Source organism: Pseudomonas sp. W5-36 (assembly GCF_046540455.1).
GTDB lineage: Bacteria > Pseudomonadota > Gammaproteobacteria > Pseudomonadales > Pseudomonadaceae > Aquipseudomonas > Aquipseudomonas graminis_B.
The window spans coordinates 1-41,047 of sequence record NZ_JAXCIQ010000031.1; the positions used below are offsets into that span (position 1 = coordinate 1).

General features: G+C 60.3%; 34 protein-coding genes. 15 read left to right on the forward strand and 19 right to left on the reverse strand.

Annotated elements, in window-relative coordinates:
- Window positions 1-128 precede the first annotated feature (128 nt).
- The 3 genes from SLW74_RS26965 to SLW74_RS26975 form a co-directional block, all read right to left on the reverse strand.
- Complete coding sequence (locus SLW74_RS26965; RefSeq protein WP_244160338.1) at window positions 129-419, reverse strand: DUF2845 domain-containing protein; 291 nt, start codon at window positions 417-419, stop codon at window positions 129-131.
- A 26-nt stretch (window positions 420-445) separates the two neighbouring features.
- Window positions 446-3,403 (reverse strand): DUF748 domain-containing protein, encoded by a 2,958-nt coding sequence (locus tag SLW74_RS26970; RefSeq protein WP_410930670.1) that lies wholly within the window; start codon window positions 3,401-3,403, stop codon window positions 446-448.
- Between the two features lie 111 nt (window positions 3,404-3,514).
- Window positions 3,515-4,531 carry a class I SAM-dependent rRNA methyltransferase gene (locus SLW74_RS26975; RefSeq protein WP_410930671.1) on the reverse strand — a complete coding sequence of 339 codons (1,017 nt, stop codon included), beginning with the start codon at window positions 4,529-4,531 and terminating at the stop codon, window positions 3,515-3,517.
- A 686-nt stretch (window positions 4,532-5,217) separates the two neighbouring features.
- On the opposite strand from SLW74_RS26975, the gene mgtA reads away from it, so the two are divergent.
- The gene (gene mgtA / locus SLW74_RS26980; RefSeq protein WP_410930672.1) at window positions 5,218-7,953 is read left to right on the forward strand and encodes a magnesium-translocating P-type ATPase; all 2,736 of its coding nucleotides are present in this window, start codon (window positions 5,218-5,220) and stop codon (window positions 7,951-7,953) included.
- A gap of 270 nt (window positions 7,954-8,223) precedes the next feature.
- Here the strand turns inward: mgtA and SLW74_RS26985 are convergent, their stop codons facing one another.
- The 11 genes from SLW74_RS26985 to dksA form a co-directional block, all read right to left on the reverse strand.
- Window positions 8,224-9,405 (reverse strand): acetyl-CoA C-acetyltransferase, encoded by a 1,182-nt coding sequence (locus tag SLW74_RS26985; protein WP_065988303.1) that lies wholly within the window; start codon window positions 9,403-9,405, stop codon window positions 8,224-8,226.
- A gap of 242 nt (window positions 9,406-9,647) precedes the next feature.
- Entirely contained in the window at window positions 9,648-11,312 is a 1,665-nt protein-coding gene (pgi, locus tag SLW74_RS26990) for a glucose-6-phosphate isomerase (protein WP_410930673.1), read from the reverse strand.
- 344 nt (window positions 11,313-11,656) lie between these two features.
- Complete coding sequence (gene panC, locus SLW74_RS26995) at window positions 11,657-12,508, reverse strand: pantoate--beta-alanine ligase (protein ID WP_410930674.1); 852 nt, start codon at window positions 12,506-12,508, stop codon at window positions 11,657-11,659.
- On the reverse strand, window positions 12,505-13,305 hold the full coding sequence (gene panB, locus SLW74_RS27000) for a 3-methyl-2-oxobutanoate hydroxymethyltransferase (protein WP_410930675.1): 801 nt from the start codon (window positions 13,303-13,305) through the stop codon (window positions 12,505-12,507). The genes panC and panB overlap by 4 nt, the downstream gene beginning before the upstream one ends.
- A 210-nt stretch (window positions 13,306-13,515) precedes the next feature.
- A complete protein-coding gene (gene folK, locus SLW74_RS27005; protein WP_192135952.1) occupies window positions 13,516-13,998 on the reverse strand; it encodes a 2-amino-4-hydroxy-6-hydroxymethyldihydropteridine diphosphokinase in 483 nt (160 codons plus the stop codon).
- A 6-nt stretch (window positions 13,999-14,004) separates the two neighbouring features.
- Window positions 14,005-15,402 carry a polynucleotide adenylyltransferase PcnB gene (locus SLW74_RS27010; protein WP_410930676.1) on the reverse strand — a complete coding sequence of 466 codons (1,398 nt, stop codon included), beginning with the start codon at window positions 15,400-15,402 and terminating at the stop codon, window positions 14,005-14,007.
- Between the two features lie 754 nt (window positions 15,403-16,156).
- Window positions 16,157-17,596 carry a sigma-54-dependent transcriptional regulator gene (locus SLW74_RS27015; protein WP_296306041.1) on the reverse strand — a complete coding sequence of 480 codons (1,440 nt, stop codon included), beginning with the start codon at window positions 17,594-17,596 and terminating at the stop codon, window positions 16,157-16,159.
- A gap of 22 nt (window positions 17,597-17,618) precedes the next feature.
- Window positions 17,619-20,573, reverse strand: a complete 2,955-nt coding sequence (locus SLW74_RS27020; protein ID WP_192135956.1) for a sensor histidine kinase — start codon at window positions 20,571-20,573, stop codon at window positions 17,619-17,621.
- A complete protein-coding gene (locus SLW74_RS27025; RefSeq protein WP_002552060.1) occupies window positions 20,557-20,733 on the reverse strand; it encodes a hypothetical protein in 177 nt (58 codons plus the stop codon). Before SLW74_RS27025 ends, SLW74_RS27020 begins: the two co-directional genes overlap by 17 nt.
- A 121-nt stretch (window positions 20,734-20,854) precedes the next feature.
- Window positions 20,855-21,742 (reverse strand): tRNA glutamyl-Q(34) synthetase GluQRS, encoded by an 888-nt coding sequence (gene gluQRS / locus SLW74_RS27030; RefSeq protein ID WP_369320122.1) that lies wholly within the window; start codon window positions 21,740-21,742, stop codon window positions 20,855-20,857.
- Window positions 21,743-21,918: 176 nt separating this feature from the next.
- Complete coding sequence (gene dksA / locus SLW74_RS27035) at window positions 21,919-22,362, reverse strand: RNA polymerase-binding protein DksA (protein ID WP_065988293.1); 444 nt, start codon at window positions 22,360-22,362, stop codon at window positions 21,919-21,921.
- A 351-nt stretch (window positions 22,363-22,713) separates the two neighbouring features.
- Between dksA and SLW74_RS27040 the strand changes: the two genes are divergently transcribed.
- Together SLW74_RS27040 and sfsA are read left to right on the forward strand one after the other, a co-directional pair.
- The gene (locus SLW74_RS27040) at window positions 22,714-23,886 is read left to right on the forward strand and encodes a pyridoxal phosphate-dependent aminotransferase (protein ID WP_192135958.1); all 1,173 of its coding nucleotides are present in this window, start codon (window positions 22,714-22,716) and stop codon (window positions 23,884-23,886) included.
- On the forward strand, window positions 23,886-24,629 hold the full coding sequence (sfsA, locus tag SLW74_RS27045; RefSeq protein ID WP_065988291.1) for a DNA/RNA nuclease SfsA: 744 nt from the start codon (window positions 23,886-23,888) through the stop codon (window positions 24,627-24,629). Before SLW74_RS27040 ends, sfsA begins: the two co-directional genes overlap by 1 nt.
- Here the strand turns inward: sfsA and SLW74_RS27050 are convergent.
- Complete coding sequence (locus SLW74_RS27050; protein ID WP_065988468.1) at window positions 24,607-24,936, reverse strand: Rieske (2Fe-2S) protein; 330 nt, start codon at window positions 24,934-24,936, stop codon at window positions 24,607-24,609. The two genes, sfsA and SLW74_RS27050, sit on opposite strands and share 23 nt — an antisense overlap.
- A 212-nt stretch (window positions 24,937-25,148) precedes the next feature.
- On the opposite strand from SLW74_RS27050, the gene SLW74_RS27055 reads away from it, so the two are divergent.
- The 3 genes from SLW74_RS27055 (at window position 25,149) to deoC (ending at window position 27,865) form a co-directional block, all read left to right on the forward strand.
- Window positions 25,149-26,132, forward strand: coding sequence for a FecCD family ABC transporter permease (locus tag SLW74_RS27055; protein ID WP_410930682.1), 984 nt, complete (start codon window positions 25,149-25,151; stop codon window positions 26,130-26,132).
- Window positions 26,132-26,899 carry a heme ABC transporter ATP-binding protein gene (locus tag SLW74_RS27060; RefSeq protein WP_410930677.1) on the forward strand — a complete coding sequence of 256 codons (768 nt, stop codon included), beginning with the start codon at window positions 26,132-26,134 and terminating at the stop codon, window positions 26,897-26,899. Before SLW74_RS27055 ends, SLW74_RS27060 begins: the two co-directional genes overlap by 1 nt.
- A gap of 189 nt (window positions 26,900-27,088) precedes the next feature.
- Window positions 27,089-27,865 carry a deoxyribose-phosphate aldolase gene (gene deoC, locus SLW74_RS27065; RefSeq protein ID WP_192135962.1) on the forward strand — a complete coding sequence of 259 codons (777 nt, stop codon included), beginning with the start codon at window positions 27,089-27,091 and terminating at the stop codon, window positions 27,863-27,865.
- Window positions 27,866-28,047: 182 nt separating this feature from the next.
- Here the strand turns inward: deoC and SLW74_RS27070 are convergent, their stop codons facing one another.
- From SLW74_RS27070 to SLW74_RS27080, 3 genes are all read right to left on the reverse strand, one after another.
- Window positions 28,048-28,335, reverse strand: coding sequence for a TfoX/Sxy family protein (locus tag SLW74_RS27070; protein WP_410930678.1), 288 nt, complete (start codon window positions 28,333-28,335; stop codon window positions 28,048-28,050).
- Window positions 28,336-28,562: 227 nt separating this feature from the next.
- Complete coding sequence (locus SLW74_RS27075) at window positions 28,563-28,907, reverse strand: pentapeptide repeat-containing protein (protein WP_065988287.1); 345 nt, start codon at window positions 28,905-28,907, stop codon at window positions 28,563-28,565.
- Between the two features lie 102 nt (window positions 28,908-29,009).
- Complete coding sequence (locus SLW74_RS27080) at window positions 29,010-30,545, reverse strand: bifunctional aminoglycoside phosphotransferase/ATP-binding protein (RefSeq protein ID WP_410930679.1); 1,536 nt, start codon at window positions 30,543-30,545, stop codon at window positions 29,010-29,012.
- Window positions 30,546-30,678: 133 nt separating this feature from the next.
- On the opposite strand from SLW74_RS27080, the gene mrcB reads away from it, so the two are divergent.
- From mrcB to SLW74_RS27095, 3 genes are read left to right on the forward strand one after another with little or no spacing between them, the layout of a single operon-like run.
- Window positions 30,679-33,000 carry a penicillin-binding protein 1B gene (gene mrcB, locus SLW74_RS27085; RefSeq protein ID WP_410930680.1) on the forward strand — a complete coding sequence of 774 codons (2,322 nt, stop codon included), beginning with the start codon at window positions 30,679-30,681 and terminating at the stop codon, window positions 32,998-33,000.
- 31 nt (window positions 33,001-33,031) lie between these two features.
- Window positions 33,032-33,772, forward strand: coding sequence for a tetratricopeptide repeat protein (locus SLW74_RS27090; RefSeq protein ID WP_065988284.1), 741 nt, complete (start codon window positions 33,032-33,034; stop codon window positions 33,770-33,772).
- The gene (locus SLW74_RS27095; RefSeq protein ID WP_065988283.1) at window positions 33,765-34,094 is read left to right on the forward strand and encodes a YqcC family protein; all 330 of its coding nucleotides are present in this window, start codon (window positions 33,765-33,767) and stop codon (window positions 34,092-34,094) included. Before SLW74_RS27090 ends, SLW74_RS27095 begins: the two co-directional genes overlap by 8 nt.
- 3 nt (window positions 34,095-34,097) lie before the next feature.
- Here the strand turns inward: SLW74_RS27095 and SLW74_RS27100 are convergent, their stop codons facing one another.
- Entirely contained in the window at window positions 34,098-34,526 is a 429-nt protein-coding gene (locus SLW74_RS27100) for a DUF4124 domain-containing protein (protein ID WP_065988282.1), read from the reverse strand.
- 410 nt (window positions 34,527-34,936) lie between these two features.
- Here SLW74_RS27100 and SLW74_RS27105 point away from each other — a divergent pair, with 410 nt between their 5' ends.
- The 6 genes from SLW74_RS27105 (at window position 34,937) to msrQ (ending at window position 40,919) form a co-directional block, all read left to right on the forward strand.
- Window positions 34,937-36,661 (forward strand): acetolactate synthase 3 large subunit, encoded by a 1,725-nt coding sequence (locus SLW74_RS27105; protein ID WP_192135969.1) that lies wholly within the window; start codon window positions 34,937-34,939, stop codon window positions 36,659-36,661.
- A gap of 2 nt (window positions 36,662-36,663) precedes the next feature.
- Complete coding sequence (gene ilvN, locus SLW74_RS27110) at window positions 36,664-37,155, forward strand: acetolactate synthase small subunit (protein WP_065988281.1); 492 nt, start codon at window positions 36,664-36,666, stop codon at window positions 37,153-37,155.
- A gap of 46 nt (window positions 37,156-37,201) precedes the next feature.
- On the forward strand, window positions 37,202-38,218 hold the full coding sequence (gene ilvC, locus SLW74_RS27115) for a ketol-acid reductoisomerase (protein ID WP_065988280.1): 1,017 nt from the start codon (window positions 37,202-37,204) through the stop codon (window positions 38,216-38,218).
- A gap of 147 nt (window positions 38,219-38,365) precedes the next feature.
- On the forward strand, window positions 38,366-39,214 hold the full coding sequence (gene pssA / locus SLW74_RS27120; protein WP_410930681.1) for a CDP-diacylglycerol--serine O-phosphatidyltransferase: 849 nt from the start codon (window positions 38,366-38,368) through the stop codon (window positions 39,212-39,214).
- A gap of 71 nt (window positions 39,215-39,285) precedes the next feature.
- Complete coding sequence (gene msrP, locus SLW74_RS27125) at window positions 39,286-40,299, forward strand: protein-methionine-sulfoxide reductase catalytic subunit MsrP (protein WP_065988278.1); 1,014 nt, start codon at window positions 39,286-39,288, stop codon at window positions 40,297-40,299.
- Entirely contained in the window at window positions 40,299-40,919 is a 621-nt protein-coding gene (gene msrQ / locus SLW74_RS27130) for a protein-methionine-sulfoxide reductase heme-binding subunit MsrQ (protein ID WP_065988277.1), read from the forward strand. The genes msrP and msrQ overlap by 1 nt, the downstream gene beginning before the upstream one ends.
- The last annotated feature ends 128 nt before the right edge of the window (window positions 40,920-41,047 follow it).

Here is a 41,047-nt window from a genome sequence, read left to right on the forward strand (position 1 = left end):
ACTTTTGATCGTATGCTTTTTCATGGGCTCGCCCTCGCTGTCGTTGGCTTCTTAAGAATGCCACCGTGGCGCTACTGACGCCTCGGCTTGGGCGAGTCCATCCAATTACAATAAATCTTCCGCAGCCATCACCTCCCTCGTTTGCTATCGATCCTCACCAATCGCCCGCCTTCGAACCGCAAATACTGGTACATCCCGTTGCTCGGGCCGTAGATCCATTCCTGGACTTGCACCTGATCCACCTGGCGGTAGTGATTGACGGTTTCCTTATAGCCGATGATGTCCTGGCTGACCGGCTGGCCGCATTTCTGCTGCACTTCAAACATCCGGTCGCCGACGCTGATCAGCTGGCTGCCACAGCGCAATGTGTCTGCCTGGGCAATGCCAAGCAGCGCCGTCATACCGAGAATCACCGCCATCCTCGTTATCGCATTCTTCAAAATCATTACTCGCTGTCGAGGTGCAGGGGGCTGATGACGCGGCCGTCTTTTTCCGGCTTGCCAAGGGTGGTGTCGATGAAATACACCCGCTCGTCTGCCAGTTGGCCCTTGTCGACCAGGTAGTCCTTGATGCTTCCGGCCCGCGCCTGGCCGAGCTGACGCAACAGCAGCGCGCTCGAACTCCAGGATTTGAGCACCGCCTCGCGCAGCTTGTTCTGACGCTCTTCCTTGCCCATATTCACCCACTCGGCCGGCGGCTGCTGTTTCAGGCGCGTGCGATAAATACCGTCAAGCATCGGCGCCTTCTCATCCGCAGGTACCGTCAGATCACTCGGCTGCGCAGGCACCTTGTCGCCGCGGCGCTGGAGAATCTTGTAGTACGTGCTCTGGTATTCACGCTCCAGTCGTTGCTGGGCAATCAACGGGCCGTCGCTGGCTTCAGCGCTGGTGCCTTCAATCTCAAGACGCAACGCTGGCCGGGCTTTTAAGGCTGCCGCCAGCTTGTCCAGCGAAGCCATCGCCTCAGGGCTCAGCTCCTCAGCCCCTGGCGCGAAGGACACCGTGCCCAGGTCCTCCGATCCGCCACCGCCGCTGATCAATCCACCGATGAATTTGAACGGCGCCGCCGCTGCCTTCACCACCAGATTGCGCAGGGTCTGCCAGACGATCGGCATCACGCTGAACTGCGGATTGTTGAGATCGCCGGTTACGGGCAACTCGATGGAAATCTTGCCATCGGTATCCTTGAGCAGGGCAATCGCCAGTTTCAGCGGCAGATTCACCGCGTCCGGGCTGTCCACCTTCTCACCCAATTGCAACTGCTCGACCACCACCTTGTTCTCAGCCTTGAGCTGGCCCTTGGTAATCAGGTAGTGGAGATCCAGATTCAGACGCCCCTTGCGAATGCGATAACCGGCGAATTTGCCGGAGTAGGGCGTCAACGTGGTCAGCTCCACGCGCTTGAAGCTGGTCGCGATGTCCAGACTCGCCATCGGGTTGAACGGGTTCAGCGCGCCCTTGATGGTCACCGGCGCATAGCGATCCACCTTACCGTTGATATTCACCGTCGCGGGTTTGTCCTGGCGGTTATCCAGCGTGCCGATTTTGCCGTTGAGTTGCTGAACGGCCGTGGCGAAGTTCGGTGTCAGGCTGAAGTCGGCGAAGTTGGCCGAGCCGTTGGTGATGTTGACCTCGCCAATGCGAATGCCCATCGGCTTTTCGCTGCTGGCGGCTTTGGCTTTCGGCGCGGCAGGCGCCTTGTCTGCAGGCTGCGGAATCAGCAGGTCGTCGATGTTGGTCGAGCGATCGTCAGCGATCACGAAGCGCGCATACGGCTGATCGACATTAATCGAAGCGATGGTCAGGCTATCGCCCAGCTGGAAATTCAGCCCGTCTACATTTAGCCGCTGCCACTTCACGAAGTCCCGCGACTTGAGCGTGTCGAGGGTGTGCAACTGGTCGACCTGCGCCTTGCCGGTAATGCCAAGCGCCAACGGCTCGGTGCTTTTCAGGTCCACGGCCAGATCGCTGTTGAGCATGCCGCTGCGCACTTCCAGGCGAATGAACGGCGTGACGTAGGACTGCGCCACTCGCAGGTCGATGTCGCGCGTAGTGACATTCAGATTGGCGCGCACCGGCGCAAGATTCACCTCGCCCTCGGCGGTGAGCTTGCCTTGCTTGCCCACACCGGTGTCGAGCTTGAGCTTGAAGGGTGACTTGTTGAGGCTGTCGAAGCCGGTCAGGTCCAGGTTCAGCGGGCCGACATCAATCGCCACAGGCTCTTTCGGGACCTTGTCGGCGAGATGAATCCGGTAGTCGCGCAGCTGCGTATCCCGCAGCAATACCTGCCACGGTTTGCTCGGCGCCGCTGGTTTTGCGCTGGCGGTGGTTTCTGCGCCGGTCGCTGTCGCGGGCTGCTGTTTTTCAGCCTCGACTTTCTTGGCTTGTGCTTTGGACGGCTGGCTGGCGAATAGCTTCTGCCAGTCCAGCTCGCCGTCCGACTCCCGCGTCGCCCAGGTTTCCAGGCCGTCGCTGCGAATCTTGCCGACGGACACCAACTGCTTGGCCAGATCGATTGACGTGTCGCTGATGCTCAGTTTTTTCAGACGCGCCAGCGGTCTGCCGTCCGGGGCATCAATGGCGAAGGGCGCAACACTCAGGGATGTCTTGTCCAGCAGCAGCTCGGTTTCCTTCGCCAGACTGAGTGTGTAATGGGTGTTGAAATTGAGGACGCCGTCTTTGAGGACCAGCGGCAGCGCGTCGCGCACGTAGGGCCACCAGACTTCCATCTTGCCGTCGGTGACTTTTAGCGTGCCTTCGGACGAGAGGGGCACAAGGCTGATACGCCCGACCCAGTCGATCTGACCGCCGTTAGGCCCCGCGGCGACCAGGGTCATGTCGGCGTTGTCTTCCGGCAGCGTGCTGAGGTTTTTCAGCTCGAAATTCAGCGCGTCGTAGAGAAACTCGATGGGCTCGCTGGGGCGCATGTCCTGGAAATGCACGTAGCCGTCGGCCAGCTTGATCTCGCCGATGCGCAGCGGGAACGGTTTGCTCGGGGGTTCGTCAGGTTTAACAGGTTCGCTGGCCGGCAGCTTGAACAGCCCGGCCAGATTGAGCGTGCCGTCTTTGGCGAACAGCAACTCGGTCTTGGGTTTACCGAGTTCGACGGCCTTGAGGTGCAGGGCTTTGGTCCAGAGGCTGTCGATTTGCAGGTTGGCGTAAAGCCGCGCGAAACCGATTTGCTCCTTGCCCGGCGCCCCGATGTTCAGGCCCCAGAGGGTGACTTCCAGGCTGTAGGGATTGAGTTCGAGACGGTCCAGCCTGGCCGGCACCGTGGCGTAATTGGCCAGCTGTTGATTGATGATTCGCAATGCCACGCCGGGCAGGATCAGAAACCCCAGCACGCTGTAAATGGCGAAGACGGCCAGCAGGGCGCCGATGGCGCGTTTCAATCCTTTGGGCATGTAGGTCGCCGACTCTCTCGATGGGAGGTCCTTGGAGTATGGCACGCCAATCTGGTTCCGAATCCGGTCGCTTCAATCCTTGTGGGAAATTTCCTTAGACCCGATCACGCATCACAGCTGCAAGATCAATGTCTTGAGCGGGGGCTGTTGGTCCTGTGACGGAAAGTCGGCGCCCGGGGTCAGCACCTGGCAGTCGCGCACGGGCCGGCCGATTTTGCTGGCGCAACGCAGCACCTGCTCGCGCCAATCGTCGAGGCTGACCTTCGCCAGGTTGTTGCAGCAGATCAGCACGCCGTCTTCGGCGGTGGTCAGCAGCGCGGGTTTGAGCAGGCTCTGGTAATCACGCAGCAGATCGACGGTGCCGAACGCGCTCTTGGCCCAGGCCGGCGGATCCAGCAAGACCAGATCATATTGGCGTTGATCGAGGCGCACGTAACTCGGCAGCTTGTGGCCGCGACGGGAAGCGATGGGCAGTCCGGCCAGTTGGCGAATGGCCGGGAAGTAATCGGACTGCACGAACTGCATGGTCGGCAGCTGTGGATTGAGCTGGCCATTCTCGCGCCCGACGGCCAGGTTGCCCTCGGCGAAATCCAGGTTGCACACCTCGCGCGCGCCACCCGCCACTGCGCTCAGGCCGACGCCGCAGGTGTAGGCGAACAGATTGAGCACGCTCTTGCCGGCGGCATGTTGCTTGACCCAGCCGCGGGCGTTGCGCAGGTCGAGAAACAGCAGTGGATCCTGCCCGGCATGACGACCGCGCACCCGGTAATTCAGGCCCCACTCATGGCCGACCAGATCGGCCAGCGCCGCGTCGTCGGCTTTATAGATCGGGTCAGTCCGGTCGACCCGCGAGTTGCCTTGGGAGCGGTCGTTATAAACCAGCATCAGTTCCAGGCCCAGCCGCCCATTGACGGTAGCCTGCAGCGCGAGCAGCGATTCGATATCCAGGCTGTTGTGGAAACTCTGCACCAGCAATTGCGGGCCGTAACGATCGACGGTCAGCCCGCTCGCGCCTTCCTGACTGCCGTGGAACAGGCGATAACAATCGGTGCCTTCGGCGTGCAGTTCCGCCAGCAGGGATTGACGATTATCGAGGGCGACGCTGAGCGCCTGATTCAACGAGGACATGCTCGGCCTTGGGGCAGGAATGAGGCGCGGCAGTTTAGCAGTTCGATTTCATACGGTCTGCTGTGGCCGAACATCACAGCACTGCAGACACTCATTGTGGCAGCGAGCTTGCTCGCGAAAAGGCCGAGTCATCCGCTACACGTTTATCGCCTGAAATGCCGTCTTCGTGAGCAAGCTCACTCCCACAAATGCCGCCACATACCGCACCGTTGCCGCCTTTCCTGAACCTTCCCTGAAGACATCCGCATTAACCCCCACACCCTCCATGCTGGCGATTTACTCTCATACAACCCGGGCGTATGCTTCGCCCGTTTTCAACCAATGCGGAGACCCACAGTGGGTACTTGTTCGAGTGACAGACGTCAGCCGGTGATAACGACCGGCCAATCCTCGGCACGATAACGCGCAGTCTTTTCACTGCCGCTATCTCGCCGATAACGTGAGAAGCGGCAGTGGCCCGCGGACTCTGCTCAGAGCCCGCTTCCCTGTCCTTTCCCTGACGCCCAATCCTGCGTGATGACCGACGCGTCTGTCGTTCGTCTGCGCATCGGACGCGCGTGGCTTTTGCTGCGCGGGCCAGCCTGCGGTGCCTGCTCATGAACGAGCGCGGCGCCTGAGGCGTGCCGTACCCGCTCAAGGTTCCTGTGCTTTCAGCTCCAGCAGCCTTCAGTCCAGGGGACACAACCATGAAGTACACCCTCCTGAAAGAATTCCTCGCAGACTTCGTCCGCACCCGCAAACTCGGCCGGCACTTCCGTCGGCTGGCGACGCTCGACAGCGTGACCGACGCCACCGTCAGCCGCGAAGTGCCGCCCACCCTCGCGCAAACCCTGACCCGCGGCGCCAGCAGCGATGTGCCTGAATTGCTCGCACGCCTGAGCAGCCACGCCGACGGTCTCACCGAAACCGAAGCGCACGAACTGCGCGAGCAACACGGCCTCAACGAAGTCGAGCACGAACAGCCGCTGCCATGGTGGGTGCATTTGTGGCACTGCTATCGAAATCCGTTCAACCTGCTGCTGACCCTGCTGGCGTTCATCTCGTGGCTGACCGAAGACATGAAAGCCGCCACGGTGATTTTCTCCATGGTCGTGCTCTCCACGCTGCTGCGTTTCTGGCAGGAGGCGCGTTCCAATCAGGCCGCCGACGCGCTCAAGGCAATGGTCAGCAACACCGCGACCGTCATGCGCCGCGCCGACAGCTCGTTCGACGCTGCCGATAACGCAAAGCAAAAACGCATTGAACTGCCGATCAAGCAACTGGTACCGGGCGACCTAATCGTGCTGTCTGCCGGCGACATGATCCCTGCGGACTGCCGCGTGCTCAGCGCCAAGGACCTGTTCGTCAGCCAGGCCGCGATGACTGGCGAATCCATGCCGGTGGAGAAATTCGCGCGGCGTCAGGGCGTCGATACGGGCAACCCGCTGGACCTGGAAAACATTCTGTTCATGGGCACCAACGTGGTGTCCGGCGCGGCGACGGGTGTCATCCTGGCCACCGGCAACCACACCTATTTCGGCGCGCTGGCGCAACGGGTCAGCGCCACCGATCGTGCGCCGACCTCGTTTCAGGCCGGGGTCAATAAAGTCAGCTGGCTGCTGATCCGCTTCATGTTCGTGATGGCGCCGCTGGTGTTGTTCATCAATGGCTTCACCAAGGGCGACTGGATGGAAGCGTTGCTGTTCGCGCTGTCCATCGCGGTCGGCCTGACCCCGGAAATGCTGCCGATGATCGTCACTTCGACGCTGGCCAAGGGCGCGGTGTTTCTGTCGCGCAAAAAAGTTATCGTCAAACGTCTCGACGCCATCCAGAACTTCGGCGCCATGGACGTGCTGTGCACCGACAAGACCGGCACGCTGACCCAGGACAAGATTTTTCTCGCACGCCATGTCGACGTATGGGGCGATGAGTCCGACGACGTTCTGGAAATGGCCTACCTCAACAGCTACTACCAGACCGGCCTGAAAAACCTGCTGGACGTCGCGGTGCTGGAGCACGTCGAGATTCACCGCGAGCTGCAAGTCGGCACCGCGTTCAGCAAGGTCGATGAGGTCCCGTTCGACTTCAATCGCCGGCGCATGTCGGTGGTGGTGCAACAGCAGCACGAGCCGCATCTGCTGATCTGCAAAGGCGCGCTGGAAGAAGTGCTGAGCGTGTGCAACCGCGTGCGTCATGGCGATGCCGAAGAAGCGCTGACGCCTGAGCTGCTCGAGCGCATTCTAAGCGTCACCGCCGCTTTCAACGAAGAAGGTCTGCGTGTGGTGGCGGTGGCGGCGCGTCCTATGGAGGCAGGCCGCGACACCTACGGCCTGGCTGACGAAAGCGACCTGACCCTGATCGGTTATGTGGCGTTTCTCGATCCGCCGAAGGAAAGCACGGCACCGGCGCTTAAAGCGTTGGCCGAGCATGGCGTGGCGGTGAAAGTGCTGACCGGCGACAACGAACGCGTCACCGCGAAGATCTGCCGCGAAGTCGGGCTGGAGCGTCAGGGCCTGCTGATGGGGGGTGATATCGAGCGGATGAGCGATGCCGAACTGGCGGTCGCGGTCGAGACCACCAACGTGTTCGCCAAGCTGACGCCTTCCCACAAGGAGCGCATCGTGCGGCTGCTCAAGGCCAACGGGCACGTGGTGGGTTTCATGGGCGACGGCATCAACGACGCGCCGGCGCTGCGCACGGCCGACATCGGTATTTCCGTGGACACCGCGGTGGACATCGCCAAGGAAGCGGCCGACATCATTCTGTTGGAGAAGAGCCTGATGGTGCTGGAGGAGGGCGTGCTGGAAGGGCGCCGGACCTTCGCCAACATGCTCAAGTACATCAAAATGACGGCCAGTTCCAACTTCGGCAACGTGTTCTCGGTGCTGGTTGCCAGTGCGTTCATCCCGTTTCTACCGATGCTGCCGATGCACCTGCTGGTGCAGAACCTGCTGTACGACATTTCCCAGATCGCCATCCCTTTCGATAACGTCGATGAGGAACTGCTGAAAAAACCCCAGCGCTGGCAGCCTGCGGATGTAGGACGCTTCATGCTGTTTTTCGGGCCGATCAGCTCGATCTTCGACATCACCACGTTCGCGGTCATGTGGTACGTGTTCGGCGCCAACACGCCTGAGCATCAGACCCTGTTTCAGTCGGGCTGGTTTGTCGTGGGCCTGCTGACGCAAACGTTGATCGTGCACATGATCCGCACACCGAAAATCCCGTTCCTGCAAAGCCGTGCGGCGATGCCGTTGATGGTGATGACCGGTGTCATCATGGCCGTGGGCATCTTCCTGCCGATGGGCCCGCTGGCGCACTACTTCAAACTGCAAGCGCTGCCACCGCTGTACTTCGCCATCCTGCCGCTGATCCTGATCGCCTACGTGGCGCTGACCCAGGCGGTGAAGGGGTTCTACGTACGCAAGTTTGGCTGGCAGTGATCTGCATGCGACGCAGGTCCCACTGACTGACCGCGTGCGTTTAGTAGGACCGGCTTCAGCCGGGAATGCGTCAGGCGTCACACCGCAAAACTGCGGGTATTCACACCGGCCTCTTCCCGGCTGAAGCCGGTCCTACTGACCGAGCGCGTGCGTTTAGTGGGACTGGCTTTAGCCGGGAATGCGTCATTCGCTGCACCGCAACAGTGAGAGTGTCCGCACCGGCCTCTTCCCGGCTGAAGTCGGTCCTACGGCTACGTACTGCCCAGATTGTTAAGACCGCGCCAACGCCAGCGCCACGCCTTGTCCGCCGCCAATGCACAGCGTCGCCAAGCCTTTCTTCGCGTCGCGCTTGATCATTTCGTGCAGCAGCGTCACCAGCACGCGGCAGCCCGACGCGCCGATCGGGTGGCCGATGGCGATGGCGCCGCCGTTGACGTTGACCTTGTTCATGTCCCAGCCCAATTCCTTGCCAACCGACAAAGACTGCGCCGCGAAGGCTTCGTTGGCTTCGATCAGATCGAGCTCCTCCAGCGACCAACCCGCCTTGTCCAGGCAGCGGCGGGTTGCGCTCACCGGGCCGATGCCCATGATCGCCGGATCGACGCCGGCGTTCGCGTAAGCGGCAATCCGCGCCAGCACCGGCAAGCCCAGTTCTTCTGCTTTTCGGGCACTCATCAGAATGACCGCTGCCGCGCCGTCATTCAGCGACGAGGCATTGCCTGCCGTGACCGAGCCGTCCTTTTTGAACGCGGGCTTGAGCTTCCCCAGTAACTCGACAGTGGTCGCCGCACGAGGCTGCTCGTCGGTGCTGAAAGACAGCGGATCGCCCTTGCGCTGAGGAATCAGGATCGGGGTGATCTCATCCACGAAGCGCCCGGCTTCAATGGCGGCAGTTGCTTTCTGTTGGGACGCCGCAGCAAACGCATCCTGCGCCTCACGGCTGATGTCGTATTGATCGGCCAGGTTCTCGGCCGTGATGCCCATGTGGTAATCGTTGAACGCATCCCACAGGCCATCGCTGATCATCGTGTCGACCATCGTCGCGTGGCCCATGCGCAGACCGGTTCGCGCGCCCGGCATCACATAGTTGGACAGGCTCATGTTTTCCTGGCCGCCGGCGATGATCACTTCCGCGTCGCCGCAGCGAATCGCCTGCGTCCCCAGATGCAGCGCCTTGAGCCCCGAGCCACAGACCTTGTTCAGCGTCATGGCCGGCACCGTGAACGGCAAGCCCGCCTTGATCGCGGCCTGACGTGCAGGATTCTGTCCGGCGCCCGCCGTCAGCACCTGACCCATGATCACCTCATCGACCTGCGCGCCGTCCAGACCGGTCTGCTCCAGCAGTTGGCGGATGACGGCAGCGCCGAGATCCACCGCAGGAACATTCGCCAGCGAACCTTGGAAACTGCCCACAGCCGTGCGGGTAGCGGCAACGATTACGACGTCTTGCATGGTGCGAATCCTCAGTGGTGTGCGACGCGGCGCGAGCCCGGGCTTGAAAAGGTGAAGAAAACAGCGGGGCAGCCGGATCAAGGGAGAGCATGGTTGCATGAATGACGATGATAATTTAAGCCCTTTGTCGCCCGGTTCATATCGTTGTGGCGCTGCCTGATTTGGAAGACTGAAGCCCAGACGCACGAAACCCGCTGCCTCTTGGGAGACAGCGGGTTTCGAGGGTGTAACAGGACGGCAGATCAGCCGCGGTGACGACCGCGGAAGTAATTGATCAGGCCCTGGGTCGAAGCGTCTTCAGCGACCGTTTCGTCGGTGCCGACAAGGCGGCTGTAAACGCCTTTGCCCAGCTCCTTGCCCAGTTCAACACCCCATTGGTCGAAGGCGTTGGTGCCCCAGACCACGCTTTGCACGAACACCTTGTGCTCGTACATCGCGACCAGTGCGCCCAGGCGGCGAGGGCTGATGCGCTCGACGACGATGGTATTGCTCGGACGGTTGCCCGGAATGACCTTGTGCGGCGCGACACGCTGCACTTCTTCTTCCGGTACGCCCTTGGCGCGCAGTTCGGCTTCGGCTTCGGGGCGGGTTTTACCCTGCATCAAGGCCTGGCTTTGGGACAGGCAGTTGGCGTACAGCCACTGATGGTGGTCAGACACTGGGTTGAAACTGACGATCGGCACGATGAAGTCAGCAGGAATCATCTGGGTGCCTTGGTGCAGCAACTGGTGATATGCGTGCTGACCGTTCGCGCCGACGCCACCCCAGATGACCGGGCCTGTGTCGGTTTTGACCGGCACGCCGTCCTGGCGAACGCTCTTGCCGTTGGATTCCATGTCCAGCTGTTGCAGATGCTTGGTGATGTTGCGCAGGTAATGGTCGTACGGCAGGATCGCGTGGCTTTGCGCGTCCCAGAAATTGCCATACCAGATACCCAGCAAGCCCAGCAGCACCGGCATGTTCTCTTCGAACTCGGCGTTCTGGAAGTGCTGATCCATGGTGTAGGCGCCGGACAACAGCTCCTTGAAGTTGGACATGCCGATCGCCAGCGCGATAGGCAGGCCGATGGCCGACCACAGCGAGTAACGGCCGCCAACCCAGTCCCACATCGGGAAGATGTTCTCTTCACGAATCCCGAAAGCAACCGCCGCGGCGTTGTTGCTCGACACCGCGATGAAGTGGCGATACAGCTCGGCTTCGGACCCGCCCTGAGCGAGGTACCAGGCGCGGGCAGCGGTGGCGTTCTTCAGAGTTTCGAGGGTAGTGAAGGTCTTGGACGAAACGATGAACAGCGTGGTCTCCGCGCGCAGCTTCTGGGTCAGCTCGTGCAGCTCGGTGCCGTCGATGTTCGCCAGGTAATGGCAGCAAACGCCTTTCTGCGCGTAGGACAACAGCGCTTCCGACACCAGCTCAGGACCCAGGAACGAGCCGCCGATGCCGATATTGACCACGTCGGTGATCGGCTTTTCGGTGTAGCCGCGCCACAGACCGTCGTGAATGCGCCCGACCAGATCAGTGATCTGGTTCAGGACCTTGTGCACTTCGGGCATCACGTTGACGCCGTTGACCAGCAGCTTGTCGCCCACCGGACGACGCAGCGCGGTGTGCAGCGCCGGGCGACCTTCCGAAGCGTTGACCAGCTCGCCGTCGTACTGCGCCTTGATGGCTTCTTTCAGGCCGACTTCATTGGCGAGATTAACCAGCAACTGGCGGGTCTCGGCGGTGATCAGGTTCTTCGAGTAGTCGAGAAACAGACCGGCACTGCTGAGCGTGAATTCGTCGAAACGCTTCGGGTCGGCGTTGAACGCTTCGCGCATGCTGAAATTCTGCATCGCTTCGCGGTGATCTTTGAGCGCCTGCCAGGCGGGCAGGGTAGTGACGTCATGAGGAGTGCGGTAGTACGCCATCGCTGCGGGTTTCCTTGTACTTGAACTGCCTTTTGGACGCTGAAAAGCAGGATTGGACATGAATTCGTGGGTGCATCAGAGACTAGTCCCAGGCAACGCCGATGTCTGCGCCTTGCTTTACTTTTGCTCGGTACTTTTTCTCACAGAGTAGAGTTGCTTGTCTGACACGAACTGTATCGGTATGGCATTGCGGGTCTGGCTAAGTTCATCACCAGCGCCCAGCGAAGGCCAAGGCCTGCGCTCCACAACGGGTTTGCGCAGTGAGCATAGGCGCAGATGGTCATCCGATCACGTGACTTTTGCTTTACACATGACCGGGCGCGTCCTTCAGCCGGGTGTGCAGGTTATTCCTTGACCAGATGCAGGTTGTCGATCAGGCGCGTCTTGCCCATGAACGCCGCGCCCAGCACAACCAGATCATGATCATCCGGGGTCGCAGGGCGCAGGTTGACCGCGTTGCGAACCTCCAGGTAATCAGTACGAAAGCCCGCCGCTTCGAGCGCTTTCACACCCTCGCCTATCAACTGCTGGTGATCCTGCTCGCCATTCTGCAACGCCGTGCCGATCTGTTTGATGACGCGGTACAACGCAGGCGCTGCAGCGCGCTGGGCTTCAGTCAGGTAGCCATTGCGCGACGACAGGGCCAGGCCGTCGGCGGCACGCACGGTGGGTTCGCCGATGATTTGAATGGGCATGTTCAGGTCACGCACCAGTGCGTTGACGACGGCCAGCTGCTGGAAATCCTTCTGACCGAAAATCGCGATGTCCGGCTGCACCATGTTGAACAGCTTGCTGACCACCGTCGAAACGCCGTCGAAGTGACCAGGACGGCTGCCGCCACACAGACCTTCTGACACCACCGGCACGCGCACGATGGTCTGATCGGCCATGCCATGGGGGTACATTTCATCGACCGTCGGTGTGAACAACAGGTGGCACCCGGCCTGAAGCAACTGCTCCTGATCGGCGGCCAGGGTCCGCGGGTACGACGCCAGGTCTTCATTGGGGCCAAACTGAAGCGGGTTGACGAAGATGCTGGCGATCACGAAATCAGCGCGTTGAACGGCTTTGGTGACCAACGCGATATGGCCGCTGTGCAGGTTGCCCATGGTGGGCACCAGGGCGATGCGTTTGCCTTCGCTGCGTGCGCGTGCGACGACGGCGCGCAACTCACGAACGGTTTTAACTGTGTTCATGCCGAGAATCCGTGTTCTGGAGCGGGGAAGCTGACGTCTTTGACCGCGCTGACATACGCGGCGATCGCCGACTGGATGTCCGGCTGACCGGCCATGAAATTCTTCACGAACTTGGGCACACGGCCGGTGATCGACAGGCCGAGCATGTCGTGAAGCACCAGCACCTGACCGTCTGTGGCGCTGCCGGCGCCAATCCCCATCACCGGAATCTTCACGGCGTGGGTGATTTCCTGGGCCAGCTCGCTCGGCACGCATTCCAGCAGAATCATCGCGGCGCCGGCCTGCTCAAGGGTAATCGCGTCGGCCCGCATCTGCCGCGCCTGCGACTCCAGCCGACCCTGCACTTTATAGCCGCCCAGCACGTTGACCGCCTGAGGCGTCAGGCCCATGTGTGCACAGACGGGAACGCCGCGCTCGGCCAGCAGCCGGATCGAGTCTGCAAGCCACGCCGCGCCTTCGATCTTGACCATGTGCGCACCCGCTTGCATCAGCGTGGCGCTGTTGGCGAAGGTCTGCTCAGGAGTGGCGTAGGACATGAACGGCAGATCCACCAGAATCAGCGCGCCCTGGTTGCCGCGTTTGACGCCGGCCACGTGGTACGCCATCTCGGCGGTGGTGACAGGCAGTGTGCTGTCGTGGCCCTGAAGGACCATGCCCAGCGAGTCGCCGACCAGCAGCACTTCCACACCGGCCTGGCTGGCGGTGTGGGCAAAAGTCGCGTCGTAGCAGGTCAGCATGGTGATTTTTTCACCTTTCTGCTTCAAAGCCAGCAGGGACGTAACGGTGATATCGGGCATGGAAAGTCCTCATTCAGGCGCTGTGAATACTGCGGCGAGCAACGCGTGATTCATCTTGGGAGGCAGGCACATCGTCGTTTTGCGATGTTTGCAACGGCCTGATCCGCGCCTTTTGGCCGGTCGTCCGGCTTTGGGACGCTTATCTTCGTGAGGAGGGGGCGGGAAGTCAATTCCGGGTGTTACCGGTTTGAACCTGCCCGCAGAACAGCTTCAGCTCGGCGATCGTTCCAGGCCTTCGAACGGGCACTGGGCAAGCAAATCATTCAGCGCGCGGCCATCAGCGAGGGTGATGCCCGGTGCCAGCTCGGCCAGTGGGTACAGCACAAACGCGCGCGCCTGCATCTGGTAATGCGGCACCTTCAGTCGCGGCTCATCGATGAGGCGATCGCCGAACAACAGGATGTCGAGGTCCAGCGTGCGCGGCCCCCAGCGTTCGAGGCGCTCGCGGCCCTGATCGTTTTCGATGCCTTGCAAGGCGTCGAGCAGCGCCAGTGGGGGGAGCGAGGTGTCGAGCGCAGCCACCGCATTGGTGTAGCGCGGCTGACCCGGCAACAGCGAGTCGCTGACATAGAAAGAGGAAACGCCAGACAGACCGCTTTGCGGTAACAGGCCCATGGCCTTGATCGCTTCGCGCAACTGTTCGGCAGGGTCGGCCAGGTTGCTCCCCAGGCCGACGTAAACGCGCTCGATCATCGGGTGTTATTCCGCCCCGTCGACGCCAGCGCGTTTGCGCTTGCCGCTGCTGCTGCGACGACGTTTGCGCGGGCCTTGGCCGGTGGCATCGGGCTTGTTGCCCAAGTCACGAATCATGTCGCGGCGTCCGGAATCATTGGCGTCCTGATAGTCGGTCCACCATTCACCCAGGCCCTCGGTTTCTTCGCCAGCGGATTCGCGCAGCAACAGGAAGTCGTAGCCGGCACGGAAGCGCGGGTTTTCCAGCAGCAGGTCGGCGCGTTTGCCCGATCGGCGCGGCAGACGTTCCTGCATGTCCCAGATCTCGCGGATCGGCATGGTGAAGCGTTTCGGAATCGCGATCCGCTGGCACTGTTCGGTGATCAGTTCGTGAGCCGCTTCCTGCATGGCCGGGATCGGCGGCATGCCGCGCTCTTGCAGACGCAGCACGCGGGCGGGCAGGGCAGGCCACAGTAGGGCAGCGAACAGGAACGCCGGTGTGACCGGTTTGTTCTGCTTGATGCGCAGATCGGTGTTGGCCAACGCCTCGCTGATCAGCGTGTGGGTGTAAGTCGGGTTGTATTCCAGCGCCTTGGAGCTGGCCGGGAACAGCGGCTCGAACAGTTCGAGATCGACCAGCATCTCAAACGTGGCCTCGGCGTAACCCGAGAGGAACAGCTTCAGTACTTCTTCAAACAGACGCGCAGACGGGATATCGCGCAGCATCGGCGCCAGCGGGCGAATGGGCGTGGCGCTGTGCTTCTCGATGCCGAAATCCAGCTTGGCGGCGAAACGCACGGCCCGCAGCATGCGCACCGGGTCTTCCTTGTAACGCTGCTGAGGGTCGCCGATCAGACGAATCAGGCGATTGCGGATGTCGTGTACGCCATTGGCGTAATCGAGGACGCGCTCGGTGACCGGATCGTAATACAGGGCGTTGATCGTGAAGTCCCGGCGCTGGGCGTCGTCCTCGAGAGTGCCGTAGACGTTGTCACGCAGAATGCGCCCGCTCTCGTTGCGCGAAGACTGGTTGCTGTCTTCGTCTTCGTCATCGATCGGGTGATTGGCGCGGAAGGTCGCGACTTCAATGATTTCACGGCCGAAGTGGATATGAACCAGCTTGAAGCGGCGGCCGATGATACGGGCGTTGCGAAACTCGGCGCGGATTTGCTCGGGCGTGGCACTGGTGGCGACGTCGAAATCCTTGGGCGTGATGCCGAGCATCATGTCGCGGACACAGCCACCGACCAGATAGGCCTGGTAGCCGGCGGTCTGCAGGCGCTCGACGATATTCACCGCATAGCGGCTGAATTGATTGCGTTGCAACGAATGCTGGCTACCGCTGAGCACTTCAGGCGTTGTGCGCACATGTTGCTGCGGCTTGCGCAGTGGGGAACGGAATGACTGGAACAGCTTCTTCAGCATGGGAGGCACTGTTTGAAGGAATATTCGGCCAATTTCGAAGAGTGACCGCACGATGGGCGGGGATTCTAGCATTTAGTCGAGGGATGGTGTAGGAGGCAGCTCGATAGGCGCCTGGGGGCGGACTGCACAATGGGTGCAAGGGGGGGCGAGCAGGACGGGGTTTATTGCAGATGCTACTGGGGGAGCCGAAGCTCCCCCAAAGTGCGTGCTCTTATTTTTATTGTCTGATGGGCTTTTTATTGTTGTTGACCGCCCAATTCACAGCTTTCGCCTGTGAAACCTCCCAATCGGGAGTCAAGAGCAAACGGATTGCTTTGGTCGCTGTGCGGCAGTGATCTATCGATCCAACCAGTTCAGGCTCTACCTAAGGGTAGTTTTTGTTGTTCTCGGCCTGGTTGCGGGACAAGTCCCAAATGCAACGCCTCTCCAAAAGAATCAGTTAGCTGCGCCTCCGCCGTGTTGTTCTTGTTATGCGTGAGTCGTTTCGTCTTGTTTTTATTATGTTGGTGTTTCGGGTGACTGATTTTTGTTGTTCTTGTACGAATACATATAGCAGTACCTGTGCCAACTTTTGAAAAACAGGCTACACGCCGCGGAATGCAAGGGTGTGGCAAATTGACGCTATTTTGCACGGGCGAAAAAAAACCGGGGGTTCGTTACCGTACGCCCCGGTTTTGTTACGTCACCATTTATGAGGTAACAGTTTTTTCACATAGCGCGTAACCCGCGTGCCAGAGCCTGCGCGAAGATGCGCTCACGTTTCGCTGGCCACTCCGGTCTTGCGTCGCGGAATGCCCAGGCGTTGGCGACGCTCCCACAGGCACTTGCGGCTGACGCCCAGCTTGCGCGCCAGTTCGGTTTCGGTCATGTGGTCCTGATGCTCCAGAACGAAGTGCTGGAAATAGTCCTCCAGCGACAAGTCCTCGGTCGGCTCACCAGCCGTGGAGCTCGACGAGCCTGACGCTTGGGGTGCAAGGCCGATGAACTCGTTGACGTCGAGGTCACTCAGCTCGATATCGATGCCCAGCAGCTCGGCAGAAATGTCCGGGCTTTCACACAGAATTACCGCGCGCTCGACCGCGTTCTCGAGCTCTCGCACGTTACCGGGCCACGAATAGTGTCTAATCGCTTGCTCGGCATCCGGCGCGAAACGCAAGTCGCTACGACCGGCCTTGAGGCTCTGCCGCGCCAGGAACGCATTGGCGATTTCATTGACGTCTGCCCCGCGTTCACGCAGCGCGGGCAGTTTCAGCGCGATCACGTGCAGGCGGTAGTACAAGTCTTCGCGGAACTGGCCCACTTTGGCCAGGCTCTTTAGGTCGCGGTGAGTCGCGGCGATCAGGCGCACGTCGACTTTTTGCGACTGCACCGAGCCCACCCGGCGAATTTCGCCTTCTTGCAGGACGCGCAACAGGCGGGCCTGCGCCTCAAGCGGGAGTTCGCCGATTTCATCGAGAAACAACGTGCCGCCATCCGCGGCTTCCACGAGACCGGCACGACCGGCACTGGCACCGGTAAACGCCCCTTTTTCGTGGCCGAACAGCTCGGATTCGATGAGGGATTCCGGAATCGCTGCGCAGTTGACCGAAATCATCGGGGCCTTGGCGCGACGGGACAAGTTATGCAGCGCGCGGGCCACCAGTTCCTTGCCCGTACCGGACTCGCCCTGAATCAGCACGTTGGAGTCGGTTGGCGCGACTTTGCGGATCTTGCTGTACATGTCCTGCATCGGCGGGCACGAGCCGATGATGCCGATCTCGCCGTTGCTGTTGTCCGGACCGGACTTGTCGCCCGTCGCAGTTTTTGCGGTGGCGGCGCGTTCGGCCTGCATGCTTTGCAGCGTCTGGCGATCGCGAAGGATGCGCGAAACGGCCTGAAGCATTTCGTCGTGGTCGAAGGGTTTGGCGATGTAATCCACCGCGCCCATTTTCATCGAGTCCACGGCCGAGCGCAGGCTGGCGTAACTGGTCATGATCAGCACGGGTTTGCCCTGGCCGAGCTTGATCAGCTCTGTGCCGGGGGCGCCGGGCAGGCGCAAATCGCTGACGATCAGGTCAAACGAAGGGATGCTGAAACGTTCCTGAGCTTCCTGCACGGATCCGGCTTCGCTGACCTGGTACTGATTACGTTCCAACAGTCGACGCAGGGCGGAGCGGATGATGGTTTCGTCTTCCACGATCAAAATGTGAGGCATTGATTCGGTTCTCTCGACGGTCTCAGTTCACGGCGGACGTCGCTTCGACATGTCGCGGTAAGGTCACCCTAATCCGGGTTCCGCGTTGGTGCTCGGGGTCAGCCGGGCTGTCGATGGTGATTTGTCCATAATGCTCTTCAACGATGGAATAGACCAGCGCGAGGCCCAGTCCTGTTCCTTCGCCCGGATCCTTGGTGGTGAAGAAAGGTTCGAACAAGCGGTCCATGATGGCTTTCGGAATGCCGCTGCCTTCGTCTTCGACGATCAGATCGACCGTGTGTTCGGAGGCCTCGCTTTTCACGCGCACTGCACTGCCGGCGGGTGATGCGTCGCGGGCGTTGGACAGCAGATTGATCAACACCTGTGCAAGACGTTGTGGATCGCCGTCCACCCAGTGGTTGGGGTTGCAGAGGTTATAGAACTGCACTTCGAAATTGCGCCGGTTCAGCGCCAGCAGACCAATGGCATCCTGCGCCACCTCCGCCAGGCACACGGGCTCGTCGGCGTGTTGATGCCCACCGGCGTGGGCGAAGCTCATCAGTGACTGCACGATGCGGGAGACGCGCTTGGTCTGTTCGATAATCTGGCTGCTGATTTCCGTCAGCTCACTGTCTTCTTCGCGTTCTTCGCGCAGGTTCTGCGCCAGGCAGGCGATGCCGGTGATCGGGTTGCCGATTTCGTGGGCAACGCCGGCAGCCAGTCGACCAATGCTCGCAAGCCGCTCGGAGTGCACGAGTTTGTCCTCGAGCATCTGGGTATCGGTCAGGTCTTCCACCAGAATCACCAGCCCGCTGTTACCCGGCGCGAGCGGCTCGTCGATGGCCGCCTTGTGCAGGTTGAGCCAGCGAGTCTGACCGTCGAGGCCCAGGCGCTGCTTGTGCAAGTGTTCGTCAGGAACGTTGATGAAACCCAGCAGCAGCTGCTTCCAGGGATCGACGATGGTCTCGAGCCGTGACCCGACGACGCGCTGAGCGCCGATGCCGGTCAGCTCTTCCATGGCCTTGTTCCACATCAGGATCTCCTGATCCTTGGCCAGGGAGCACACACCCATCGGCAGTTCTTGCAGGGTCTGGCGGTGATAACGGCGCAGGGCGTCGAGTTCTGCCGCCAGGCCGGTGAGGCGGGAGTGGTAATCCTCGAGGCGGCTTTCGATGAAGTGGATGTCCTCGGTGACGTAGTTCTCACTGCCGGATTTGTACGGCAGAAACGTCTCGACCATGTCCTGCGCAACACTCGGCCCCATCAGCCCGGAGAGGTTGGCCTCGATACGGTCGCGCAAACGCCGCAGCGCATAAGGGCGGCGCTCGTCGAATGGCAGATAAAGATCCCGCAGCGCCTGTTCGACTTCCTTCTGCGCAGCCTTCGCGCCCAGGGGTTTGGCCAGTTGGGTGGCGAACTCCTGGGGGGAGGCGGCGTGCAGTTCGCGACGCTGTGGGCGGCGAACGTTGTCTACCGCGCAGGCCTCGGCCGCACTTGCCTCTTCGGGGCTGGGATTGCTGAACAGTGAAATCAGGGTGAACACCAGCACGTTGGCCGCCAGAGAAGCGATGGCCGCCATGTGCCAGCTGGTGTCATCCAGCACGTAAATCATGTTCAGCAGCGGGATGTAGAACCCCTGGAAGTCGCCGATCAGCGGCAGCAACATGCTGATGGTCCAGACCGCGATGCCTGCGATGAGCCCCGCCATGAAACCGCGTCGGTTGGCGGCCGGCCAGTACAGCACCGACAGCACGCCGGGTAGAAATTGCAATGTTGCCACGAAGGCGACGATGCCCAGATTCGCCAGATTCTGCTTGGCGCCGAGCAACAGATAGAAGCCAAAGCCGGCCATGATGATCGCGACAATCAGGCCGCGCCGTGTCCACTTCAGCCAGCGATAGATATTGCCTTCGGCTGGCGGCTGGTAAAGCGGCAGCACCAGGTGGTTCAGCGCCATGCCGGACAACGCTAGCGTGGTGACGATGATCAGTCCGCTCGCTGCGGAAAGTCCCCCGATATAGCCGAGCAACGCCAAGGTCTTGCTGTGCGCGGCGATGCCAATGCCCAGGGTGAAATATTCAGGGCTGGTGGTGGCGCCCAGTTTCAACCCCGCCCACAGCACCAGGGGTACCGCCAGACTCATCAGCAGCAGAAACAGGGGCAGACCCCAACTGGCGCTGACCAGCGAGCGGGGGTTGAGGTTTTCAGTGAAGGTCATGTGATACATGTGCGGCATCACGATGGCTGAGGCGAAGAACACCAGCAACAGCGTCCGCCATGGGCCTTCCTGCAGGGGTGTGTGCAACGCCGCCAGTGCGCTCTGGTTTTGCAGCAGCCATTGCTCCAGGCTCTGCGGTCCATCGAACACGCCGTACAGGGCGTACAGACCGATGCCGCCGATGGCGACCAGTTTGATGACCGACTCGAAGGCGATGGCGAACACCAGCCCTTCGTGTTTTTCCCGGGTGGCGATGTGACGCGAGCCGAAGAAGATGGTGAACAGCGTGATGAGCGCGCAGAACGCAAAGGCCACGTAGTTGCGCACCGGTTCCCGGGTGAGAATGCCGATGGAGTCGGCCACGGCCTGGATTTGCAGTGCCAGCAATGGCAAGACGCCGATCAGCATGAAGATGGTCGTCAGCGCGCCCGCCCAGGTGCTGCGAAAGCGGAACGCAAACAGGTCAGCCAGTGATGAGAGCTGGTAGGTGCGGGTGATCTTGAGAATGGGGTAAAGCAGGACGGGGGCGAGCAGGAAAGCGCCGGACACCCCCAGATAACTCGACAGAAAACCGTAGCCGTATTCGTAAGCCAGCCCCACCGTGCCGTAAAACGCCCACGCACTGGCGTAGACGCCAAGTGACAGCGTGTAGGTCAACGGGTGACGAATGATCCAGCGCGGGATCAGGCCACGTTCACTGACCCAGGCAACGCCGAACAGCAACGTCAGGTAGGCGGCACTGACCAGAATCATCTGGGTCAGGCTAAAGCTCATCGGCATCTCGTTGGCTCTGCAGAATGAAGGTCACGACGATCAGGATCAGCCACAGCATGTAGGGTCTGTACCAGGCGCCCGTGGCGTCGATCCACCAGTCCATGATGGCGGGGGAGAACAGATAGATGCCCACCACCAGCAGCAGGACCAATCGATAAATGTACATTTGGCCTCCCAGGTTGACTGACCAGACGATGACGGAGCGGCATGGTAACGGATGGCGATGGGGCTGCAAGCGACGTTTCCGCCAGCTTTGTGCTCCCTCAACATGAATCGGTGGCCCGAGCTCAGTCTATTCGAGCTTCCTCGATAGCACCTAGGCGGGGTATCGAATCGGCGTTCCAGTGGGCAACGGCCCAATCCAGTACCTCTCGGGGTGTAGCGTCATCCAGTTCAGCCGGCGTCTTTTGCCCCAGGGCACGCAGCCCCCGGAGCAGCAACGGCGTGGCCTGGTCCGGCGGCAGTGGCGGCGATCGGTAGGACTTACCCAGCTTATGGCCATCGGGCTGGGTGATCAGCGGTACATGAAGGTAGCGCGGCTGCGGCAGGCCCAGCAGTTCTTGCAGGTATAGCTGACGTGGCGTGGAATCGAGCAGATCTGCGCCGCGTACGATGTCGGTCACTCCTTGCCAGCCGTCGTCGAGGACAACCGCCAGTTGATAGGCGTAAAACCCGTCCCGGCGACGAATGATGAAATCTCCCGAATCGCGCCCCAGATGTTGACGAAACTCCCCCTGTACCCGGTCTTCGAAACGGTATTCCAGCTCAGGCACCCGAATCCGGATGGCCGCATCCTCGGGTGGGTGGCCCGCATTACGGCAAAAACCCGGATAAATGCCGTTGTAGCCTTCCAGTTGCTTGCGCGAACAGGTGCACGCGTAAGCGAGGCCCTGGCTGAACCACCGATGGATGATTGCCTGGTAAGCCTCGTGCCGGTCGCTTTGCCTGACCAGTTCGCCGTCCCATTCGAATCCGTAGGCTTCGAGGGTGTGGAGTATTCCCGCCTGGGCACCCGGGACCTCGCGGGGAGGGTCGAGATCTTCCATGCGCATCAGCCATTTTCCGCCGACCGAGCGGGCGTCCAGATAGGAGGCCAGGGCTGCTACCAGAGAACCGAAGTGCAGATAACCGCTGGGGGTTGGCGCAAAGCGCCCTATATAAGAAGGGGTTTTCATGGGCGCTGATGGTACTGGAAATAAAACGTACGAAATACCGGAGGACATGTCATGGCGTGTGGGAAAGCGCTACGCCCCGGTAGGGCGCTTTCCAGCCCACGCCGTCGGGTGCCCGGTCGGTCTTCAGACAAACGAAAAAGGACGCCGAGGCGTCCTTTTTTACTGGATCAACAGGATCATTTACCGACCTGTTTTTCCTTGATTTCAGCGAGACTTTTGCAGTCAACGCACATATCGGCCGTTGGGCGGGCTTCAAGGCGCTTGATACCGATCTCGACGCCGCACGATTCGCACCAGCCGTATTCCTTGTCCTGAATCAGCTGCAGCGTCTTGTCGATCTTCTTGATCAACTTGCGCTCACGATCACGGGCGCGCAGTTCCAGTGCGAATTCTTCTTCCTGGCTTGCACGGTCGGCAGGGTCAGGGAAGTTAGCCGCCTCGTCCTTCATGTGAACAACCGTGCGGTCAACTTCTACCATCAACTCCTGTTTCCACTTGGACAGGATCTTGGTGAAGTGCTTGCGCATGGGGTCGCCCATGTATTCCTCACCCTTCGTCGCAACGTAAGGTTCGAAACCACTGATTGCCGGGGTGCTCTTTTGCTTTTCTTCGGTGGGCATGAACGGACCGCCTCTCACTCTTCTAAGCCATTACACAGGTTAAGATCCATCGCCGACACCTGCCGGCCCTGCGGCTGCAAGCGGGCGAACTTACCAGATCGAATCGGAGCGCGCTACTCCCGGTTGTCGAGGATGGCCTGCAACACGCACGTGGACTATGACCACAGGCTGAGCCCCCGGTTTTATCTATTTTGCAGCGCGTCGAGTTTAGTCCCTGCGCCCGCAAGCCCCGGGTTTTCCGGACTGTCGGCTGCAAGTCACTGCCGTCAAGGCGGATAAACGCTGTAGCCCACTCGGGCGGATGAGTAGAATCGGCCACTTGTCTCGCCACCCCTCACCAAAGGAAGGCCCATGCCACAGCCCTACAGTGCGCGCAGCCGCGCCATAGAACCCTTTCATGTCATGGCGCTGCTGGCGCGGGCGAATGAACTGCAAGCGGCCGGGCATGACGTTATCCACCTGGAGATCGGCGAGCCGGATTTCACCACGGCCGAGCCGATCATCAAGGCCGGTCAGGCGGCGTTGGCCGCTGGCAAGACCCGTTACACGGCGGCCCGTGGTCTGCCGGAATTGCGCGAGGCGATTGCGGGCTTTTACGCGCAGCGTTACGGCGTGAATGTCGATCCGGGCCGGATCCTGATTACGCCGGGCGGTTCCGGTGCGTTGCTGCTGGCGGCGAGTCTGCTGGTCGATCCCGGCAAACACTGGCTCCTGGCCGATCCGGGTTACCCGTGCAACCGGCATTTTCTGCGCCTGGTGGAGGGCGCCGCGCAGTTGGTGCCCGTGGGCCCGGACGTGCGTTATCAACTGACGGGCGATCTGGTCGCCCAATACTGGAACGAGGACAGCGTCGGTGCGCTGGTGGCTTCCCCGGCCAACCCGACCGGGACCTTGCTGCACCGGGACGAACTCGCCGCGCTTTCGGCGTCGCTCAAGGCGCGGGATGGCCACCTCGTGGTTGACGAGATCTATCACGGTCTGACCTACGGCACCGACGCGAGCAGCGTGCTGGAAGTCGACAACGATGCCTTCGTGCTGAATAGTTTTTCCAAGTATTTCGGTATGACCGGTTGGCGACTCGGTTGGCTGGTTGCGCCAGAGGCGGCGGTCGGTGATCTGGAAAAGCTGGCGCAGAATCTTTACATCAGCGCGCCGAGCATGGCGCAAAGTGCGGCACTTGCCTGTTTCGAGCCACAGACCCTGGAGATCCTCGAGCAACGTCGTGCCGAGTTCGCCCGACGTCGCGATTTCCTGCTTCCGGCGCTGCGCGAACTGGGCTTTACCATTGCCGTGGAACCCGAGGGCGCCTTCTATCTATACGCAGACATCAGCGCGTTCGGCGGCGACGCGTTCGCGTTCTGCCATCACTTTCTGGAAACCGAGCACGTGGCGTTCACACCCGGGCTGGATTTCGGTCGGTACCGCGCCGGCCACCATGTGCGCTTCGCCTACACCCAAAGCCTGCCTCGCCTTCAGGAAGCGGTCGAGCGTATAGGCCGTGGTCTTCGGAGCTGGCAAGGCTGATGCGTTTCTCTCCTCCCCTTGAAGAAGGCCGGCTGATTCAGCGCTACAAGCGTTTCCTCGCCGACATCGAGACCGCCAGCGGTGAACTGCTGACGATTCACTGCCCCAACACGGGCTCCATGTTCAATTGCATGATGCCGGGGGGCCGCGTCTGGTTCAGCAGGTCCAATGACCCCAAGCGCAAGCTGCCAGGCACCTGGGAAATCACCGAAACCCCACAGGGTCGGCTCGCCTGCGTTAACACTGCGCGCGCCAACAGGCTGGTGGAAGAAGCACTTCTGGCCGGCGTAATCACGGAATTGGCGGGGTTTACGGCGCTCAAGCGCGAAGTTGCCTACGGTCAGGAAAACAGCCGCGTCGACTTCCGGCTGGATTATCCAGAGGGCCCGCTGTACCTGGAAGTCAAAAGCGTGACGTTGGGCTTTGATGACAGCCGTGTCGCTGCGTTTCCCGACGCGGTCACTCAACGCGGCGCGAAGCACCTGCGCGAACTGGCGGCCCTGGCCCGGGAAGGCGTGCGTGCGGTGTTGCTGTATTGCGTGAATCTGACAGGCATTGATGCCGTGCGGCCCGCTGCCGAAATCGACGCGGCCTATGCTGCTGCCTTACTTGACGCAAATGCGGCGGGGGTTGAAGTCCTTGCGTATGGCGTGGCGCTCACCCCTGACGAGGTGCGCATTGATCGGCGTCTTGAGATTCACCTCACCCAGACGCGCCCGCTCAGTCCGCTGCCACCGGGTTGATCCAGATGCCCTGAGCGTCCTCGTCGCAGGCGATAGCCCTGAGGGACTTGCCCTCGCAGGGGCCGGCTACACACTCGCCGCTTTCGATGAGGAACAGGGCACCGTGAGTGGCGCACTGGATCAGACTGGCGCTGGCATCGAGAAACTCATCGGCCTGCCATTCCAGCGCCACCCCGCGATGGGGGCACCGATTGGCGTACACATACACTTGACCCGCTCGCCGGACGGCCAGAATCCTGAGTTCATCAACCTCGAACCCGAGGCTTTTGCCTTCCATCAGCGCAGCGCTGTCGCACAGGTATTTCAGCATGGTCTCCTTGGCGCTTGACGCTCAAATGCAAATAATCATCAAATTCCTGGCCCTGGCAGGCTGCGCATTCTGCCAGCAGTCGAACCCGCCAGTCGATGAACGAAATCCAGCCAGTCGCGCCTTGAGGTGATCGACTGCGCCTTCCTTTATAGGGGACGCACCTTTTTATGCGCTTCACCTCTCAACTGATCGCGCTGAGCCTGGCCTGTTTGCTGGCGATGTGGCTGTCCCTCGCGCTCGGGCCTGTCAGCCTGCCGATGATGGATACTTTGCGCGCGGTTCTTCATCTGATGGGCGTGCCCGTGGCGGAGGACAACTTGCAGCAGGCGGAGCTGATCGTGGGCCAGATCCGCTTGCCCCGTACGTTGCTCGGGCTGGCGGTGGGGGCTGTGCTGGCCTTGTCGGGCGTGGCGATGCAGGCTTTGTTTCGCAATCCCCTCGCCGACCCCGGTCTGGTCGGGGTTTCCAGTGGCGCGGCATTGGGCGCGGCGGTGGCCATCGTTGCCGGAGCATCGCTGGGCGGTTTACCTGAGCCGTTCCAGCCGTATTTGCTGTCAGTCTGCGCATTTGCCGGTGGGCTTGGCGTGACCGCAATCGTCTATCGGCTGGGACGCCGCGATGGCCGAACCAGCGTCAGCACCATGCTGCTGGCGGGTGTAGCGATGACGGCGCTGGCCGGCTCAGTCATCGGCCTGCTCACGTATATGGCCGACGACGCCAGTCTGCGGACGCTGACGTTCTGGAATCTGGGCACACTTAATGGTGCCAGTTACGCCCGGCTCTGGCCTCTTTTGCTGGTTTGCGTGGCGGTGATCCTCTGGCTGCCGCGCCGAGCCAAGGCGCTCAACGCGCTTCTGCTTGGAGAATCGGAAGCGCGCCATCTGGGCATTGAGGTCGAACGCCTCAAGCGTGAGCTGATTCTGTGCATCGCCCTTGGCGTCGGGGCTGCCGTCGCAGCGGCGGGGCTGATCGGCTTCATCGGCCTGATCGTGCCGCACCTGGTGCGACTGCTGACCGGGCCGGACCACCGCGTTGTCCTTCCCGCCTCAGCGCTGGCAGGGGCAACACTGCTGCTCGTCGCAGACATCTTCGCCCGATTGGTGATGGCGCCGGCGGAGCTGCCAATCGGAATTCTCACCGTGTTCCTTGGCGCGCCGTTTTTTCTTTTCCTGCTGGTTCGAGGCCGTCGCTGATGTTGATCGCTAATAACCTCGGCATCGTGCGCGATGGCAAACAGGTGGTCGCCAACATCGACTTGGCGTTGGCGCCCGGTCAGATGCTCGGCGTGCTGGGGCCCAACGGGGCCGGCAAAAGTTCGCTGATGGCTGCCCTGTGCGGCGAGCTTGCCCCGACTCACGGTCACGTGGTGCTGGACGACATTCCCCTGAATCAATGGCGCGGCCACGAACGGGCGCGTCGGCTGGCGGTACTGCCGCAGAGCTCGACATTGGATTTCGCGTTCAAGGTCGAGGAAGTGGTTGCGATGGGCCGCTTGCCCCATGACAGCGGTCAGCAATGTGACGGAGAGATCATCCAGCACGCCCTTGCGGCGGCCGATGGGCTTCACCTGCTCGGTCGCAGCTATCTGACGCTGTCGGGCGGCGAGCGTCAGCGGGTGCACCTGGCACGAGTGCTGGCGCAGGTGTGGCCGGGCGAGGAGGGCCAGATTCTCTTGCTGGACGAGCCCACGTCGGCGCTCGACCCGCTGCATCAGCACACCACGCTGTTGGCCGTTCGTGCCTTCGCCGACCGTGGCGGCGCGGTGATGGTGATCCTGCATGACTTGAACCTGGCAGCCCGTTACTGCGATCAGCTGTTGCTGCTGGCGCAAGGGCGCGCACATCTATCCGGCACACCAGAGCACGTGCTCACGCCTGAGGCGCTGAAGTCGGTGTTCGGTCTGGATGTTCTGGTGCAGCCTCATCCCGAGCGTGGGCATCCGCTGGTGATCGCTCGCTGAATGGGCTCGTGTCGATGTGCATCAGCTGCCTTTATCGATGCAGCAGCCCCGTTTCCATTGCCTGTGCGGGCAATGTCCTTCGGACAATTCTTGTAATCACGTAGGCCTGCTCTTTTGCGTCTTTGTGACCGTTCAGGCACAGCCGTTCTCGATTATCGTCGCCTCAAGCCAAGGTATCGAGGATGTGTAATGAACGACTTAAACGAAGCGATTGACGTGCATGCGGTCGATGCGTCATTGGCGCAACTGGCTATAGGCCTGATGGAATTGGCTTCGTTGAATGCCGATGACACGCCGGAAAAGATCATTGCGTTGTGTCATCGAGCCCTGACACCTGTGGGGCATGTTGCCGCCGTCTGTGTAATGCCCCGATTCGCAGGACTGGCGCGGCGCACCCTCGACAGCCTGCATGCGCGGGAGGTCAGCGTCGTGGCTGCGGTTAACTTTCCGAGCGGTTCGCCTTCTGTCAGCTCGGCCGAGTCGGAAACCCAGGCGGCAATTCTCGCGGGTGCCGACGAAATCGATCTGGTCTATCCTTTCCATGCGCTGCTTGGCGGGGACAGACAGATTGGCGCGGACATCATTAACGCCTGTAAAGCCAGATGCGGTCGTGCCGCATTGACCGTCACGCTGGAAACCGGCGTGCTGCGTGATCCGCAGGTCATTCACGGCGCAAGCTGTGTGGCAATTCAGGAGGGCGCCAACTTTCTGAAAACCAGTACTGGGAAACAGGTCCTCAACGCGACACCCCAGGCCAGCCGGATTTTGATTGCGGCCATCGCCGAGTCAGGCGCGCATGTGGGCATCAACGTCTCCGGGAATGTACGGACGCTCAAGGAAGCGCGGGTTCACATGGATCTGGTCAAGGCACGATTTGGCCCACGCTGGCTTGAGCAGGGGAGACTGCGGCTCGGGGCGACCAGCCTGCTGGATGATTTGTTGGGCCACTTGGGAGTAGGGGCCTGAATCCCGGGCAAAAAAAAGACCCGGCAAAGAGCCGGGTCAAAAACCGTGATTAGCCTGATGAGGAGATAATCTGAGAGTCCGAACCAAGGAGCCTTTCAGGTTATCGACCAGTCTCGCGACCGGATGTGATAATCATAGTGATTCTCATTTGTAAGTCAACAGTGTTCTGCAGACTATTTTGCTTATGGAATGTGGCGTTCCCGGATTAGCCCAGAACTGGCGTTCTTCAGTTCAGTGTTCATGGAATCTTTGTGCGCTTGGGGCAGCTCGGCCCAAGGGCGATCTGACAACGCGCCTTCCAGTGAGTAGAGCAGCGCTTTGGAGGCCCGGAATCCCCTGACCTGAACGGCCCGGTAAGCCTGAATCGCGCCGAGTCGCCGCAGATCAGCAATCGTGTGAATACCCGCAGCGTGAAGCCATTGAACCGAGGTCCTCCCCAGGTTCTTCATGCCCAACAATTCGTCATCCATGTGCAAACCCATCCTGTGGTTCCATGTAATAACTTCTCCATAGGCTCGACATAAACTGAAAAGGCGAACCATGCCGTTTAGCGTAGACGACGCCGAATCAATCTGCAGAGTGTTACCACTCGAACGCGGCGTACGCCGCCGAACGGTAGGATCAGGTTGGATTGGATAAGCAGGCGAGGGCAGGCCCGACATGGCGGCGCATGCAGGGCGAGAGGTTAGAGCGAGGCTTAGCGGGTGCGATAGCGCAGGCGAGTACCGAAATTGACTGACATAAGAATCTCGTCAGCACTCAGCTCTGGCGGGAAGTACGCCCCGGATATCTGTGCATGGGCGATGCTTGCACCTTCAAGTTGGCTCGTCCGGAAGTCAACGCCGCGCAAGTCCGCCGACCTGAAGTAAGCATCAGTGAAGTCGATGCGGTCTGCGTCGATCTCACGCAGATCCAGGCCGCGGAAATCGCCTCCAGACAGATCAACAGGGCCCTGCTTAGGGCGTTCGAGGTTGAAGGCGGTCACATCGTCTTTTCGCAACAGTGCGAACAGAGGCGAGTCGAGCTGTTTGGGCTGGTTCATTTGACGTCTCCATTGTTGGTATTCTGACGCCACTATAATGCCACCTACGTCGAGCCGTGAAGCGTTATCCATCACGACTCGACCGCTGGCGGATGCGGGCTATCAGAGCCCCGGCAGATGCTGACGAATGTCGGCGACCAGTTTGTCCAGATCACCACTGACGTTGGTCTCGACGTGGCGGCTGCGCAATATTTCATCAGCGGTCAGCGCCTCGCGACTGGCCAGCTGCGCTTCAATGACTTCCATGGTTGCGTCCGAAGGATCATCATTTTGTGCCCGACGTTGCGCCAGCCAACCCTCGATAACCGCTTTTGGCGCGGCGCAGTCAACGATCAGAAAAGGAACGCCCATTGCCTCGGCAATCTGCGCAGTCGCCTGACGCTGCGGGAGCTTCAAATAGGTTGCATCGATGACCACCGGCAAGCCTGCGCGGAGCACGACACCCGCCAGCTCATTCAGACGCTGATAAGTAGCCGCGCTGACGTCGGCGGAATACAGATCTTCATGGTCGGCGAACGCACGCTTGCGCTCGACATCTGAACGCAGACGGATCGCCCCCAGAGCTTCGACCAGGCGCATCGCAACCTGACTTTTGCCGACCGCGGAAACGCCATGGGTGATGGCCAGAAAATTCGACGGAATCGCGCTATAGCTCTCGGCCAGGTTGGCGTAATTGCGATACTGGCGCAGTGTCGCGGCCCGTTGCACCTGATCGGCGTCGGCATTCAGGCTAAACAGCGCCACTTTGGCGCGGACCAGTGCCCGGTAGGCCTTGTAGAAATTGAGAAGCTGAAGTCCCGCATAGTCGCCGGTCAGTTCGAGGTACTGACTGACGAATCGACGGGAAAGGCTTTTCAGGCCGCGATCCTCAAGGTCCATGGCCAGGAAGCCGATGTCGGCATAGACATCTGTCATGCGGAAGGGCTCGTTGAACTCGATGCAGTCGAAAATCACCACCTTGCCATCGATCAGCGTTGCATTGCCCAAGTGGATGTCGCCATGGCACTCGCGGACAAATCCGTCGAGCTTGCGCCGGTTCATCAATGGCTTGAGGCGCTCGAAACTGGAGTTGGCCCAGGCTTCCAGCGCTTCCAGCTGGATGAGGTCAGATTTTTCGCTGAGGAAGGGCAGAATCTGTTCGAAATTCTGTGTGACCGGCGCCATGACGCTGTCGGCGCTGCCAAGTGGGTTTTCCATCGGCACTTTGGGTGACTTGAGATGAAACTCGGCGATCTGCCGCGCCATGTCGTCGATCTGCGCAGCGGTCAGTTCGCCTTTGGCTTGCAAGGTGCTGAGCAAGCCGTCCTGCGGGAACTGGCGCATTTTCAGCACGTACTCGATCGCTTCACCTTCACCATTCAGCTGCGGAGCGTCGATGCTGCCGGTAACAGGCAGCACTTCCAGGTACAGATCGTCCGTCAGGCGCTGGTTCAGCATCAGCTCCTGCTCACAGAAATGCTGGCGCGCCGGCAGGTGGGTGAAGTCCAGAAAACCGAAATTGACCGGCTTCTTCATCTTGTAGACGTACTGGCCGGTGAGGAGCACCCAGGAAATATGCGTCTCGATGACCTGAAACTGTTCGACCGGGTGAGGAAACAGGGCGGGGTTTTGCAGCGCGGCTATCAGTGTCTGGCTCACGGACGATCCTTGAAAGGTGATAAGGCGATAGAGAAGTAGCGAAAGGCGGCCATTATGGCCGCTGGAGCCATTGCTGCAAACCGCTTAAAGGGCGGTCTGTCGGGGGCTTTGAAAGTGCGTATAATCCGCCGCCATGACCCGATCCCGCACCCCGAAAAAATCCCCCAAACCCACCAACAGCCGCCTGCGCAGCCTGTTGGGCTGGGCCCTGAAACTCAGTCTTGTCGGGCTGGTGATCCTTGGCTGCTTCGCCGTTTACCTGGATTCCATCGTCCAGGAAAAATTCTCCGGCAAGCGCTGGACCATTCCGGCCAAGGTCTATGCACGGCCACTGGAGCTGTTCGTCGGCCAGAAGCTTTCACGCGATGACTTCCTTCTGGAGCTCGATGCGCTGGGCTATCGTCGTGAAGGTGTGGCCAACGGGCCGGGCGCTGCCGCGGTCAACGGCAACACTGTCGATCTCAACACCCGCGGCTTCCAGTTCTATGAAGGCGCTGATCCGGCTCAGCAGATCCATGTGCGCTTCTCCGGCGATTACGTCGCGGAACTGAGCGCCGCCAATGGCGCCAAGCTTGCTGTCGCGCGGCTTGAGCCCCTGATGATCGGCGGCTTGTACCCGAAGAATCTCGAAGACCGGATTCTGATCAAGCTCGATCAGGCGCCGCCTTATTTGCTCGACACGCTCGTCACCGTCGAAGATCGGGATTTCTACCATCACTTCGGCGTATCGCCGAAGGGGATCCTGCGAGCTTTCTGGATCAACGCTTCCGCTGGCCAGATGCGCCAGGGCGGATCGACGCTGACTCAGCAACTGGTCAAGAACTTCTACCTGACCAACGAGCGCAGCATCACCCGCAAGCTGACCGAAGCGATGATGGCAGTTCTGCTGGAGATTCATTACAGCAAGCAGGAGATTCTCGAGGCCTACCTCAACGAAGTGTTCGTGGGGCAGGACGGCCAGCGCGCGGTCCACGGCTTTGGTCTGGCGAGTCAGTATTTCTTCAGTCAGCCGCTGTCGGAGTTGAAGCTGCATCAGGTCGCCTTGCTGGTCGGTCTGGTCAAGGGGCCTTCGTATTACAACCCGCGCCGCAATCCCGAGCGTGCGCTGGAGCGTCGCAATCTGGTCCTCGATCTGCTTGAACAACAGGGTGTCGCCACCCCCGAAGTGGTTGCGGCTGCGAAGAAGATGCCGCTTGGCGTGAGCAAAGTCGGATCGCTGGCCGACAGCTCGTTCCCGGACTTCCTTGATCTCGTCAAACGCCAGCTCCGTCAGGACTACCGCGACGAGGACTTGACCGAAGAGGGCCTGCGGATCTTCACCAGTTTCGACCCTATTCTGCAGATGAAATCCGAAGCTGCCGTGCGCGAAAGCTTCGCCAAGATTTCCGGCCGCAAAGGCGCGGACGAGATGGAAACGGCCATGGTCGTGACCAATCCGGAGACCGGCGAAGTCCAGGCGCTGATCGGCAGCCGCCAGGCAGGCTTCGCGGGTTTCAACCGGGCGCTGGATGCCGTTCGGCCGATCGGGTCGTTGGTCAAGCCGGCCATCTATCTGACCGCTCTCGAGCGTCCGCAGCAGTACTCGCTGACCAGCTGGATTCCCGACGAGCCTTTTCAGGTGAAAGGCGCCGACGGCCAGATCTGGAAGCCCCAGAACTACGATCACAAAGCCCACGGCAACATTTTCCTGTATCAGGGCCTGGCGCATTCCTACAACCTGTCCAGCGCTAAGCTGGGTCTGGACCTGGGCATTCCGAATGTCTTCAAAACCCTGACCAAGCTGGGCGTCACTCGCGAGTGGCCGGCGTTCCCGTCGATGCTCCTGGGGGCTGGTGCGCTGACGCCGATCGAAGTGGCGACGATGTACCAGACCATCGCCAGCGGCGGCTTCAACACGCCGTTGCGCGGGATTCGCAGCGTACTGACCGCCGAAGGGGAGCCGCTCAAGCGCTACCCGTTCCAGATTCAGCAACGTTTCGACCCGGGTTCGATCTATTTACTGCAGAACGCCATGCAGCGGGTGATGCGCGAGGGTACGGGTAAATCGGTGTACAACGTGCTGCCGAGCACCCTGAATCTGGCGGGCAAGTCAGGCACCACCAATGACTCGCGCGACAGCTGGTTTGCCGGCTTCAGCCAGGACTTGCTGGCGATCGTCTGGATGGGCCGCGACGACAACGGCAAGACGCCGTTCACTGGGGCTACCGGCGCACTGCAGATCTGGACCAGCTTCATGAAGAAAGCCGATCCGCTGCCGCTGGACATGGCGATGCCTGATAACGTCGTGCAGGCCTGGGTCAATGCCAGTACCGGCGAAGGCACCGACGCCAGCTGCCCGAACGCCGTACAGATGCCGTATATTCGCGGCAGTGAGCCGCAACCCGGCCCGACCTGCGGTGGGGCAGCAGCGCCTGCCGATTCGGTGATGGACTGGGTCAAGGGCTGGTTGAACTAAGCCTGGTTGAATTAAGCAAAGAGGATGTGACGTGAACAAGTGGTGGATTCCGGCTGTAACGGCTCTGGCTTTGCTCAACGGTTGCGCGTCCCAGACGCGCAGTGCGATTCCGGTGGTCGATTCAGGGTCACGCGTTTCAAACGGCGAGCGCGTTTCGTCTACTCGCAGCAACACCTATCGCGCGCCGGTACAGGCACCCGCGCAGTCGCAGACGATTCAGGAAGATTCTGGTGTCACGGTCATGGTACCCGGCGGCGCCAACGCCAGTGGTGCGCCTATTTCGACGTTCGTGCCACCCGCTACGGCGCCGATCAGCACTGCGCCGGTTAATCAGGCCCCAGTGAACAATACGTACACACCGCCGCCAGCGACCAGCAATACCTACAACATGCCGGCCTCGGCGCCGACTGGCATTCCGTCTGCGTCCAGCGGCGGGTTGTCAGAAGACGAGCAACTGGATGGGCCGGTGCTGGCGTTGCTCACCACCGCTCAGCAGCAGCAGTCCGGTGGCGATCTCAACGGCGCATCATCGAGCCTTGAGCGTGCTCAACGTGTTGCCCCCCGTGAGCCCCAGGTCCTCTACCGTCTGGCGCAAGTGCGTCTGGCCCAGGGCGATGCGCCTCAGGCTGAGCAATTGGCCCGTCGTGCTCTGACCTACGCCAACGGTCGCGCGAGCCTTCAAGCCAGTCTTTGGGGCCTGATTGCCCAATCGCGGGAAAAGCAGGGTGACGCCGCCGGTGCAGCGTTGGCGCGGCAGAAAGCCAATGGATAAACGCTTTCCGAAAATCGCTGACCAATTGCTGTTGATCGAGCGCGAATTGCGAGTCCTGGGATGGTGGAAGGAAGTGCCGCCCAGCGACGAGTCGCTGTCAAGCCGTGAACCCTTCTGCGTCGACACGCTGGATTTTGATCAGTGGCTGCAATGGATCTTCCTGCCACGCATGAAGATCATCCTTGAGCAGGATATGCCGTTGCCCACGGCATCCGGCATTCTGGAAATGGCGGAGATGGTATACGCCAGCCGTATCCGCGAAGCACGCAACTTGCTGGCGCTGCTGAAAGACTTCGACCGGTTGATTACCGAGGCGGTCTGACCCTCAGTTGCATTGATCGTCGAGGTACTGCTTGACCTCGACGATGCGGGCCTGCCGCTCTTCTTCCGTGAAACGCCTGAACTCGCCATTCACCTCCTGCCGTACCCGAGGGTTGTTCTGCAGTTGGGCAAGGTTGGTTCGCTGTTCGTCGCACGCTTCTTTGCGCTTGGCTTCCTGAGCGGCAACCTGTTTTCTGACCTTGGCATCGACCGCCTCCTGCTCCCGTGCTCCCTCCTGGTTCTGCGGGGGCGGGGCAGGTGGGGCGGAGACGGGGCTCCCTGTATTGATTTCCTGTGCTGTCTGCCCGGCAGGCGGCTGGGCGTCGAAATGCGTGACGCCCTGAGCGTCCACCCATTTGTATATCTGCGCGGCCTGGCCGACCGCCGGGGCGACGGCCAGTGTCAGCGTCGCTGCAAGAATCATCCAGCGCATTCCCGGTTCCTTACTTCTGTGGCAATGGCCGGAAACCTATCACAAGCGGCGCGCTGCGACCTCATTCGGTGCCTTTTGGCGGGCAGTGGACGAAGAAAGCGCATCGATGACTTGACTTGAGAGGGGCGAATCCGAACAATCCAAAGTTCGCTGTAGAGGGACTGCCAGAAGCAGACCGTCTCGGTAGATCATGAGGCGCACACCCGCGCCGACCCGTAACACCCGCAACGCGTTACCTCGCGCTGGGTGGGAAGACCCCGAAACACTTAAGGGGCAATCCCAATACTTGCTCAGTCAGTGCTGACGTAGTCGGCGACCACCGTCGCTCATGCTCTGCTTTGCAGTAAACCTATTAAGACCCGTCTCCTCGCTTGTGTGGACGGTATTCTGGCGTTTTAGAGGTGAACAACGTGGAGCTTTTATCTGGCGCTGAAATGGTCGTCCGCTTTTTGCGTGACGAAGGCGTAGAGCACATCTACGGGTACCCTGGCGGTGCCCTCCTGCATATATACGACGCGCTGTTCAAAGAACCGGCTGTGAGCCATATCCTTGTTCGTCACGAACAGGCCGCGACTCACATGGCTGACGGTTACGCCCGCGCCACCGGCAAGGCAGGCGTTGTGCTGGTGACTTCGGGTCCCGGCGCAACCAATGCCATCACCGGTATCGCGACCGCCTACATGGATTCGATTCCAATGGTGGTGCTGTCCGGTCAGGTCCCGAGCAACATGGTTGGTACCGACGCGTTCCAGGAAACCGACATGATCGGTATCTCCCGGCCAATCGTGAAGCACAGCTTCATGATCAAACACCCGTCGGAGATCCCGGAAGTCCTGAAGAAGGCGTTCTACCTGGCCCAATCCGGTCGTCCTGGTCCTGTCGTCGTCGATATCCCGAAAGACATGACCAACCCGGCAGAGAAGTTCGAATACATCTTCCCCAAGAAAGCCAAGCTGCGCTCCTACAGCCCGGCGGTCCGCGGCCATTCCGGCCAGATCCGCAAGGCCGTGGAAATGCTGGTCGCGGCCAAGCGCCCGGTCATCTATGCAGGCGGCGGAGTGATCATGGGCAACGGTTCGGCGCCATTGACCGAACTGGCGCAGCAATTGAACGCTCCGGTCACCAACACGTTGATGGGTCTGGGTGCTTATCCAGGCACCGATCGCCAGTTCGTCGGCATGCTGGGCATGCATGGCAGCTACACCGCCAACCTGGCAATGCATCACGCCGATGTGATTCTTGCGGTGGGCGCGCGGTTCGACGATCGCGTGATCAACGGGCCGGCGAAATTCTGCCCGAACGCCAAAATCATTCACGTCGACATCGACCCGGCGTCCATCTCCAAGACCATCAAGGCCGACGTGCCAATCGTCGGGCCGGTCGAGAGCGTGCTGACCGAGATGGTTGCGACCCTCAAAGAGCTCGCCGAAACCCCTAACAAGGAGTCGGTCGCGACGTGGTGGAAGCAGATCGAAGAATGGCGCGCCGGCGGTGACCTGTTCCCGTACAACCGTGGCGACGGAAGCGTCATCAAGCCGCAGACTGTAATCGAGACGCTGTGCGAAGTGACCAAAGGCGATGCCTACGTCACCTCCGATGTGGGGCAGCACCAGATGTTCGCGGCTCAGTACTACCGCTTCAACAAACCCAATCGCTGGATCAACTCCGGCGGCCTCGGCACCATGGGCTTCGGCCTGCCGGCCGCGATGGGTGTTGCGCTGAGTTTCCCGAATGACAATGTCGCCTGCGTCACCGGCGAAGGCAGCATTCAGATGAACATTCAGGAGCTGTCGACCTGTCTGCAGTACAACCTGCCGGTGAAGATCATCCTGCTCAACAACGGCGTGCTCGGCATGGTCCGTCAGTGGCAGGACATGAGCTACAGCGGTCGTCACTCGCATTCCTACATGGAGTCGCTGCCTGACTTCGTGAAGCTGGTCGAGGCTTACGGGCACGTCGGCATGCGCATCACCGATCTCAAGGACCTGAAGCCGAAGATGGAAGAAGCGTTCGCCATGAAAGATCGGCTGGTGTTCCTCGATATCAAGGTCGATGTCGGCGAGCACGTCTATCCGATGCAGATCAGAGATGGGTCCATGCGTGACATGTGGCTGAGCAAGACGGAGCGGACATAACCATGCGCCACATCATTTCGCTATTGCTGGAAAACGAACCGGGTGCGCTGTCTCGTGTGGTCGGCCTGTTTTCGCAGCGCAACTACAACATCGAAAGCCTGACAGTGGCGCCAACCGAGGACCCGACCCTGTCGCGTCTGACGCTGACCACCGTTGGCCAAGATGAAGTGATCGAGCAAATCACCAAGAACCTCAACAAGCTGGTCGAAGTGGTCAAGCTGGTCGACCTGTCGGAAAGCGCCCACATCGAGCGCGAGCTGATGCTGATCAAGGTGAAAGCCACTGGCGCCCAGCGTGCCGAGATCAAGCGCACCACCGACATTTTCCGCGGCCAGATCGTCGACGTCTCCAGCAGCGTCTATACCGTGCAGTTGACCGGGACAAGCGACAAGCTGGACAGCTTCATCCAGGCGATTGGCACAACTGCCATTCTGGAAACCGTACGAAGCGGCGTCACGGGCATTGCCCGCGGCGACAAAGTGCTGAGCATCTAACCTAATTTTGCAAATGGCCTTGCGGCCAAGTTATCAGGGGAATTTCATGAAAGTTTATTACGACAAAGACTGCGACCTTTCGATCATCCAGGGCAAAAAAGTTGCCATCATCGGTTACGGTTCTCAGGGCCACGCTCAAGCGTGCAACCTGAAAGACTCCGGCGTTGATGTCACTGTTGGCCTGCGCAAGGGTTCGGGTACTGTCGCCAAAGCTGAAGCTCACGGCCTGAAAGTGACTGACGTGGCTTCCGCCGTCGCCGCTGCAGACCTGGTCATGATCCTGACCCCGGACGAATTTCAGTCCCAGCTGTACAAGAACGAAATCGAGCCGAACATCAAGAAGGGCGCAACACTGGCCTTCTCCCACGGCTTCGCGATTCACTACAACCAGGTTGTTCCTCGTGCCGATCTCGACGTGATCATGATCGCGCCAAAAGCACCAGGCCACACCGTGCGTACAGAATTCGTCAAAGGCGGTGGCATCCCTGACCTGATCGCCGTTTACCAGGACGCCTCGGGCAACGCCAAGAACGTCGCTCTGTCGTACGCGTCGGGTGTTGGCGGCGGCCGTACCGGTATCATCGAAACCACCTTCAAGGACGAAACCGAAACCGACCTGTTCGGCGAGCAAGCCGTTCTGTGTGGCGGTACCGTTGAACTGGTCAAAGCCGGGTTCGAGACCCTGGTTGAAGCCGGTTATGCGCCGGAAATGGCTTACTTCGAGTGCCTGCACGAACTGAAGCTGATCGTCGACCTCATGTACGAAGGCGGCATCGCCAACATGAACTACTCGATCTCCAACAACGCTGAATACGGCGAGTACGTTACCGGCCCGGAAGTCATCAATGCCGAATCCCGTCAGGCCATGCGCAACGCTCTGAAGCGCATTCAGGACGGCGAGTACGCCAAGATGTTCATCGCCGAGGGCGCCAGCGGCTACCCGTCGATGACCGCCAAGCGTCGTAACAACAAGGCGCACGGCCTGGAAATCATCGGTGAGCAACTGCGCTCGATGATGCCTTGGATCGCGAAGAACAAGATCGTCGACCAAGCCAAGAACTAAGATCCCGATCAGGTTCCTGCAGGAAAAAACGCGGCCCTCGGGTCGCGTTTTTTCGTTATGGGGGCTCATCTGGTATAAAGCTGCATCGTTTGTCGGCCCAAGGGCCACAAGCATTTGTCGAAATTCTTCAGCTGCAAGGTATTGTCCATGAGCGAACGTCCCGAAGAGCCGAACAAGGCTGCTGACGCCGAAAGCCTGCTACCGATTGATGAACACATTGAAGAGGGTCACGACGACGAGGGGCGCCAGGTGCGCCATCGCGGGATATACCTGCTACCCAATCTGTTCACCACTGCGAACCTGTTCGCCGGCTTCTACGCAATCATCAGCGCCATGAGTGCGCAGAGTGCATTGAGCGCGGGTGATCAGGCGAGCGCGAGCAAATACTTCGCGTTCTCCGCCATCGCCATCTTCGTTGCCATGGTCCTGGATGGTCTGGACGGCCGTGTTGCGCGGATGACAAACACCCAGAGCGCATTCGGCGCAGAGTACGACTCGCTGTCCGATATGGTCGCTTTTGGCGTGGCGCCGGCGCTGTTGGCGTTTGGCTGGGCGCTGGGTGACATGGGCAAGGTCGGCTGGATGGTCGCCTTCATCTATGTGGCGGGGGCAGCGTTGCGTCTGGCCCGGTTCAACACCCAGGGGGGCAAGGCGGACAAGCGTTACTTCATTGGCCTGGCAAGTCCTGCCGCCGCAGGGGTCGTCGCGGGCACCGTCTGGGCGTTCAGCGATTACGGCATCCAGGGTTCGAAACTGTCGTTTCTGGTTGCACTATTGGTCGCGGCAGCGGGCATGCTGATGGTCAGCAACATCAAGTACAACAGCTTCAAAGAGCTGGATCTGAAAGGGCGGGTGCCGTTTGTTGCGATTCTGGCCGTCGTTTTGGTATTCGCTGTGGTGTTCAGTGATCCGCCGCGCATTCTGCTGCTAATTTTCCTTGGATATGCAGCTTCCGGTCCTATCCAGTACCTGCTGCGTCTACGTCGCCAGAGGTAGTTCGCCGACCGTTATTTCCCGCATACTCCGCCGCTATAGATGCTTCAGTTCTCCATAGCTGCGGAGTCATCATGCTGATCAAGATCCCCTCTACGTCCGATTGCAAAGAGTCGGATGTCACACCCGAATCCTTTTATCTCTCGCGTCGCGCATTGCTCGGAAGCAGTCTTGCGGGGCTCGCCGTCAGCGCAATGCCTCGCTGGGCGCAAGCCGAAGAAGCCTCGCGCTATACCGACGTCGAAGCCGGCGCTGCCCCTGACTGGTTCAAAGGCAAGTTACCTTCAACGAAGTGGCAAGCCGTTACCGTCAAGGACGAGACGATTACGCCGTTCAAGGACGCGACCCACTACAACAACTTCTACGAGTTCGGCACCGACAAGGGTGATCCCGCGCAAAACGCTGGCTCGCTGAAAACCGAACCGTGGAGCGTCGTCATTGACGGGGAAGTGGCGAAGCCTGGCCGCTACGCACTCGAAGACTTCATGAAGCCCTATCAGCTGGAAGAGCGTATCTATCGTCTGCGCTGCGTAGAAGCGTGGTCGATGGTGATTCCATGGCTGGGCTTCCCGATCTCCGAGCTGCTCAAGCAGGTTGAACCGACGGCGAATGCCAAATACATCCGGTTTGAAACGCTGCAGGACCCGAAGACCATGCCCGGCCAGCGCTCCGGCTTTGCGTTGATCGACTGGCCTTATGTAGAAGGGCTTCGTCTGGATGAGGCGATGAACCCGCTCGCGATTCTGGCGGTGGGCATGTATGGAAGGGAACTGCCCAATCAGAACGGCGCGCCGTTGCGTCTGGTGGTGCCTTGGAAATATGGCTTTAAAAGCGTGAAGTCCATCGTGCGCATCAGTCTGACAAGCGAGCAACCGAAGACGACCTGGCAAAGCATTGCGGCAAGCGAGTACGGTTTCTATGCCAATGTGAACCCGACGGTTGATCATCCACGCTGGACCCAGGCACGCGAGCGGCGTCTGCCCAGCGGGCTGTTCAGCCCGAATATTCGCCAGACCGAGATGTTTAACGGGTACGGGGAGCAGGTTGCTTCTCTTTATACAGGCCTGGACCTACGGAAAAACTATTGATGCGTTTCATCTACTGGCGGGTGTCGGTGTTCGTCGCAGCAGCTTTGGTCCCCTTGTATTGGCTCTACCAGGCGTGGATTTTTGCTTTGGGGCCTGATCCTGGAAAGGTGCTAGTTGATCGCTTGGGCTTGGGGACGTTGATCCTGCTTTTGATCACGCTGGCGATGACCCCATTGCAGCGCACGACGGGCTGGCCCGGATGGATCGCCGTTCGCCGGCAATTGGGGCTGTGGTGTTTCACGTATGTGTCGCTGCACATGCTGGGTTATGGCTTTTTTATCCTGGGCTTTGACTGGGCGCAGTTGGGCGTAGAACTGGTCAAACGGCCCTACATTATTGTCGGGGCGCTGGGTTTCCTGGGGCTGTTGTCGCTGGCGGTCACGTCCAATCGCTATAGCCAGCGCCGTTTGGGAATGCGCTGGAAGAAACTTCATCGGCTCAGTTACCTGATTTTGGGCCTGGGTTTGCTGCATATGCTGTGGATCGTACGGGCGGATCTGAAGGAGTGGGCTGTCTATGCAACGATTGGCGCGTTGCTTCTGGTGCTGCGGATCCCCGCAATTGCTAAGCGTATACAGCGTCGACGGGTTAAGAGCAGCAGTGTTCCCACTAAAGTTTAAATAAGTGCTTGACGCGTCTCTGGATCTGTCTATAATTCGCCCCACTTCCGGCGCAGACGAAACGGAAAACTCCTTGATAATCAAAGAGTTGGACGAAGTAAGCAGCGAGGAATGCTTCGGTTCACTTC

What these genes read in the sequence shown, in the direction of transcription:
- SLW74_RS26975 (WP_410930671.1), bottom strand. Translation starts at nt 4,531, where the DNA reads ATGTCCTCGTTGAATCAGGCGCTCAGCGTCGCCCTCGATAATCGTCAA.
- mgtA (WP_410930672.1), top strand. Translation starts at nt 5,218, where the DNA reads ATGAAGTACACCCTCCTGAAAGAATTCCTCGCAGACTTCGTCCGCACC.
- SLW74_RS26985 (WP_065988303.1), bottom strand. Translation starts at nt 9,405, where the DNA reads ATGCAAGACGTCGTAATCGTTGCCGCTACCCGCACGGCTGTGGGCAGT.
- SLW74_RS27010 (WP_410930676.1), bottom strand. Translation starts at nt 15,402, where the DNA reads ATGCTGAAGAAGCTGTTCCAGTCATTCCGTTCCCCACTGCGCAAGCCG.
- deoC (WP_192135962.1), top strand. Translation starts at nt 27,089, where the DNA reads ATGAACGACTTAAACGAAGCGATTGACGTGCATGCGGTCGATGCGTCA.
- SLW74_RS27070 (WP_410930678.1), bottom strand. Translation starts at nt 28,335, where the DNA reads ATGGATGACGAATTGTTGGGCATGAAGAACCTGGGGAGGACCTCGGTT.
- dksA (WP_065988293.1), bottom strand. Translation starts at nt 22,362, where the DNA reads ATGCCCACCGAAGAAAAGCAAAAGAGCACCCCGGCAATCAGTGGTTTC.
- pgi (WP_410930673.1), bottom strand. Translation starts at nt 11,312, where the DNA reads ATGGCGTACTACCGCACTCCTCATGACGTCACTACCCTGCCCGCCTGG.
- SLW74_RS27095 (WP_065988283.1), top strand. Translation starts at nt 33,765, where the DNA reads ATGGATAAACGCTTTCCGAAAATCGCTGACCAATTGCTGTTGATCGAG.
- ilvN (WP_065988281.1), top strand. Translation starts at nt 36,664, where the DNA reads ATGCGCCACATCATTTCGCTATTGCTGGAAAACGAACCGGGTGCGCTG.
- msrQ (WP_065988277.1), top strand. Translation starts at nt 40,299, where the DNA reads ATGCGTTTCATCTACTGGCGGGTGTCGGTGTTCGTCGCAGCAGCTTTG.
- SLW74_RS26965 (WP_244160338.1), bottom strand. Translation starts at nt 419, where the DNA reads ATGGCGGTGATTCTCGGTATGACGGCGCTGCTTGGCATTGCCCAGGCA.
- SLW74_RS27015 (WP_296306041.1), bottom strand. Translation starts at nt 17,596, where the DNA reads ATGCCTCACATTTTGATCGTGGAAGACGAAACCATCATCCGCTCCGCC.
- SLW74_RS27020 (WP_192135956.1), bottom strand. Translation starts at nt 20,573, where the DNA reads ATGCCGATGAGCTTTAGCCTGACCCAGATGATTCTGGTCAGTGCCGCC.
- gluQRS (WP_369320122.1), bottom strand. Translation starts at nt 21,742, where the DNA reads ATGAAAACCCCTTCTTATATAGGGCGCTTTGCGCCAACCCCCAGCGGT.
- panB (WP_410930675.1), bottom strand. Translation starts at nt 13,305, where the DNA reads ATGCCCGATATCACCGTTACGTCCCTGCTGGCTTTGAAGCAGAAAGGT.
- SLW74_RS27060 (WP_410930677.1), top strand. Translation starts at nt 26,132, where the DNA reads ATGTTGATCGCTAATAACCTCGGCATCGTGCGCGATGGCAAACAGGTG.
- SLW74_RS27040 (WP_192135958.1), top strand. Translation starts at nt 22,714, where the DNA reads ATGCCACAGCCCTACAGTGCGCGCAGCCGCGCCATAGAACCCTTTCAT.
- folK (WP_192135952.1), bottom strand. Translation starts at nt 13,998, where the DNA reads ATGATCGAGCGCGTTTACGTCGGCCTGGGGAGCAACCTGGCCGACCCT.
- sfsA (WP_065988291.1), top strand. Translation starts at nt 23,886, where the DNA reads ATGCGTTTCTCTCCTCCCCTTGAAGAAGGCCGGCTGATTCAGCGCTAC.
- SLW74_RS27025 (WP_002552060.1), bottom strand. Translation starts at nt 20,733, where the DNA reads ATGTACATTTATCGATTGGTCCTGCTGCTGGTGGTGGGCATCTATCTG.
- ilvC (WP_065988280.1), top strand. Translation starts at nt 37,202, where the DNA reads ATGAAAGTTTATTACGACAAAGACTGCGACCTTTCGATCATCCAGGGC.
- msrP (WP_065988278.1), top strand. Translation starts at nt 39,286, where the DNA reads ATGCTGATCAAGATCCCCTCTACGTCCGATTGCAAAGAGTCGGATGTC.
- panC (WP_410930674.1), bottom strand. Translation starts at nt 12,508, where the DNA reads ATGAACACAGTTAAAACCGTTCGTGAGTTGCGCGCCGTCGTCGCACGC.
- SLW74_RS26970 (WP_410930670.1), bottom strand. Translation starts at nt 3,403, where the DNA reads ATGCCCAAAGGATTGAAACGCGCCATCGGCGCCCTGCTGGCCGTCTTC.
- mrcB (WP_410930680.1), top strand. Translation starts at nt 30,679, where the DNA reads ATGACCCGATCCCGCACCCCGAAAAAATCCCCCAAACCCACCAACAGC.
- SLW74_RS27100 (WP_065988282.1), bottom strand. Translation starts at nt 34,526, where the DNA reads ATGCGCTGGATGATTCTTGCAGCGACGCTGACACTGGCCGTCGCCCCG.
- SLW74_RS27075 (WP_065988287.1), bottom strand. Translation starts at nt 28,907, where the DNA reads ATGAACCAGCCCAAACAGCTCGACTCGCCTCTGTTCGCACTGTTGCGA.
- pssA (WP_410930681.1), top strand. Translation starts at nt 38,366, where the DNA reads ATGAGCGAACGTCCCGAAGAGCCGAACAAGGCTGCTGACGCCGAAAGC.